The sequence below is a fragment of the Nonomuraea sp. NPDC049709 genome, from assembly GCF_040674815.1.
GTDB lineage: Bacteria > Actinomycetota > Actinomycetes > Streptosporangiales > Streptosporangiaceae > Nonomuraea.
In genome coordinates this window covers 1-54958 of sequence record NZ_JBFANM010000049.1, presented here as the reverse complement: position 1 = coordinate 54958, position 54958 = coordinate 1, and the positions used below count along the sequence as shown (strand labels likewise).

The 54958-nt window shown below is 66.9% G+C and carries 57 protein-coding genes and 4 pseudogenes; 40 read left to right on the top strand and 21 right to left on the bottom strand.

Annotated elements, in window-relative coordinates:
• Window positions 1-291 precede the first annotated feature (291 nt).
• On the top strand, window positions 292-1236 hold the full coding sequence (locus AB0J69_RS39255; RefSeq protein ID WP_364128508.1) for an NADP-dependent oxidoreductase: 945 nt from the start codon (window positions 292-294) through the stop codon (window positions 1234-1236).
• Window positions 1237-1266: 30 nt separating this feature from the next.
• Window positions 1267-1680, top strand: coding sequence for a GNAT family N-acetyltransferase (locus AB0J69_RS39250; protein WP_364128601.1), 414 nt, complete (start codon window positions 1267-1269; stop codon window positions 1678-1680).
• 831 nt (window positions 1681-2511) lie between these two features.
• Here the strand turns inward: AB0J69_RS39250 and AB0J69_RS39245 are convergent.
• Both AB0J69_RS39245 and AB0J69_RS39240 read right to left on the bottom strand, forming a co-directional pair.
• Window positions 2512-2934: a DUF5709 domain-containing protein gene (locus tag AB0J69_RS39245; RefSeq protein WP_364128505.1), complete on the bottom strand. Its 423-nt coding sequence runs from the start codon at window positions 2932-2934 to the stop codon at window positions 2512-2514.
• Window positions 2935-3508: 574 nt separating this feature from the next.
• Window positions 3509-3877: a GNAT family N-acetyltransferase gene (locus AB0J69_RS39240; protein WP_364128502.1), complete on the bottom strand. Its 369-nt coding sequence runs from the start codon at window positions 3875-3877 to the stop codon at window positions 3509-3511.
• A 195-nt stretch (window positions 3878-4072) separates the two neighbouring features.
• Between AB0J69_RS39240 and AB0J69_RS39235 the strand changes: the two genes are divergently transcribed.
• A complete protein-coding gene (locus AB0J69_RS39235; protein ID WP_364128499.1) occupies window positions 4073-4423 on the top strand; it encodes a GNAT family N-acetyltransferase in 351 nt (116 codons plus the stop codon).
• Between the two features lie 4 nt (window positions 4424-4427).
• The gene (locus AB0J69_RS39230) at window positions 4428-5045 is read left to right on the top strand and encodes a GNAT family N-acetyltransferase (RefSeq protein ID WP_364128496.1); all 618 of its coding nucleotides are present in this window, start codon (window positions 4428-4430) and stop codon (window positions 5043-5045) included.
• 182 nt (window positions 5046-5227) lie between these two features.
• Here the strand turns inward: AB0J69_RS39230 and AB0J69_RS39225 are convergent, their stop codons facing one another.
• From AB0J69_RS39225 to AB0J69_RS39210, 4 genes are all read right to left on the bottom strand, one after another.
• Window positions 5228-5854: a TetR/AcrR family transcriptional regulator gene (locus tag AB0J69_RS39225; RefSeq protein WP_364128598.1), complete on the bottom strand. Its 627-nt coding sequence runs from the start codon at window positions 5852-5854 to the stop codon at window positions 5228-5230.
• Window positions 5855-5880: 26 nt separating this feature from the next.
• Window positions 5881-6330: a hypothetical protein gene (locus tag AB0J69_RS39220; RefSeq protein ID WP_364128494.1), complete on the bottom strand. Its 450-nt coding sequence runs from the start codon at window positions 6328-6330 to the stop codon at window positions 5881-5883.
• A gap of 632 nt (window positions 6331-6962) precedes the next feature.
• On the bottom strand, window positions 6963-7388 hold the full coding sequence (locus tag AB0J69_RS39215) for a GNAT family N-acetyltransferase (RefSeq protein ID WP_364128491.1): 426 nt from the start codon (window positions 7386-7388) through the stop codon (window positions 6963-6965).
• A 72-nt stretch (window positions 7389-7460) separates the two neighbouring features.
• On the bottom strand, window positions 7461-8378 hold the full coding sequence (locus AB0J69_RS39210) for an NADP-dependent oxidoreductase (protein ID WP_364128488.1): 918 nt from the start codon (window positions 8376-8378) through the stop codon (window positions 7461-7463).
• Between the two features lie 503 nt (window positions 8379-8881).
• On the opposite strand from AB0J69_RS39210, the gene lpdA reads away from it, so the two are divergent.
• Complete coding sequence (gene lpdA, locus AB0J69_RS39205) at window positions 8882-10276, top strand: dihydrolipoyl dehydrogenase (RefSeq protein ID WP_364128485.1); 1395 nt, start codon at window positions 8882-8884, stop codon at window positions 10274-10276.
• Window positions 10277-10519: 243 nt separating this feature from the next.
• Here lpdA and AB0J69_RS39200 read toward each other — a convergent pair whose 3' ends face one another.
• Window positions 10520-11119 (bottom strand): uracil-DNA glycosylase family protein, encoded by a 600-nt coding sequence (locus tag AB0J69_RS39200; protein WP_364128482.1) that lies wholly within the window; start codon window positions 11117-11119, stop codon window positions 10520-10522.
• A gap of 326 nt (window positions 11120-11445) precedes the next feature.
• Here AB0J69_RS39200 and AB0J69_RS39195 point away from each other — a divergent pair, with 326 nt between their 5' ends.
• From AB0J69_RS39195 to AB0J69_RS39180, 4 genes are all read left to right on the top strand, one after another.
• Complete coding sequence (locus AB0J69_RS39195) at window positions 11446-12036, top strand: sulfite oxidase-like oxidoreductase (RefSeq protein ID WP_364128595.1); 591 nt, start codon at window positions 11446-11448, stop codon at window positions 12034-12036.
• Window positions 12029-12850: an FAD-binding oxidoreductase gene (locus tag AB0J69_RS39190; protein WP_364128479.1), complete on the top strand. Its 822-nt coding sequence runs from the start codon at window positions 12029-12031 to the stop codon at window positions 12848-12850. The genes AB0J69_RS39195 and AB0J69_RS39190 overlap by 8 nt, the downstream gene beginning before the upstream one ends.
• On the top strand, window positions 12847-13167 hold the full coding sequence (locus AB0J69_RS39185) for a DUF6510 family protein (RefSeq protein WP_364128476.1): 321 nt from the start codon (window positions 12847-12849) through the stop codon (window positions 13165-13167). The genes AB0J69_RS39190 and AB0J69_RS39185 overlap by 4 nt, the downstream gene beginning before the upstream one ends.
• A 290-nt stretch (window positions 13168-13457) precedes the next feature.
• The gene (locus AB0J69_RS39180; protein ID WP_364128474.1) at window positions 13458-13763 is read left to right on the top strand and encodes a DUF427 domain-containing protein; all 306 of its coding nucleotides are present in this window, start codon (window positions 13458-13460) and stop codon (window positions 13761-13763) included.
• A gap of 859 nt (window positions 13764-14622) precedes the next feature.
• Here the strand turns inward: AB0J69_RS39180 and AB0J69_RS39175 are convergent.
• The gene (locus AB0J69_RS39175; protein ID WP_364128592.1) at window positions 14623-15294 is read right to left on the bottom strand and encodes a hypothetical protein; all 672 of its coding nucleotides are present in this window, start codon (window positions 15292-15294) and stop codon (window positions 14623-14625) included.
• 218 nt (window positions 15295-15512) lie between these two features.
• Between AB0J69_RS39175 and AB0J69_RS39170 the strand changes: the two genes are divergently transcribed.
• The 3 genes from AB0J69_RS39170 (at window position 15513) to AB0J69_RS39160 (ending at window position 17633) form a co-directional block, all read left to right on the top strand.
• A complete protein-coding gene (locus tag AB0J69_RS39170) occupies window positions 15513-16259 on the top strand; it encodes an SDR family oxidoreductase (RefSeq protein ID WP_364128471.1) in 747 nt (248 codons plus the stop codon).
• Between the two features lie 283 nt (window positions 16260-16542).
• Window positions 16543-16821 (top strand): hypothetical protein, encoded by a 279-nt coding sequence (locus tag AB0J69_RS39165; protein ID WP_364128468.1) that lies wholly within the window; start codon window positions 16543-16545, stop codon window positions 16819-16821.
• 167 nt (window positions 16822-16988) lie between these two features.
• Entirely contained in the window at window positions 16989-17633 is a 645-nt protein-coding gene (locus tag AB0J69_RS39160; protein WP_364128465.1) for a sigma-70 family RNA polymerase sigma factor, read from the top strand.
• A 581-nt stretch (window positions 17634-18214) separates the two neighbouring features.
• Here AB0J69_RS39160 and AB0J69_RS39155 read toward each other — a convergent pair.
• The gene (locus tag AB0J69_RS39155) at window positions 18215-18802 is read right to left on the bottom strand and encodes a GNAT family N-acetyltransferase (protein WP_364128462.1); all 588 of its coding nucleotides are present in this window, start codon (window positions 18800-18802) and stop codon (window positions 18215-18217) included.
• A gap of 272 nt (window positions 18803-19074) precedes the next feature.
• Here AB0J69_RS39155 and AB0J69_RS39150 point away from each other — a divergent pair, with 272 nt between their 5' ends.
• The 5 genes and pseudogenes from AB0J69_RS39150 to AB0J69_RS39130 all read left to right on the top strand — a co-directional run.
• Window positions 19075-19455 carry a nuclear transport factor 2 family protein gene (locus tag AB0J69_RS39150; RefSeq protein ID WP_364128459.1) on the top strand — a complete coding sequence of 127 codons (381 nt, stop codon included), beginning with the start codon at window positions 19075-19077 and terminating at the stop codon, window positions 19453-19455.
• Window positions 19456-19464: 9 nt separating this feature from the next.
• Window positions 19465-20286 (top strand): isocitrate lyase/phosphoenolpyruvate mutase family protein, encoded by an 822-nt coding sequence (locus AB0J69_RS39145; protein WP_364128456.1) that lies wholly within the window; start codon window positions 19465-19467, stop codon window positions 20284-20286.
• A gap of 145 nt (window positions 20287-20431) precedes the next feature.
• Window positions 20432-21733, top strand: coding sequence for an MFS transporter (locus AB0J69_RS39140; protein ID WP_364128453.1), 1302 nt, complete (start codon window positions 20432-20434; stop codon window positions 21731-21733).
• 215 nt (window positions 21734-21948) lie between these two features.
• Window positions 21949-22329, top strand: coding sequence for a nuclear transport factor 2 family protein (locus tag AB0J69_RS39135; RefSeq protein WP_364128450.1), 381 nt, complete (start codon window positions 21949-21951; stop codon window positions 22327-22329).
• A gap of 99 nt (window positions 22330-22428) precedes the next feature.
• A pseudogene (locus AB0J69_RS39130) lies at window positions 22429-22926 on the top strand (MFS transporter); the annotation flags it as partial.
• Between the two features lie 129 nt (window positions 22927-23055).
• On the opposite strand, the gene AB0J69_RS39125 reads toward AB0J69_RS39130, so the two are convergent.
• From AB0J69_RS39125 to AB0J69_RS39115, 3 genes are all read right to left on the bottom strand, one after another.
• Entirely contained in the window at window positions 23056-23877 is an 822-nt protein-coding gene (locus AB0J69_RS39125; RefSeq protein ID WP_364128447.1) for an alpha/beta hydrolase, read from the bottom strand.
• Window positions 23878-23896: 19 nt separating this feature from the next.
• Window positions 23897-24466, bottom strand: a complete 570-nt coding sequence (locus AB0J69_RS39120; protein WP_138666282.1) for a DJ-1/PfpI family protein — start codon at window positions 24464-24466, stop codon at window positions 23897-23899.
• 87 nt (window positions 24467-24553) lie between these two features.
• Window positions 24554-25297 carry a GntR family transcriptional regulator gene (locus AB0J69_RS39115; protein ID WP_364128443.1) on the bottom strand — a complete coding sequence of 248 codons (744 nt, stop codon included), beginning with the start codon at window positions 25295-25297 and terminating at the stop codon, window positions 24554-24556.
• Window positions 25298-25758: 461 nt separating this feature from the next.
• On the opposite strand from AB0J69_RS39115, the gene AB0J69_RS39110 reads away from it, so the two are divergent.
• From AB0J69_RS39110 to AB0J69_RS39070, 9 genes are all read left to right on the top strand, one after another.
• A complete protein-coding gene (locus AB0J69_RS39110) occupies window positions 25759-27105 on the top strand; it encodes an extracellular solute-binding protein (RefSeq protein ID WP_364128440.1) in 1347 nt (448 codons plus the stop codon).
• An 80-nt stretch (window positions 27106-27185) separates the two neighbouring features.
• A complete protein-coding gene (locus AB0J69_RS39105; protein ID WP_364128437.1) occupies window positions 27186-28052 on the top strand; it encodes a sugar ABC transporter permease in 867 nt (288 codons plus the stop codon).
• Entirely contained in the window at window positions 28052-28963 is a 912-nt protein-coding gene (locus AB0J69_RS39100; RefSeq protein WP_364128434.1) for a carbohydrate ABC transporter permease, read from the top strand. The genes AB0J69_RS39105 and AB0J69_RS39100 overlap by 1 nt, the downstream gene beginning before the upstream one ends.
• A complete protein-coding gene (locus AB0J69_RS39095) occupies window positions 28963-30030 on the top strand; it encodes an ATP-binding cassette domain-containing protein (RefSeq protein ID WP_364128431.1) in 1068 nt (355 codons plus the stop codon). Before AB0J69_RS39100 ends, AB0J69_RS39095 begins: the two co-directional genes overlap by 1 nt.
• Complete coding sequence (locus AB0J69_RS39090) at window positions 30030-31106, top strand: ABC transporter ATP-binding protein (RefSeq protein WP_364128428.1); 1077 nt, start codon at window positions 30030-30032, stop codon at window positions 31104-31106. Before AB0J69_RS39095 ends, AB0J69_RS39090 begins: the two co-directional genes overlap by 1 nt.
• Before the next feature lie 35 nt (window positions 31107-31141).
• Window positions 31142-31306, top strand: coding sequence for an FAD-linked oxidase C-terminal domain-containing protein (locus AB0J69_RS39085; protein ID WP_364128615.1), 165 nt, complete (start codon window positions 31142-31144; stop codon window positions 31304-31306).
• A 76-nt stretch (window positions 31307-31382) separates the two neighbouring features.
• A complete protein-coding gene (locus AB0J69_RS39080; protein WP_364128589.1) occupies window positions 31383-32843 on the top strand; it encodes an NAD-dependent succinate-semialdehyde dehydrogenase in 1461 nt (486 codons plus the stop codon).
• The gene (locus AB0J69_RS39075) at window positions 32840-33283 is read left to right on the top strand and encodes an Ldh family oxidoreductase (RefSeq protein ID WP_364128425.1); all 444 of its coding nucleotides are present in this window, start codon (window positions 32840-32842) and stop codon (window positions 33281-33283) included. The genes AB0J69_RS39080 and AB0J69_RS39075 overlap by 4 nt, the downstream gene beginning before the upstream one ends.
• A gap of 51 nt (window positions 33284-33334) precedes the next feature.
• A complete protein-coding gene (locus AB0J69_RS39070) occupies window positions 33335-34591 on the top strand; it encodes an iron-containing alcohol dehydrogenase (protein WP_364128422.1) in 1257 nt (418 codons plus the stop codon).
• A gap of 13 nt (window positions 34592-34604) precedes the next feature.
• On the opposite strand, the pseudogene AB0J69_RS39065 reads toward AB0J69_RS39070, so the two are convergent.
• Both AB0J69_RS39065 and AB0J69_RS39060 read right to left on the bottom strand, forming a co-directional pair.
• Window positions 34605-35045 (bottom strand): annotated as a pseudogene (locus AB0J69_RS39065) (helix-turn-helix transcriptional regulator); the annotation flags it as partial.
• Between the two features lie 547 nt (window positions 35046-35592).
• Window positions 35593-36162, bottom strand: a complete 570-nt coding sequence (locus tag AB0J69_RS39060) for a dihydrofolate reductase family protein (protein ID WP_364128419.1) — start codon at window positions 36160-36162, stop codon at window positions 35593-35595.
• A gap of 1073 nt (window positions 36163-37235) precedes the next feature.
• On the opposite strand from AB0J69_RS39060, the gene AB0J69_RS39055 reads away from it, so the two are divergent.
• Both AB0J69_RS39055 and AB0J69_RS39050 read left to right on the top strand, forming a co-directional pair.
• Window positions 37236-38177, top strand: a complete 942-nt coding sequence (locus AB0J69_RS39055; protein ID WP_364128416.1) for a sigma-70 family RNA polymerase sigma factor — start codon at window positions 37236-37238, stop codon at window positions 38175-38177.
• A gap of 86 nt (window positions 38178-38263) precedes the next feature.
• Complete coding sequence (locus AB0J69_RS39050) at window positions 38264-38980, top strand: alpha/beta hydrolase (protein ID WP_364128413.1); 717 nt, start codon at window positions 38264-38266, stop codon at window positions 38978-38980.
• 269 nt (window positions 38981-39249) lie between these two features.
• Here the strand turns inward: AB0J69_RS39050 and AB0J69_RS39045 are convergent.
• Window positions 39250-39741: pseudogene (locus AB0J69_RS39045) on the bottom strand (Tn3 family transposase); the annotation flags it as partial.
• Window positions 39742-39776: 35 nt separating this feature from the next.
• Here AB0J69_RS39045 and AB0J69_RS39040 point away from each other — a divergent pair.
• Both AB0J69_RS39040 and AB0J69_RS39035 read left to right on the top strand, forming a co-directional pair.
• Window positions 39777-40163 (top strand): DUF4158 domain-containing protein, encoded by a 387-nt coding sequence (locus AB0J69_RS39040; protein WP_364128410.1) that lies wholly within the window; start codon window positions 39777-39779, stop codon window positions 40161-40163.
• 180 nt (window positions 40164-40343) lie between these two features.
• Window positions 40344-41264, top strand: a complete 921-nt coding sequence (locus AB0J69_RS39035; RefSeq protein WP_364128407.1) for an NmrA family NAD(P)-binding protein — start codon at window positions 40344-40346, stop codon at window positions 41262-41264.
• Here the strand turns inward: AB0J69_RS39035 and AB0J69_RS39030 are convergent.
• Window positions 41221-41829 (bottom strand): CocE/NonD family hydrolase, encoded by a 609-nt coding sequence (locus AB0J69_RS39030; RefSeq protein WP_364128404.1) that lies wholly within the window; start codon window positions 41827-41829, stop codon window positions 41221-41223. The genes AB0J69_RS39035 and AB0J69_RS39030 overlap by 44 nt on opposite strands.
• A 110-nt stretch (window positions 41830-41939) precedes the next feature.
• On the opposite strand from AB0J69_RS39030, the gene AB0J69_RS39025 reads away from it, so the two are divergent.
• From AB0J69_RS39025 to AB0J69_RS39015, 3 genes are all read left to right on the top strand, one after another.
• A complete protein-coding gene (locus tag AB0J69_RS39025) occupies window positions 41940-42848 on the top strand; it encodes a class III extradiol ring-cleavage dioxygenase (RefSeq protein ID WP_364128401.1) in 909 nt (302 codons plus the stop codon).
• Between the two features lie 190 nt (window positions 42849-43038).
• A complete protein-coding gene (locus AB0J69_RS39020; RefSeq protein WP_364128398.1) occupies window positions 43039-43368 on the top strand; it encodes a hypothetical protein in 330 nt (109 codons plus the stop codon).
• Between the two features lie 37 nt (window positions 43369-43405).
• The gene (locus AB0J69_RS39015) at window positions 43406-44350 is read left to right on the top strand and encodes a phosphotransferase (protein WP_364128395.1); all 945 of its coding nucleotides are present in this window, start codon (window positions 43406-43408) and stop codon (window positions 44348-44350) included.
• Here the strand turns inward: AB0J69_RS39015 and AB0J69_RS39010 are convergent.
• Window positions 44272-44712 carry a hypothetical protein gene (locus AB0J69_RS39010; protein ID WP_364128391.1) on the bottom strand — a complete coding sequence of 147 codons (441 nt, stop codon included), beginning with the start codon at window positions 44710-44712 and terminating at the stop codon, window positions 44272-44274. The genes AB0J69_RS39015 and AB0J69_RS39010 overlap by 79 nt on opposite strands.
• A gap of 148 nt (window positions 44713-44860) precedes the next feature.
• On the opposite strand from AB0J69_RS39010, the gene AB0J69_RS39005 reads away from it, so the two are divergent.
• The gene (locus tag AB0J69_RS39005; protein WP_364128388.1) at window positions 44861-45313 is read left to right on the top strand and encodes a MarR family transcriptional regulator; all 453 of its coding nucleotides are present in this window, start codon (window positions 44861-44863) and stop codon (window positions 45311-45313) included.
• 636 nt (window positions 45314-45949) lie between these two features.
• Here AB0J69_RS39005 and AB0J69_RS39000 read toward each other — a convergent pair.
• Window positions 45950-47389 (bottom strand): NAD(P)/FAD-dependent oxidoreductase, encoded by a 1440-nt coding sequence (locus AB0J69_RS39000; RefSeq protein WP_364128385.1) that lies wholly within the window; start codon window positions 47387-47389, stop codon window positions 45950-45952.
• A gap of 1 nt (window position 47390) precedes the next feature.
• Window positions 47391-47951, bottom strand: coding sequence for a hypothetical protein (locus tag AB0J69_RS38995; RefSeq protein ID WP_364128382.1), 561 nt, complete (start codon window positions 47949-47951; stop codon window positions 47391-47393).
• A 122-nt stretch (window positions 47952-48073) separates the two neighbouring features.
• Here AB0J69_RS38995 and AB0J69_RS38990 point away from each other — a divergent pair, with 122 nt between their 5' ends.
• Both AB0J69_RS38990 and AB0J69_RS38985 read left to right on the top strand, forming a co-directional pair.
• Window positions 48074-48742 carry a TetR/AcrR family transcriptional regulator gene (locus tag AB0J69_RS38990; protein WP_364128379.1) on the top strand — a complete coding sequence of 223 codons (669 nt, stop codon included), beginning with the start codon at window positions 48074-48076 and terminating at the stop codon, window positions 48740-48742.
• A 331-nt stretch (window positions 48743-49073) separates the two neighbouring features.
• The gene (locus AB0J69_RS38985) at window positions 49074-49340 is read left to right on the top strand and encodes a transposase (protein WP_364128376.1); all 267 of its coding nucleotides are present in this window, start codon (window positions 49074-49076) and stop codon (window positions 49338-49340) included.
• 23 nt (window positions 49341-49363) lie between these two features.
• On the opposite strand, the pseudogene AB0J69_RS38980 reads toward AB0J69_RS38985, so the two are convergent.
• Together AB0J69_RS38980 and AB0J69_RS38975 are read right to left on the bottom strand one after the other, a co-directional pair.
• A pseudogene (locus AB0J69_RS38980) lies at window positions 49364-50205 on the bottom strand (IS5 family transposase).
• A 792-nt stretch (window positions 50206-50997) separates the two neighbouring features.
• Entirely contained in the window at window positions 50998-51570 is a 573-nt protein-coding gene (locus tag AB0J69_RS38975; protein WP_364128373.1) for a TetR/AcrR family transcriptional regulator, read from the bottom strand.
• Between the two features lie 93 nt (window positions 51571-51663).
• Between AB0J69_RS38975 and AB0J69_RS38970 the strand changes: the two genes are divergently transcribed.
• From AB0J69_RS38970 to AB0J69_RS38955, 4 genes are all read left to right on the top strand, one after another.
• Window positions 51664-52557: an alpha/beta hydrolase gene (locus AB0J69_RS38970; RefSeq protein WP_364128370.1), complete on the top strand. Its 894-nt coding sequence runs from the start codon at window positions 51664-51666 to the stop codon at window positions 52555-52557.
• 14 nt (window positions 52558-52571) lie between these two features.
• A complete protein-coding gene (locus AB0J69_RS38965) occupies window positions 52572-53444 on the top strand; it encodes a PHB depolymerase family esterase (RefSeq protein WP_364128367.1) in 873 nt (290 codons plus the stop codon).
• 652 nt (window positions 53445-54096) lie between these two features.
• The gene (locus tag AB0J69_RS38960; protein WP_364128364.1) at window positions 54097-54225 is read left to right on the top strand and encodes a hypothetical protein; all 129 of its coding nucleotides are present in this window, start codon (window positions 54097-54099) and stop codon (window positions 54223-54225) included.
• Between the two features lie 246 nt (window positions 54226-54471).
• Window positions 54472-54885, top strand: coding sequence for an SDR family NAD(P)-dependent oxidoreductase (locus AB0J69_RS38955; RefSeq protein ID WP_364128361.1), 414 nt, complete (start codon window positions 54472-54474; stop codon window positions 54883-54885).
• Window positions 54886-54958: the final 73 nt, after the last annotated feature.

Sequence of the window (54958 nt, the reverse complement as noted above, 5' to 3'; positions counted from 1 at the left end):
ATCCGCGCTGACTGGTCGTGTCGGTGTGCGGGGATCAGAGCAACGTCACCGATGATTGGAATTGGTGTCGACATGCGCGCTCTTGTTCTCGGGTTACGAGGGGTGGCCGGCCCAACGGAGCGGAACGTCGGCAGTCTTGCTATAACAGGACTATTTCGTCCAGAACCATCCTGCGTTCTTGCCCTAAGTCCCCACCTGATGTGGTGCATCGCGCTGGTACTGTGACGGACGATATAGTCCATAAGGTCGTTCAGAGGCTTGCGGCGAGGACTGGATGCAGGGAGGTGCCGGATGAAAGCGATCGTGGTGACGGACCGGGTCGCCGGAACGGCTGGGATGAAGCTGGTGGAGCGGCCCGAACCGCAGGCGGCTAGGCTCGCCAGCCTCTCGGGCGCGAACTACGGCGATGTCGTCGTTGAGGTTCATGCGTCCGGATTCACCTGGGATGAGCTGTCGTGGCCCTCGACCTGGACCGACCGCCTCGGCCGTGACCGGACGCCGTCGATCCCCGGCCACGAACTGGCCGGAGTGGTCAGCGCCCTCAGCTATGGCACGACGGGGCTGTCGGTGGGCCAGCGGGTGTTCGGCCTCACGGACTGGACTCGTGACGGCACGCTGGCGGAGTACGCAGTCGTCGAGGCGCGCAACCTCGCGCCGCTGCCAGGCGACGTCGACTTCGCGGTAGGCGCGAGCGTCGTGATGTCGGGGCTGACCGCGTGGCAGGGACTGTTCGAACACGGCCGCCTCCGGGCGGGGCAGAGTGTCCTTGTGAACGGTGCGGCCGGTGCAGTCGGCTCGATGGCGACGCAGCTCGCCCGCGAGGCCGGCGCCTACGTCATCGGCACCGGACGCGCCGCCGGTCGGCAGACGGCGCTCGACTTCGGCGCGCAGGAGTTCGTCGACCTCGAGAACGACGCCCTGGAAGACATCGGTGGTGTCGATCTGGTGTTTGACATCTTCGGCGGAGACATCGGGAACCGGTCCGCGGGTCTGGTTCGAGCCGGAGGGACGCTGGTGGCCATCGCGGGCCCGCCCGAGGTGCGGCCCGCCGACGGCCTGGCGGTCGACTTCGTTGTCGTGCCTGATCGCCCTCAACTGGGGGAGATCGTCCGGCGTGTCCGTGACGGACGAGTGCGGACGAACATCGGCAACATCGCAACCCTCGACGATGCCGTCGCCGCCTTCAACCCGGCCGAGCGGCCCAAGGGAAAGACCGTCATCCGCGTTCGCCCGTGAGGAGCCGGCGACGTGATCGCCGGGCGGTAGATCGGCACGGCGAGCCGCGACGGTTCGCAACCGGTCCACCCGGACGTCGGCTCGTGTGACCAAGCCCGAGCGTGGCCCTGGGAATGCTTTGCCCTCGTTGCTTGCGGATCGTACGATGCCGTGGTCGACGGACAGGTTGTCGGCATGATCGTCTACCCCACGCAGCGAGGCGATCAACGCGTGACGCTCAGCCACACGGTCGCCGAGCCTGAGTACCGCGGCCGAGGAATCGCAACCCGGCTTGTCAAACACGCCTTGGACGACCTACAAGCGCAAGACCTGAAACTCACCGACTACTGCCCCATCGTGGCGGACAACATCGCTGACCACCCTGAATACAAGGAACTCATCGACAGTCGCTTCCCCGGCCGCGCGACGGTACCCGACCGCGCACCGCGCGAACGCGCCAACTGACGGTTGAAGCGGCCCTGAGCGTCTTCGGCGACCGTGAGGTTGCTCGATGGGTGGCATCAGCCATGAACCGCCTCCGGACATGGCTGGCATCCGGTACAAGTCGCGGCGGGCCGAGCACACCGGATGAGAGCCTCAGTCGATTCCCGGCACGCCCGATGATCCTGGCCGCAAATCGAACGCGGGCGACGCCCCAGGCCCCCCTGCGATGGCCGGTTCGGCGTCACCGGCACGGCCTATGTACTCCGCCCCCGTACCGGAAGGCTGTGCCTGGCGGGCGATGCACGTGTACGGCCGGTTCTGCAGCCCTGGGCTGGCCTTCCGTCGTGGTGGACGACGACCTCCAGCGTATCCAGGTCGATCAGCGCGGCGGAGGCAGCGTTCGTGGTGACGACGACGAATCGGCGGTGCCCCTTGGCCGCCTCCTCGCGAACCGGGCGCAGCCAGGCCTTGACGGCGCTGTCTTCACCGGAGCCTCGGTCCATCGGGTCTTCACACCGTGGGCCTTGAGGACCTTGCGGCTCGGTTCCGAGCAGTGTGGTGGGGTGGGCCGCCCGCCCCGTTCACGCCGATCGGTTCGGCAAGGGCATGCCCCTCGCCGGGTCATCTCCTGGGCGGATGCCATTATCGGATGGCGCAGGCATGATGATGTACGCCCGGGTGGTGTCTCGCGAGAATGGTCTGTCCGTTGGTTCCACGCGTGAGACTGGGCTCGCCTTCGGACTTGGGTTCCAGGGGTGATCGCAACACCTGACCCTGTGGGTGTTGCCTGACCAAGGTGCGTCGGACAGGGCATCTGGAGGATGGAGCCAGAAACTGGTCCTTGAAACCCACCTACACTTCGAACTGGTCGTCGGAGACGATATGAATCGCAGCCTCCTCCGCGGAGGCGCCCGCACGGTCGATGCCGATGTCCTCGGCCCAAAGATCCGATGACGGGTCGCCGGCATCTTGGGTGGCCCAGACGAGCCGCCCTGCCCTCAGATATCCGACCTGGTCGTCGATGAGTTCGCCGTCAGTATCGGATGCATCACCGATCCCGTCACCGAACTCTTCAGCTGCGATGTCGGGAACCTCATGGGCAAGTCTCTGGCTGAAGGGTTCGTGGGTGCGAGCTTCGACGGCGGTCAGCCCCCAGGCCAGGCTTCCGATTGGGCGATCCACCGGCAGATAACCCGGGCCGTCGCCGTCCTCGCCAAGTTCCTCGTCATCGAGACTCTCCTCCGGTGGCAGCAGTCCGGGGACGTAGTCGTCCATCATTGCTCCTATGAGTGGGTCGGCTGGGTTGGGCAACGTGAGCCCGCGGGTGTCCTCGAGAAGCGGGCCGCTGTCGGGTACGTGCGCTTTCCGCAGGAGGGTCGAGTCCGTCCTGGCATCGTAGCACCTTTGAGAGCAGAAATGGACTATTTAGACCATTATCTGAGACCCGATCGGATCGCTGGTCAAGGACTCGGCCGCGTACGGCCGCAGGCGGCCCAGGGGCGAAGGCAGTGAGCAACGCTGGCGCGGAGCTTGGCCGTGCTTGGGTGGCCGGGTCGTGGCTGCGTCGTTGCACGCTCAGCAGGCGTCGGTTGGCGTCAGGCGATCTCCCGTAGCGCGAAAAGATCGGCCATTGCCGAGGGGCGCTGTGGGTGGGATCGCTCGTGGTGAAGGGATGGTCAGCAGACACGTGCCCGCCGCAGGCGCGGTGACGTTGCTCAGCGTCCTCGCACCGCTCTGGTGCAGGAGAGCACGCGTGCCTGGCTCGGCCGCGTAGCTGGAGTGCCGGGGCGGCCAGGGATTGGCGTGACCAAGTGCTCGTTCGAGGGCTCTGCTGAGGGGCTTGGTGGTCTCAGCTGCCGGCCTTCGTGCGCACCGACTCGGCGGCAGCGCGATCGGAATAGCCTGGGTGTCGGGCGTCGATCAGATCGGTATGGGCGGTCGTTCGTGAAAGGTAGTCGGCGACAAAGGGGCAGATAGCGGTGATCGTGCCCTCGCGGGCGCGGATCTCGTCGAGCACTTGCCGCACCATTGCGCTCGCCACGCCCTGGTGCCGATGGCTCGACTCCACCTCGGTGTGCAGTAGGGCGTACCGGTTGGGCTTCAGGTGGGTGTAGTAGAGCCAGCCGACCAGATCGCGGTCGCGGTGAAGCTCAAACCGCCCTTGATCGGTGTTGTCGATCAGCACCTCGGTCACCGATATCTGTTCTTCGCCGCTCATCGGCTCACCCTTCCAGCGTGGAGGTACACCGCGCCCTCGTGCACGCCTGCCATCCGGACTATCCAATCCACGTCTGACGTCCATCTGCAGCCAACATACACATAAGTACCATATATTTGGACTATAAGGTCCCGTTTTTCTCTGGTTAGGGTTGCTCGGGGCCACCACCGATGACGAACGACGCGAGAAGAGGACATGGAGCCATCACCAGCCGCCCTTGAGGTACGCAAGGACGAGACAATTCCCCTCCGCGAGGCGCTGTCCGATGGCGGGGTCGTCGGTACCCTGGCTTACGAGACGACCAACGGGCGGATCACGATCGCCCACCTGTACGTGGACCCGGACCAACGGCATCGGGGCATCGCCTCCGCCTTGGCCCGTCATGCCTTGGAAGACCTGAGTCAGAGTCGAGCCGTGGTTGGCATCCACTGCGGGTTTGCCGTCGACTACGTTCAGACCCATCCCGAAGGGAACGACATCGTCGACATCGGCCGCCCAGCCTTCGCTGCCACCCGTACCACGCGAAACACGAACAGCGGGCGCTGACGTCATGGACGATCCGCACGTCACCATCGAGCCTGAGCGCATCGTCACCCCGACCCTCATCTTGCGTTCCTGGTCCGCCGAGGATGCCCAGTGGGCGTTCGAGATCTACGGGGACCCGAGAATTGCCAGGGCCATCGGCAGACGGCGGCCTGTGCGTGATCTCGCCGAGATGCGGGAGTTGTTGGGAGACTGGGATCTGCGGTCGTCACGGAGTCCTGTGCCACAGGGCCTGTGGGCAGTGGAGGCGGCCGATGACGGCCGGCTCCTCGGCGGCGCGACCCTGCTTCCCTTCAGCCCGCGCGATCCCCAGCTTGTGATGGGGTGGCATCTGCGGCCCGAAGCCCGTGGCCATGGCGTGGCCGGCCAGATCGGCCATGCTCTGGCACACCAGGCATTTCTTGCCGCCGACGTCGAGGAGGTCTTCGTCGCGGCGCTGGTGCAGAACGCCGGCAGCCTCGCCGTTGCCAAGCGTCTCGGAATGACCGCCGTCGATGACTTCAACTGGGTACACGACGGCGTGAGGCTCGAGGTGCTGCGGATGGGCCGGGCGGACCTCCACAAGATCCGGCCCGGGATCTCGCTGGACCACTCCTATGACCCGGACGGGCTGGACGACTGGTGAGCTTGACGACGGTGCCCGACGCCCTCTCGAAATATGATCGATGGCCGGGCCAACGGGTGACTCGTCCCGGCATGCAGCGCAACCGATTAGAGGGACCGTGAGGGGCCACGGCACCGGATTGCTCGGCCGGCAAGCTCAAGGAGAGGGCGCCCCGCTCCGGGATCGCATGCCGCCAACGTGGCTCAACCGGCAGACAGGCTCTCGATGTACGCCAGCGCCATGTCGATGGAGGTCGCCATCGGTGTGACATCGCGCGCGGTCTGGGCCAGCATGTATCCGCCCTGGAGGGCAGCCATGAGCCCGGTCGCGAGTTGGTCGATCGGCGCCTCGGCCGGAAGTGTGCCCTTGTCCTGAAGCCTGCGCAACACGCCTGCCAGGAGTTCCTGCCATTCGCTGAAAAGTTGGGACAAGGCCTGGCGCGCGAGCTCGTCCTGATCGGAGACCTCGGAGGCCAGCGTGCCGAGCGCACAGCCATAGGCGCCATGCCGTAGGGCGTTGCTCTGTACCAGCGCATCCCGCCAGCGTCGCAGGCCTGGGATCGTCGAGACATGGCCGAGGGCATCGCGCTCACGCTGGATGACGCGTTCTCCCACGTGATCGATGACGGCTCGCACGAGCGGTTCCTTGCCGTCGAAGTGGTGGTACAGCTGCGACTTGCTCACTCCACTCGCTGCGAGCACGTCGTCGAGCGTGGTATCCCCGACTCCTTTTACGTACATCAGGTCGGCCGCTGCGGCGACGATCCTTGCCCGCGTCTTTGCGCCGCGCGCCGTCAGGCGTCTGCCAGTGTGCGAGTCAGCGGTCGTCATCACGCATTCATGTTACTGATATCGGACTACTCGTTCCCCGTCCTTGCAGGGCTGTCATCCTCGGCTCCTGCAAAGGGCGCGAGCGCGATGTCGAGCGCGGCGTTGAGCGGCCAAGGGTCTTGTGCGATCTGGCTCAGGGTGCTGCCTCCATGAAGCGCTGCAAGGATCAGCACGGCGGTTTTCTGGACGTCGATATCCGCTCTCGAGGTCTGCGCGGAAGAGCAGGGCGAGCCCCCTGCGGTGCCGGACTGGAGCAACCGGTCCAACATCTCTGCGATGAGCTCGCACCAGCGATCGAGCAAATCGGCCCGCTCGGGCACATCACCCGATTGTCGTAGCGCCAACACGTACGGTGATTGCGGGGTCATGAGCTCCTTGACGACGCGGCGACGCCAGCTGGCCAGCTTTGCCCGGTCGGTGACGCCAGACAGAGAAGCGCTTTCGCGGGCCAAGACTTCCGCGAAGTGTGTCGTCATCAATCCCTCCCGGCCAGTCGAAACCGCTCACACATTCTGCCATGAGATGGGACTAAATAGTCCAACTAGAGGTGCGTGGGGTGCAGGCATACATGGCCTCAACACCGTTACGGACGTTGGTCCATGAATGGCTGCCGAGCTGTGCCACGGATGACCGCTCGGCGAGCGGTGGACCGGTCGCGGTCGTCAGCGTTCGTAGCAGCGATTGCGCGTGGCATGGGCCGGCGTGCCTGCGGCCGTTGCCGAAGAGCGTAGGAACGGCGGTGATGCTCACGGTGTCGGCGCCGAGCATGTCGGTCGGCACCCGGCCGGTGACCTCGGCCGAGATGAGGTTCTTCTCGAGCTGCTTGAGGTCAAGGGCCAGGTCGTGGGCGATCCGGATGGTGCCGGAGGGCCGCTGTTCGTCGGAGACCGCGCGCGAAGTCGAAGAATCTGCCCAGCGTCGCCGCGGTCTCGGGTGCCTCCGCGCCTGCGAGGGCGTTGGGCCGGATCCGCGCGGGCGGGATGCGGCGCCATACGTTGGCGGAGCCGGTCTCCCGGTTCGTCGCGAGCACGAAGGCGATCCATCCCGCAGCCCTGCTCACGACGTCACCTCTACGCCGCCGACCGTCAACGGCCCGCAGTAGCCAAGGTCATCGGTGGCCTTTGGCTACTCCGGGGTGCTCGGGGTCGACAAGGTCGGTGTACTCGGGGTTGTGCTCGATGAAGGCGCGTACGACCGGGCACATGATGGTGACCGTCTTGCCCTGCGCGCGCACGTCGTCGAGGACGCGTCTGATGAGCTCGGTGGCGATGCCCTGTTTGCGGTACTCGGGGAACACCGAGGTCGCCAGCAGTACGAGCCGGTCGTCGCCGGCGACGTTGTAGGGCAGCCCGGCGATCTCGCGGTCGTCGAGGATGGCCTCGTAGATGCCGGCCTTCTCGTCATTGACAACCGCGAAGTCGAACGCGGGAGCATGGGGATCGTCGATCACCTCGTCGATGAGGACGGCCTGGTCCTCACCGAGGGTGTCTTTCCCCTCGGGGTACTCGGAGGCGTAGCGGGTTGGGTCGGTCATGGGATGCCCATTCGTTGATCATTCGTTCGCCGGCCGGGGCCGCTCATACGTGTTCTTGGGGTGCCGAGTCCTTCAGGGGCGAACGCGAATGATCGTCTTTCCCTTGATCCGCTCAGTCGGGTTGAAGGCGGCGACGGCATCGTCGAGGGTCGCCACGTTGCCGATGTTCGTGCGCAGCCGACCGTCCCGGACCCGCTGGACGATCTCACCCAGTTGCGCGCGATCGGCCTCGACCACGAAGTCGACCGCCAGACCCTCGGCCGGCTGCGCCTCGGGCGGGCCGGCGATGGTCACCAGCATTCCGCCGGCGCGGACCAGGCCCGCGGACCGCCTGGAGATGTCGCCGCCGATCACGTCGAAGACCAGGTCGACTCCGCCGACGTCTTCCAGAATGTCGTTGTCCAGGTCGACGAATTCCTGCGCGCCGAAGTCGAGCGCCGTCTGACGGTCGGCGGCGCGTCCGGTGCCGATGACGTAGGCGCCGGCCTCTTTGGCGAGCTGAGTCACCATCGAACCGACCCCACCGGCCGCACCATGCACGAGAACGCTCTGCCCCACCTCGAAGCGGCCGTGCACGAACAGTCCCTGCCACGCGGTCAGGCCCGAGATCGGCAGGCTCGCTCCCACCGTGAAGTCGACGTCGCCCGGCAGCGGCGCGAGGTTACGCGCCTCGACGGCCACGAACTCGGCAAGGGTGCCGTCACGAGTCCATTCTGCGAGCCCGAACACCCGCTGTCCCACCGACAGCCCCCTCGTGCCATAGCCGAGCGCGGTGACCACCCCGGCCACCTCGTGGCCGGGGATCGACGGTGTGCGGTCCCCGCCAAGGCGATCGGTCCAGGTTCCGGGCCACGTCAGCTCACCGGGGGTGAATCCCGACGCATGAACCTCAACCAGAACATCGTTCCCCGTCGCCTCCGGCTCAGGCCGTTCCGCCAGCGTCATCCCGGCCGTTCCCGCCGCCTCGTCCGTCACCACAATGGCCTTCATCGGTACGCCTCTCCCTGTATCAGTCGCTCGCCGACACGAAACTTCGGCTCTTCCCCTTGGTGGCGCCAGACGTCGTTGTCTTACCCGGTTGAGCGGAACGATCTGCGACGGGGAACGCGGCCCCGCTGCGGTGCATTCGAGGCCAGGCGTCGCTGAAGCTCCGACTGCCCTTCGGTGGCCCGGCTGGTGGCTCGAAGGCTCGGCGGGTGGCCGGGTTCGCTCGGATCGGTACAGGAGCCGGATGGTGGTGCGGCACTCTGATGCCGCTGATCGTCGCGTCTGGACCGGTCGGTTGCGGCACGTCGCCGGTGAGGCATCAGACGTCCACCCGGCGGGCGTATCGCATGCTGGGCGACGAGAGGGGGTGGTGACCTCGGGCGATCAGCCGTGCGGAGTCATCGGTCGCCGACCGTATGGAAGAGCTGCCGTTCGATGCATCGAGAGATCCCCGTCGTGGACCGGCGTGACGTATGGTGCGAACGAGGCGGTCTAGGCTCTAGCTCGTGACCCATTTCGATGTCCTTGTCCTCGGTGCCGGCCCGGGGGGATACGTCGCCGCCATCCGCGCTGCGCAGCTCGGCAAGTCGGTCGCCGTCGTCGAGGAGAAGTATTGGGGCGGTGTCTGCCTCAATGTCGGCTGCATTCCGTCCAAGGCGTTGCTGCGCAACGCGGAGATCGCCCACATCATCACCCAGGAGAAGGACACCTTCGGCATCACGGGTGAGGCGAGCATGGACTTCGCCGTCACCCACAAGCGCAGCCGCGGTGTCGCCGAGGCGAGCGCCAAGGGCGTGCACTATCTGATGAAGAAGAACAAGATCACTGAGATCGATGGCTGGGGCACCCTCACCGGCCCCACGTCGATCGACGTGGTCAACGACTCTCAGACCTCGTCCTACACCTTCGACAATTTGATCATCGCCGTGGGTGCCACGGTGCGGCTGGTTCCGGGGGTCACGCTCTCCGAGAACGTGGTCACCTATGAGGAGCAGATCCTCACCGACCGCCTGCCGAAGTCGATCGTCATCGGCGGTTCGGGCGCGATAGGGGTGGAGTTCGCCTACGTGCTCAAGAACTTCGGGGTCGACGTCACCATCGTGGAGTTCCTGGACCGAATGGTGCCGACCGAGGACGCCGATGTGTCCAAGGAACTGCTCCGCGCCTACAAGAAGCTGGGCGTCAAGGTGCTGCTGTCCACGGCGGTCAAGGGTGTCCAGGACACCGGCTCCGGCGTGCGGGTGACGGTGGCCCCGTCCGCCGGCGGCGATGAGCGGCTGATCGAGGCTGACAAGTTCCTGGCAGCCTTCGGCTTCGCGCCGCGGACGCAGGGCTTCGGCCTGGAGGCCGCCGGCATCGCGCTCACCGACCGTGGTGCGATCGCGGTCGATGCTCGCGGTCGCACCAACGTCGAGGGCGTCTATGCGATCGGTGACTGCACCGGCAAGCTGATGCTCGCTCACACCGCCGAGGCGATGGGCGTGGTCGCCGCGGAGACGATCGCCGGCACGGAGACCATGGAGATCGACTTCGACATGATCCCGCGGGCGACGTTCTGCCGGCCGCAGATCGCCTCCTTCGGATACTCCGAGGCCCAGGCGAAGGAGAAGGGATACGACGTCAAGGTCGCGCAGTTCCCCTTCTCCGCCAACGGCAAGGCCCGTGGGATGGCGGAAGGCGTCGGATTCGTCAAGGTCGTCGCCGACGCGACGCACAACGAGTTGCTCGGCGCGCACATGATCGGCCCGGAGGTCACCGAGCTGCTACCGGCGTTGACGCTGGCCCAGCAGTGGGACCTTACGGCCGACGAGGTGGCCCGCAACATCTTCGCTCACCCGACACTGTCGGAGGCGATGAAGGAAGCCGTCGAAGGCATCGCCGGCCACATGATCAACCTCTAGCCGTCTCCGCACCACAGCCCCATCTTGCCCTCAAGCAGGTGGGGCTCTGTGCGTGATCGACAGGGATGGGGATGTCCGTCCCCGAGGTGAGGAGACTGCTGCTCTGGGCGCGGGCGAGGTCTGCGGCCGTCTACGGCATCCACGGCCACGCACAGAGCTGCCCGAAGACCGCCGAGCATGCGGCGGCTTTCGACCGCACGGGTCCGAGACGGCCCGGGTGAACTCGCGGCCCAGGGTCAGCCGTTACGCCAGGGCCGCTCGCACGCACTGACGTAGCTGGGGGAGGACCTCTGCCTCAAACCAGGGGTTCTTCGCGAGCCATCGGAAGTTGAGCGGCGACGGATGCACCAGCGGCAGCACTGCCGGGAGAAAGTCCGCGAACCGTCGGACTGCCGCCGTGAGCGACTCACGAGTGCCCAGGTAGTGCTGTTGCGCATAACTGCCGATGAGCAGTGTCAGCTGAATGCGGGGCATCGCCTGGAGGATCCGCGGGTGCCAGCGGGCTGCGAAGTCCCGGCGCGGTGGAAGGTCGCCGTGTCGCCCCTTGCCGGGGTAGTAGAAGTCCATCGGTAGGAGAGCGAAGCGTGATGGGTCGCGGAACGTTGTCTCGTCGATTCCGAGCCAGTCGATGAGACGGGCTCCACTTGCGTCGTTCCACGGGATGCCGGACTCCTGTGCCTTGCGTCCGGGCGCCTGTCCCACAATCGCAATGCGTGCCGCGGTGTCGGCAACGTATATCGGCTGGTAGTTCGCCGCTGCAGCCCAGGCGTTGTCGGGATCCGCAGCGATCTCGGAGCGAATCCGCTCAAGGTCGGATGCTGTTGATGACATGCTTTCCCTCATCGTGCCGCGGCATGCTGGCCAAGGCGTTGATCGACGGCCCGCTTCTCTGGCCACCTTGCCAGAACCTGGTCTATGTAGTCCAATTGCGGCGACTCGGCGCGCTCGCGACGGCCCTCTCGTGGTTGATCGGGTCGAGAGAGACTTGTGGCCTTACTGTCGCGGAAGAGCGCATGCGCGCGACGGGCTGCGTGCGCGTTGACACCGTCTACGGCAGGACCTTATGTTGGACTAAATCGTCCATGTTAGGGTCGCTGTCGCCATCGACCCCAACCGTGAGACGCCCACCACTAGAGACCGTTGAGTCTGGAAGAGAGCACAGGGTGACAATCTCCCGTGGCTTCTTCGGCCATCACGATCCGCGTGCCGTCGATCTGCCGCCCGGTCAGCATCTGACCCACGGATTCCCCGTGCTGACGGCTGGGCCGACACAGCTGATCTCGACGGAGGTGTGGAGCTTCACCATCACGCCTGAGAGCGGCAAGCCGAGGCGGTGGAGTTGGAACGAGATGATGGCCTTGCCCTCCGAGGAGATCAACGTCGATATCCACTGCGTGACCCGGTGGACGAAGCTCGGGACCCACTGGCGGGGCGTGGCGCTCGACACCTTCTTCGAGGAGGTCGAGACCAGCAACGAATATGCGATGGTGCATTCGTACGGGGGCTACACCACGAACCTCCCGTTGGAGGACCTTGTCGGGGGCAAGGCCTGGATCGTGTACGAGTACGAGGGAGAGCCGCTTCACGTCGAGCACGGTGGCCCGGCCAGGCTACTGGTGCCGCATCTCTACTTCTGGAAGTCCGCGAAGTGGGTGAACGGCATCACAATGCAGCGCTCCGACGAACCGGGCTTCTGGGAAGGCTTCGGCTATCACAACTACGGGAACCCATGGCGCGAGGAGCGCTACGCCGGTGACTGACACGAATACGACCGAGGGTCAGGCCGACAGCTCTGCAGGGGAGACTCCGCCAGCAGGGAATCACTGGCGCAAAGCAACGCTCATCGGTCTGCACCCGCAGTCCTGGCATTCCCAGACACTCGCTCTAGACGTCCCCGGCTGGACCGGACATCTGCCCGGTCAGCACGTAGACATACGTCTCACAGCCGCGGACGGCTACTCGGCCCAGCGGAGCTACTCGCTGGCGGAGCCTGCCGCGCCCAACCGCGTCGCCGTCACCGTCGACCTCCTGCCCCACGGAGAGGTCTCGCCATACCTGGTGGAGAGCATGGAGCTCGGTGACGAGCTCGACGTGCGCGGGCCCATCGGTGGATGGTTCGTCTGGGAGCCGGGGGACCCGTCCATCGGGGACGGCCCGGTACTCCTGATCGCCGGCGGATCAGGGGTGGTGCCGCTGGTCACCATGCTGCGAGCCCGGAAGCGAGCAGGGGATTCGACGCCGACGATGCTCGTGTATTCGCTTCGCGGCCCTCGCGACCTCATGTACGGGCCTGAACTGGAAGAGATGTCGGCCGATCTGTCCGCGCCAGGGTCCGCCGAAGTGCGCCTCGTCTACACGCGCAAGGTTCCCGACGGGCACCCCCGTCCCGCCTCACACCTCGCGATGGAGGACATCAAACCTCCGTCCGCGTGGCCGGAGCCCTTGGCGGTCCGGGTCTACGTGTGCGGCTCCTCTGGCTTCGTTGACCACGCCGCAGGCCTGCTCCACAAGGCGGGATACCCCGACGATCGCATACGCACGGAACGATTCGGACCAACAGGAGTTGATCGATGACCTCAGATCTCTCGCCCCCGGCCGCGCCCGATGGCGGTGCCGGGTCAGGCGCGGTCTTGGACGGCAACGCCGCTGCCGGCGATTTCGCCGGGATCCTCGCAGGCGACCCGACCACCGCCACGGTCCGCTGCGGTAGCTGCGGCGCCACACAAGCATTCGGACAACTGTCGGCATACCTGGGCGGACCGGGAACTGTGCTGCGCTGTCGCCAGTGTGAGGCGATGCTCGCCCGAGTGGCCAGGACACCACAGGGCACGTGGCTCGACCTCTCGGGCTCCAGCTCATGGTTGTTTGTGCCCACCCCAGATTCCGCCTGACCGCGACCGCCGGGCGGCCAACCCGATGGGCTCACCCCTCATCCGTCCGGCTGTGCGTTCTCAAGACATGGGTAAGAGGGAGAGCCCGTTCCGGCACGAACGTCTAGCTATGCGCGCAAGCTGACTCTGGCTCCCAACTCGAACGCCCGGGAACGGTGCCGCCGCCTCCGCCGGTGGCCTCGACTTGGAAGGGCCCCTTGAGGGGTACGGGGTAGGTGCTTGCTGTGCCCACCCTGGGCCGGTCACGAGGGCGGATGCGGCCAGGTAAAGGTTCGATGAGGGGAAACGGAATGAAGGCAGTGGTCGGGGAGACCGTCGTGGCCGAGGCCGCGAACGAGGCGGTTGTCAGGATGGAGGGAAATGTCTACTTCCCGCCGGACTCGGTTGTGGCCGGCGTGCTCCGCGACAGCCCCACGCCCTACACCTGTCCCTGGAAGGGAAGGGCGCAGTATCACGACGTCCTGGTCGGCGAGACGGTGCTGAATGACGGGGCTTGGTCCTACCCGGACGTCAACGAGTCGGCGGCGGCCCGTGTAGGCCGCGACTTCAGTGGCTATGTCGCTTTCGACGGGCGCCAGGTCCGGATCGAGACCTGACCGAACACGACGATGACCGAACAGCGCATGCGACAGAGGAACCTCCAAGATCTCATCCAGGAGATCCTCGCGCCGCCTGTGAAGGCCGAGATCTTCTTGACCGTGACACGGTCAACGGTGGTTGCGAAGAGCGAGCGCGCGAGTCTCTGTTGAACGTCGCGGGGTTGGCTCGAAGGCATATGGTGGGCTGCGTGGCGTTCGCACTCCTCGGCACACGCGATGACGGTGGCCAGGCAGGCGCTGACGACCGATCGGATCACCACCAGATCGTGCCGCTGTTTGTCGCGTCAACAACTTGACGGTCGCGTCACACATGTCGGCACAGTCGAGGCCGGTTCGGAAGCACTTGACGAGCTCCGAGCTGTCGCTCTCAGCCATGCACGCATCACTGCAGGGCTGTACACACGAGGGAACACTTCAGGCAAGCGCTGATGCAAGTGGTGAGGAGATCTTGTCGCACCTCGATCGTCGAGTCCGGGTAGCTCTCCAACATTGCCGTAACCACCGAAGTCATTTCGCTTGACTCCCCTTCCCATCTCACGATCGGGGTGAGCACCACCCCTTCGGCCGGTTGGCTTGTCCGTCTACAGCGCCTCCCGATAGAGGTCTTACGCGGATCGAGAAGAGGGATGAGAGGGTCCGCGGCACGTAAGGACGGACACCGCATCACCCAGCAGGGCGGGACACGACCGCGGTCTCCGAGCCGACCTTGGTGGCCGACGCCTGTCACCTTGGCACTGGGTCTCCGACGCGACACACGCGGGAACCCCCCGATGATTGGGCCGTATTCTAGATATGGACTATGGGGTCCACTAAGGGGGTCGTCCTGCGCCAGATCGACTCGGTCGCGCGCACCAAGTCAGCGATGCGCAGGAAGAACGACAGGGTGCAGCTCCCACACGTAACCCCACAGGTACGACGTGGCATACGATCGATACGGTTGCCACGGCCCACCCCGCTGCTCCGCGGCCTTCGGCGTGATCACGCTGTCCAGTTGATCGAGTGCGGTGATCGCTTTGCGCACAGTAAGGTCACCGGCCGGGAAGATGTCTGGTCTGCGCAGGTAATGCAGCATGAACCGTTGCACGGACGATGGACCGATACCGGGTACGGCCACGAGCTCGGCCTGGATTTCGGCATCCGTCATGGTCACGAGTTTGTCCAGCTCCAGCAGACCGTCATCCACGCGTTCGGCGAGTGCACGGATCGTCCTGGCTTTCTGGTGAGACAACCCGACGTCGCGCAGGGTCTGTTCGTCGGTCGAGACGACACGCTCTGCAGTGATGGCGCCGCCGAATTGCGCGACCAGTCGATGGTAGATCGCCAGGCTGGATGCTCTGCTGAGCTGCCGCGAGGTGACGGCGAAGGAGAACCATTCGAGCGGACTGCCCACCGTAACGGGCAGATGCGCGTCGTAGGCATCGATCGGTCCAGTCGACTGCACCCACCGGGCGAGTGAGTCGTCGAGCGAGCCCAAGTGCTCAGCAGCTGCATGCTGCTCCTTGGTCGCACGCTTTCCCGTACGGGTCATGGTCACGGCACCAGCCTGGCAAACTTGGACGCTATAGTCCAGTAGAGGTTTGTACTCTGGACGGACCGGCTAGGCATCTTGGTACACGATGAGGGCAGGAAACTGTCTCGCCAGCCTGCGAGCTCAGTGACTGCCGGCAAGTTCTCCTGCACGCCTGGCACCTACGCGATGCCATTGGGCTGTCCAGCCGAGCCAACAACGAGGATGGAGTGATTGTCATGTCGGCACGTACAGCCCTGATCACGGGCGGCACCAGCGGAATCGGGAAGGCGGCCGCGCGGACTCTGCACGAGCGCGGTTACCGCGTCGCTGTCACCGGACATCGTCAGGAGAGCGTCGCTCGGGCGCGGGAGGAGTTGCCCGACGATGTCCTGGTCTTGCAAGCTGACGCACGGTCCCTCTCGGACACTGACCGGGTCGTGTCCGAAGTCGGAGCGCAATTCGGCAATCTGACCACGCTGTTCCTGAACGCCGGCGTGAACCATCCGATGACGCTGGAGGCTTGGGACGAAGCCGCGTACGACGATGTGTTCGCCGTCAACACCAAGGGAGTGTTCTTCACCCTGGTCAAGGCGTTGCCGCTGCTGTCCGACGGTGCTTCGGTCATTGTCACCGTGGGGATCGGAGCAACGCGCAGCCTGACCGGTAGCAGCGTCGCTGCCGGGTCCCACGGCGCGATGCTGGCCATGATCCCGACTCTGGCCCTCGAGCTCGCGCCGCGCCGCATCCGCATCAACGCCGTCAGCCCGGGAATGACCGACACCCCGATGACGCGGGCCTCGATCCGGACGGAAACCGAAGACGTCGCAGGGACGATGACGGCGATGGCCGAGCGCAACCCGTTCGGCCGCCTCGGGACGCCAGAAGACGTCGCCGGGACGGTCGCTTTTCTGGCTTCGGACGATGCTGCGTACGTCACCGGGCAAGAGATCGTCGTGTCCGGGGGCGCAGGCTTGGCCATCTGACCGAATCGTCACAAATTGGCAGACCCGTTTCTGCCGGCATTCGGCGCTGCCGCGCGATGCAGAATGTGGCGCCACCGCGCCCAAGGGTTCGCCAGGGCAGGCCGCTCCACCTGGCATTTCTGTCCGCCGCGGTCTCGCTCGGCGCTGTGTTCATCGCATCGGCCGCACCAATCCCGCTGTTCAACAACTACCGTGCCGAGGACGGATCCAGCAACGCCGAGACATCTCGTTGAATCGCCTCGGGTTCGGTGGAGACTTCCATCAAAGCCGGGGCGGTTCACGCGTGGACAACAAAGCGCACAACGCATCCGGCGATCAGCGGAATGATCACTGGGCTCGACTGGACGCCTTTCTCCAGACCGATCCGCGCGACGCGGGCTGTGACGAAGCCATGGCGATGCTGGACGTCTACGCGGAGCTGCTTGCTGCGGGCAACGACCCGAGCGAGCGGTTCCCGGACATCCATGCACACCTTCTGGCCTGCGGTCCATGCGCCCAGGGCTTGGAAGGCCTGCTGTCGGCGCTCACAGGGCCGGCCTCATCTCGCCCGGGCCTGTCGTAGCCGAACAAACCGGACTATAAGGTCCGCAAGATACGGCGATCTTGCAGGATAGCGCGCATTTGTATGGACTATATCGTCCAGTATACGGTGGGGGCGGAGACGTGGTGTCGGGAGCGACTCGACCAGCGCGTACACGGCTTGTGCTGCTCTGACGAAAGAGGTTTGCGGTGGACGACGCGGAGGTCGATCAAGAGAATCGCCGATGGGTGCAGGATCTCGCCGCCGTAGGCCCACGGAGAGAGGCGACATGCGCCGAGTTGTATCCCTTGCTGCTCCGCGTCGCGCATTCTGAGGCTCGTCGACGCGCCTCCCTCCTCAAGCTGGACGGCCCGGAACTCGAAGACATCGCCCACCAGGCCGCCGCTGACGCGCTGATGGCTGTCACCGAGCGGTTGGACAAATTTCGGGGTGAGGCGCGGTTCACCACGTGGGCGAGCAAGTTCGCGATCCTCAACGTGGCCACGAAGATGAACCGCCACTTCTGGCGTCGCCACGAGATCCCCTACGAACAAGAGGATTGGTCCAAGCTCGCTTCTCGGTTCGACGTCGGCCCCGAGGGTGAGGCGCAGGTCCGGGAATTCGTGGCCGCCGTCTCTGCTGCGGTGAACGAGAACCTGTCCGATCGCCAGCGGCTTGTGTTCGTTGCGACGGTCCTCAACGGCATGCCGATGGATGTTCTGGCCGACGAACTGGGCTCGACGCACAATGCGCTGTACAAGGTGCTCTTCGACGCCAGGAAGAAGCTCCGTATCGCGCTGGTGGCCGATGGCTACCTGCCCGAGGCACCGGCACCTGCGATTCGGTCGGTCTGAGGGTCGCCTGCTTCGGACGCGAGGCCTCCATCGGTGCCATCGGGCGACTCGCGCCAGAGGGGGTCATCGGGTTGGGGTCGATATCCGGAGTGAACACGCGGCGTCTCCATCGCCAAGCCGGTACAGGTTGCGCAGCATGGCCAGGTGATCAGCCGGCCCGCCTTGGGCTTCTTCGGCCGAACGCCTACATCTCCATGGTCGAGGCAGCCGAGAACGTCGCTGACAGATACGGCCTCACCCGCGAGGAGATCGACGCGTTCGCACCACCATTCTGAACAGGCTCGTGACACCGATGGATCACGCCCGTAGTCGTCGCCGGCGATGCCACGGTTGCGGGAGTCAGGGGTTGCGCCGTTGGCCGGGATCGACGGTGCCTGCGTGGTGTCCGGCCTGATGGACACCACGGTTTGGGCGAAGACCAGGGTCATCGCGGCTGCAGGTATCGCTCCCGACGAGATCGGCGTGTGGGAGGTCCGTGAAGCGCGTGGGAGTGAAACGCTCGCCACGGCGTTCTCGGTCTGTGCCTGCTCAGGGCAGGGATGTAGCCATCTCACTGGAGAACGACCAGGCGTGAAGCGGGATCAGCGTTCGACGGGGCCCGGCTCTAGCGCGGAGGTGTCCAGGTCGCCCTTGCGGAGCCGGAAGACCTGAAGACGCAGATCGTAGTACTTCTCCGTTTCTCCGACCCACTCCATCCCGATGCGACGGGCGGCGCGCGTACCGCGATCGTTCTTGGGCCGTACGACGGCGAAGACCTCTTCCTCGCCGTTGCTGAAGGCGTAGTGGGCCAGAGCGTGAGCCGCCTCGGCCCCCAGCCCGCGGCCCCACGCCCAGGGAGCGAGCTGGTAGCCCAGCTCCAGGTCGTCGTCCTCCGGCGGCAGCGGAAGGATCTGCCCCGAGCCGGCGACACGCCCGCTCTCGGTCTCTTCGATCACCCACCGGCCACTCGGACGCCCTTCGGATCCCAGGGGTGCGGCGATCCATCTGGTGATCACCGCCCGCATTTGGTCGAGATCGTTGACGCGATCCATGGCCGGGGCCAGCCACCGGGAGACCTCCGCGCTGCCGTAGATGTCGAGCGCCTCCGCTGCGTCTGCTTGATGCCACGGACGCAGCCGCAACCGTGGTGTGCTGATGGTCGAGCCGACGATGGTGACCTCGTGAGACAACGCTGCTCCTCGACGGGGGACAGGACACGCCCAACAGGGGCGATCAGGGGTTGATTACACTACGCCGGATCGGACGAAGTCGTCCATCCAAGCTCCGGAGTCAAGCTTCTTCGGCTCCTGCTCTCAACGCTTGCCTAGTGGTGTCGGGGTAACCTACTTTGGACTCTATAGTCCTATTAGTGGACGCCGGCCAGGCCGGGGGGCGCGTAGACGGCGCGGAAACGACGACCCAGCCGCGGTGAACGCCGAATCGCATGAAGAAGGAGCGAGAGATGAACGACGCCAAGTCGTCGGCCGAAGATCTGGCGATCCTCGAGCAGCTCAACCTTGACTACAACCGTTCGGACCAGGCCGGCGATGCCAAGCGCCTCGGTGAATTCCTCGCTGGGGATTTCATCGTGCAGACACCGGGTGTCACCCGCAATCGTGAGGAGTACCTCGAGGACATCGCCAAGCCCCGACCCTTCAAGGATCAAGTTCTGCACGAAGTCAAGATCCGAATCCTCGGCGATGTCGCGCTGATCCACGGCAGGGTGACGTACACCATGATCGCCGATGGGGTGGAGCACGACGCGCTGTACACGGACGTGTACCAGAAGCGTGAGGGCGTCTGGCTCTGCGTCTCCGCCTGCGCGATCGCCCCGGGCGCCTGACCCGCCGCCATGTCAGACGTTGCGGTCCAGAAGCGCTACGAACAGTTCGCCGGACTCCACCGTGGCTCCGGCACGTTCATCATGCCCAACGCATGGGACGGCCCCTCGGCCCTGCTTTTCAAGGAGGCCGGGTTCAAGTCCATCGCGACCTCTTCAGCGGTCCTCGCCGCGACCCTGGGCCGGCTCGACGGCATCCACGCCGTCAGCCGAGATGAGCACCTGAACCATGCCGCCCTGCTCACGTCCGTGAGCGGCCTGCCGATCAACGGCGACTTCGAGGACGGCTACGGCGAGACTCCCAAGGATGTTCGGGCCACTGTCGACGCTGCCGTCGCCCGCGGTCTCGCCGGCATCGGAGTCGAGGACACCACTGGTGACCCCTCCAGCCCGATTCGTGACTTCGACGACGCGGTTCGCCGCATCGAGGCCGCCGCCGCGGCCGCGCACGGACGGATCGTCCTGACTGGTCGGACGGACAACTTCCTGTGGGGAATTTCCGACCTCGATGACACGATCCGCCGCCTCTCCGCCTACGCGGAGGCAGGAGCTGACGTCCTCTACGCGCCGAGCCTGCCGGACCTGGCCTCCATCAGCGCAGTCGTCAGGGCCGTCGCTCCCAAGCCGGTCAACGTCCTCGTCGGTCCCCAAGACGCGGTTACCCTCGCGGACCTCCAGACAGTCGGTGTCCGCCGGATCAGCCTCGGGGTCGACCCCTACACGCACGCTCTCGGAGCAACACAGGCGGCTGCGGCGAAGCTCGCGAAGGGAGACCTGACGGCACTCGCATCAGATCTCAACTTCGGCCACATCATCGACCTCATCAAGGGCTGACACGGCCGCGCCGCCCTGCACTTGGCGCATCGGGCCAGATCTCGACGTGAGCTGTTCTGGCCGCCCGCGGGGGTCGTGCAGATACGCCGTGGCGCGCTAACCGAGCAGAGTCCGGTCAGAAGCATGCGATTAGCCAGGAGAACACATGCTCGAAAACGAAGAGCCGACGCTGACGCACCACGCACCGCAGATGCGCGTGGTCACGGCATCCTCGTGCACCGCGGCCGTCCGCGTCCCGGCCCAGTCTGCAGCCGCCCGTGCTGCCGCCGCTGGTGCGGAGCCCGGTAGCAGGCGGGGCTGGGCGTCCGTCGGTGCGGTCGCGCTCGGCGCGTTCGTCATCGTCATGACGGAGACGCTGCCCGTGGGGCTGCTGCCGGAGATCGCCGACGGGCTGCATGTCCCGCTCGGCCTCGCAGGGCTGATGGTGCTCGTGCCGGGCTTCAGCGCGGCGGTGTCGGCGCCGCTGTTCTTCCTCGGCTCCGGCCGATTCAACAGGCGCTCGGTCATCGTCGTCCTGGGCCTGACGGTGCTGGTGTCGAACGCGGCCGTCGCGGTGGCGCCGGACTTCGTCCTGGTGCTGATCGCCCGTATGATCTTCGGCGCCACTCTCGGGGCCTTCTGGACCGTGGTCTCACCGGTCGGGCCCAAGCTGGTGGGCCCGGCCGGCGGCACTCGCGCCATCACCGTCATCGCGGCCGGTATTTCGGGTGGGACGGTGGTGGGGCTGCCTGCGGGGCAGTTCCTCGGCAACCTCGTCGGCTGGCGTCTCACTTTCGCCATTGCGGCGGCGGCGACGCTGCTCGTCGTGGTCGTGCAGGCAGCCGTGCTGCCGGGTATTCCGCCGGACGGGCGAACGCACCTGCGTGATCTCGCGGGAGTCGTGACGCGGCGGGCCGCCCGGTTCGGGATGGCAGCGGGCGCGATGGTGTTCATCGGACAGTTCGCCGCCTGGACCTATGTCACCCCGTTCCTGATGGACCACACGCATCTGTCCAGCGGCGTGATCTCCCTGCTGTACGTCATCTACGGCATCGGTGGCATCGTCGGCTCACTCGTCGCTGGATCGCTGTTCAAGCGCGGAGTGATCGGCAGCTTCGCCGGGGCGGCGGCGGTAGTGGCCGCCCTGCTCATCGCGCTGGCGAGCGTGGGCGCCATACCTTGGGCTGCCGGCCTGTTGCTCGTGCTGTGGGGCTTGTTCTGGGGAATCGTGAACCCGGGAACGCTGGTCTGGATACTCGACGCGGCCCCGGAATCCCCGGAGGCCGCATCGGCGGTGAATGTGACGAACCTTCAGGTAGCCCTGGCGGCAGGGTCCGGCCTCGGCGCGATCCTGGTCTCGTCGACAACCTTGCAGACGGTGTTCTTCACGGCGGGCTTCATCGTCCTGGCCTCCGCCGTACTCGCCGTGGTGGCGGGGCGGGTCGTAACACTCGTCCGGAGGGGATGAGGAGACCGGAGCGAGGCAGGGGGCTCACACCGCCCTCGGCGTCATCCCGCGCCGACCGCCAAGGGCCGGCGGCGCGAGGGCCTCGACGAACGAGCGAGATCGCGACAGTGAAGGTAAGACGGCGCCGCGATCCGACACCAATCAATCAGACCATGACGCGGTTCTTTGTGCCCATCTACAACGAGCACCGAACCGCACAGAGCAGGAGCAAGAAGATGAACGACACCAAGCAGTCGGCCGAAGACCTGGCGATTCTCGAGCAACTCAACAACGATTACGTCCACTCCGACCAGTTCAACGATGTCAGGCGCTTCAGCGAGTTCCTTGCCGAGGACTTCATCGTGCAGCTTCCGGGAATCACCCGTAACCGTGCCGAGTTCCTCGACTACATCGCCAAGCCGCGCCCCTTCAAGGATCTCGCCGTGCACGACGTCAACATCCGCATCCTCAGCGACGTCGCTCTGATCCACGGCCGGAGCACCTACACCATGCTCGCGGATGGAGCGAAGCAGGAAGCTCTGTATACGGACACGTACCAGAAGCGTGAGGGGACCTGGGTCTGTGTCTCCGCCTGCGCGATCGCTCCGGGCGCCTGACGGCGCCCGCGAAGCTGCTGGTCACGACGCGGCAACAAGCCGAGACCGTACGGTGAGCCCGCCCCCCATGATCCTCTCCGGCACGCCCGGCTCCGGACGATGGAACACCTCCCGAGGACTCATCCGAGGAGGCTAACCGCACGATCTCGGCTACGTCGCCGTGCGCCCCCCGAAGCCTCCGGAAGCGCCGGCATGGTCCAGAACCAAGAGGAAGACGGCTCGATGCAAGACGTGACCCCAGCGACCAGCCTGGGCAGCCGGGACAGAACGCTCCGGCCGGCGTTCGTTTCCGCGGTGGTCTCCCTGGTGGCCGTGTTCGCCGCGGTGGGCTCGACGATCCCTCTGTTCAACGTTTACCGAGCCGAGGACGGGCTCACTAACGCCGGCATCTCACTGACCGTCGTCGCCTACTCCGCCGCTACCCTCAGCACCCTGCTGGTGCTGGGACGAGTGTCCAATCATGTGGGCCGGCGGCCCACCGCGATCGCCAGCCTCGGACTGCTCGTACTGGGTTGTCTGCTGCTTTTGAACGTGCACGACATCGGCATCCTGATCGCCGGCCGATTTTTGATGGGTCTTGGCGCCGGGCTGGCAGCAGCAGCCTCACCGCCTACATCGTCGACGCCGCACCGGCCAGGCCGACCTGGCTGGCCTCCGTCGCCTCCAGCCAGACAGTCATGCTCGGCCTCGCCGTCGGTGCCACGGGCTGCGGACCTGTCGCAGCAATCAGGGACCTCGTTCCCGGCCGAGGAAGCACGACAGGAGTCGCCGGAAGTCCTGCGGGTGTTCGAGCGCCGGCACGTGCCCGCATCGGCCGAGCACGTACAGACGGACATCGGCCAGGTGTTCGAGCAGGGGCAGGGCTGCCGTTTCGAGCGGGGTGACTCGGTCCTCGGCGCCGTGGACGAGCAGCACGGGCGCGCGGATCCCCGCCAGCGTTCGCGCCGAGAGGGTGAGGTCGTCGGCCCAACGTGCCCTAGGTGGAGGGAACAACGACGCGAATGCGGCCGCCCCCGCTCGCATCGCGGCTGCACGGGCAGCGACGGCCGACTCGGTCACGAGCGCTTGGTCGAGGACGAGGCGACTCAACATGTCTCGTGCCCCGAGCGGGTCGGCGGCGGCGGCCCAGACTGCGTCGAGCTCGGCGGACAGCGGCGCCCCGGGGGCGCCCATCGTCGAGACCGCCACGACACGGGTGACCTGCTGGGGACGCGCGGCCGCCAACGCCAGCGCCACGGCACCGCCCATGGAGTGGCCCACCACGGCGTAGTGCTCGACACCGAGAGCATCCATCAGGCCCGCGGCCTGCTCCGTCCACAGCCGGAGCCCACCCCTGGAGTCGGCCGGGATCGGTGTACGGCCGAACCCCGCCTGGTCAGGAGCCACCAGGTGCCAGGACGTGCCCAGCGCCTGTGCCGTCGTTGCCCAGGCTCCGGATCCGGTCGTACCGGGTCCGGAGCCGTGCAGCATCAGCACCGCGGGCCCGGTGCCGCTCTCCAGGACGTGGACGGGGGAGCCGTCGACTGTGACGGTCCGAAGTGCCGTCACCGGGACAGGCCAGGTGTGCTCATGCCGATGCGGAGTTGATGGACTTCGAGAACACCTCCATCATCGCCCTGCCGAATTGCGGCATGTCGGGCCACCCCCGGCAGGAGACGAGGTTGCCGTCCACGACGTCGGGAGCGTCGATGACCGTCGCGCCCGCGTTCTCCATGTCACCGGTGATGGGGGGGAAGCACGCCGTTTTTCGCCCCTTCAGCAGCCCGTACACAGCTGGCACCTGCGCGCCGTGGCACACCAGCGCGATCGGGAGGTTGCGCGCGAAGAAGTGCTCGGTGATGCGCCTGACGTCGGCGTCGACCCGGATCCACTCGGGGGCACGTCCCCCAGGGATGATGAGGGCGTCATAGCGCTCGACGTCGACCTCGGCCCAGGGCACGTCGACCGGCAACTTTCGGCCGTTCTTCTCCACGTATGCGTCGGAGTTGGGGTCGAACTCGTGGATGACCAGCTGAACGTCACGCATCGTCCGTGACGAGACGTCAACGTCCCAGCCGCCCTCCTGCACGCGATAGTAGGGATACATGGTGTCGAGCTCCTCGGCGGCGTCGCCGGTCAGGAGCAGCGCTCTGGGCACCTGCTTCTCCTCGCATCTGGGGCGGGTGAGGTGGATCCAATCCGATCCGATCGGATTGGGTTAGCATTCCTCGGCCCAGCCCGCCCGTCAAGCCTCCACCGCCATTCCGTCCGCGCCCTCGGCCTCGTCGAACAATCGTCGGAACCGCTCGCCGGACAGCAGGATGTGCCGACGCATGGCGTAGGCGGCGGCGTCGGGGTCACGCGCGGCGATCGCGGCCAGAACTTCTTCGTGCTCGGCCATGGCCAAGTGAGTGACCTGGGTGTCGTGGAGAAGCCGGAACAGGTGCACGTGCGTGTGCAGGCGAGCGAGCGCTTCGCGGATGACCTGGTTCTCCGCGCTCAGGGCGACGAGATCGTGAAAAGCGGCGTCGCGTAGCCCGAAGGCGCCATAGGCCATGAGCCCGTCGCCCCCCTCCAGCTCCGCCATCTCCTCCAGCATTCGTCGCAGACCGGCCACCTGCTTCAAGGATGCGCGTTCGGCGGATCTGCGCGCCGCTGCCGGCTCGAGGAGCAGGCGGACCTCAAGCATGTCCTCGAATCGGTGACGGGTGATCTGGGGGGGAATGCGATAGCCGGCATGGGGCACACGCACGACCAGGCCCTCGGCCTCCATGCGGTTCAGAGCGTCTCGGATCGGCGTCTGTGAGACCCCCAGCTCTCGCGCCAGGACGTCGATCGTGACGCGGGAGCCAGGCTCGATCCGTAGCGACATCATCTGTCCGAGCAGCGTGTCGTACACCTCGTCGGCAAGCCGGCCGCGAGATCTTCCCGGCGGCGTTCCGCCCGTCATGGCCCCACGGCGCCGCGCGATCATCGCTTCGTCGTCCATCGTGACGTGAGGTCCTTTCTTGCGTCTTCGGGAACCTGTTGACATCGGTCGCAACACTGCGGGATGTTGACGCTCCCACTCGGATCGTATAGGAAAGGTGACGGATGCCAGCCATCCTTCACCCATCGGGGAACCGCTCGCCATCGCTCCGCTTCGATCAGTTGGAGCTCCCATGAGCATGCTCGACGTCTTATTCGGTTCGCCACCGGGCCGCACCAGGACCGAAGGACTTCTCGACTGCTCGAAGCCCCATTGCATCGCGGCGTACTCGTGACGCCGGTCTGCGGGTCAGCCCCTGCGACAGCCGGCAACACGCCTGAACAAGCCAGCAACTGCTCGGCGAAGCACGCAGCAAGGCTCCAGAAGTCCCCACCCAGAAAGCAGGCAAGAAGATGCGGTATCCAAAGCGAATAGGACGATTGTCCGTTCCCGGGCGAAAGGTGCAGCTGGCGACGGCGGCCATGTTAGTGGCCACGGCCGTGGCGGCTTGCGGCGGCCAGGACGACAGCGCCCCCAAGGCACCGGCGACCATCCCGGAGCTCACCAAGGATCCGCTGACCCTCAGCTTCATCTGGTTCGACTGGCCCCCCGCCCACGCGCTGGAAGCCTTCGCGAACGCGGAGTACACCAAGGAGCGGTCGAACGTGACCATCAAGGTCAAGACCGTGCCGAACGCGAACTGGCACGACGCGATGTTCACCCAGTTCGCCGCACACAAGACCGACTTCGACATCCCGATCCTGGACTCGCAACACATCGGCGAGGCCGTGACGAACGGCAACATCCTCGACATCACCGACTTCGTCAAGAAGAACATCGACGTCAAGGCCTACAACCCGTACCTCCTGGCGGCCTACGGCCAGTTCCCCCAGGCGGAGACCGGGAAGCGCGACGAAAACGCCAGCCTGTACGGACTGCCGCTGCTCGGCGACACCTGGACGATGATCTACCGCAAGGACCTGATCGGCGACAAGCCACCACAGACCTGGGACCAGATGATCTCAGTCGCCGAGAAGTGCCAGGCGGACCACCCTGGCGTCAGCGGGCTGGCTTTCCACCAGGCCAACGGCTCCGACGCCGCGGCCGTAACCTACAACACGGTCAACGGCGTCTACGGCGGCAACCTCTGGGACCCCAAGACGCGCAAGATCGACGGCGTCCTCAACGACACTGCGGGCCAGGAGGCGATGGACGTCCTGGTCAACAAGATGAAGCCGCTGACCGCCAAGGGCTCCGGCAACTGGTTCATCGACGAGGTGAACGCGGCGGTCGCCCAGGGCAAGGCATGCATCGCGTTCAACTGGATCGCCGCGAGCGGCGGCCTGCTTGACCCGAAGCAGTCGACGCTCGGCACCACGCGGGAGCAGATTCTCGACAAGCTGGGCTTTGCCACCCTGCCGAGCCAGAAGACGAACCTGGTGCCCCTCGGCGGCATGGGGATGCACGTGTCGGCCTACTCGCCCAAGGCGAACCAGGCGGAGGCCCTGAACTTCATGAAGTGGTTCGAGCAGGCTGACATCCAGAAGAAGTGGGCCGCGGCCGGTGGCGTGCCATCGCGTACGGACGCCCTGGAGTCGCCCGAGTTCCTCAATGCCCAGCCGTTCAACCAGGTGTACACCGACTCGGTTCCGCGGATGCGGGACATGTGGAACGTGCCCGAGTACGCGCGCCTCGTCGACATTGAGAACACCAACGTGAACGCGGCTCTCAACGGCGCGAAGACGCCGAAGGATGCGCTCGACGACATCGCCAAGGAGCAGCAGGGCGTGCTCAACTCCAGCAGCCGCAAGGGCGGCGGCGGACTGTGAGTGACTCCGCCCCTCTGACGACCGACCACCCCGGGCAGGTGGCGTCTGCGACGCCGCCTGCACCGGGTCGGTCCCGCCGCTTGAGCGATCGCGGGCTCGCCGTGGCCTTCATCTCCCCCGCGCTGCTGCTGTTGCTCGCGATGTCGGTGTTCCCGTTGCTGTGGGCGTTGTACCTGTCTTTCACCGACTACTCGGCCACTCGCGGGGGGCCCGCCCAGTTCATCTGGTTCGAGAACTACACCGCCATCGTGACTTCGGCGCAGGTCCACCTGAGGGCCTTGACGACGTTGATCTACGTGTTCGGCGCGGTCGCCCTGCAGACCGTGCTCGGTTTCGCCATCGCCTACCTGATCTCACGGCGCACGCACGGGCGAGGACTGCTGACCACTCTGTTCCTGGTTCCGATGATGTTGTCGCCGGTCGTGGTCGGGCTGTTCTGGCGATTCATGCTCGACGCGCAATTCGGCGTGATCAACAGCGTGCTCGGCTCGCTCGGCCTGGGGCAGGTGGAGTGGCTCACCCGGCAGCGAACGGCACTGATTTCCCTGATCCTGGTCGACACCTGGCAATGGACGCCGTTCATCATGCTCATCGCACTTGCGGGCCTTACCGCGGTTCCCAGGTACTTGTACGAGGCCGCCTCGATCGATCGGGCGTCCGAGTGGTTCCAGTTCCGCACCATCACTCTTCCGCTGGTGTGGCCGCTGCTCCTCATCGCCGTGTTGTTCAGGGCCATCGAGGCCTTCCGGCTGTTCGACCTCGTCTACATCCTCACCAGCGGAGGTCCGGGGGTCTCCACCGAGACGTTGTCGTTCCACGTCTACAAGGTCGCGTTCCTGGGCTTCAACACCGGAACCGCCTCGGCGTACGGGATCCTCATGGTCCTCGTCGTCATCGTCCTTACGCAGCTCTACCTGCGCTACTTGAACAAGCTCAAGGAGGACTGATGGCCCTCTCCGTTGACGAGGCCGTGTCCACAGGTCCTGGCCGGGATCACACGCCCCCCGCGCGCCGCTTCGGCGGCAGGGGCCGCTCCGTGCTGGAGGTCGCGCTGCTGACCGTGCTGGCCGTCGTGATGCTCTTTCCGGTGCTGTGGATGATCGAGACGTCCATCAAGGAGAACCGGGACGTCTACGCCATCCCGGCCAAGTTCTTCGACTTCAAGGTCACTATGGACCATTTCAAGGACGTGTTCGTCGCCTCCGGCGGCGGTCGTTCGACCTTGTCCGTCTCGTTCCTCAACTCCGTCGTGGTCGCCGGGGTCTCCACGGCGCTGGCCACCGTGCTGGGGGTCCCGGCGGCCTGGGCCTACTCACGCTTCGCCGTGAAGGCCAAGAAGGACCAACTGTTCTTCATCCTGTCCACCCGCTTCATGCCGCCCGTGGTGGTCGTGATCCCGATCTTCCTCATGTACCGCCAAGTCGGACTCATCGACAGCAAGCTCGGCCTGATCCTCATCTACGCCGCGTTCAACGTCCCGTTCACGATCTGGATGATGAAGGGGTTCGTCGACGAGGTGCCCGCAGAGTACGAGGATGCCGCCATGCTCGACGGCTACACCCGCTTGCAGGCGTTCTGGCGATTCACCCTTCCCCTGCTCCTGCCCGGCATCGCCGCGACGGCGGTCTTCGCACTCATCTTCTCGTGGAACGAGTTCGTGTTCGCCATCTTCCTCACTTCCAGCGACGACGTGCGGACGGCCCCACCTGCCATCGCCGGCCTCATCGGTGGAACCACTGTGGACTGGGGCCTCGTGGCCGCCGCCTCCGTGGTGTTCGCCCTACCGGTGCTCGTCTTCGCCTACCTGGTGCGCAAGCACCTCGTCGCCGGTGTGACGCTCGGGGCGGTGCGACGCTGATGGCGGGCATCGAGGTGACGGCCCTGCACAAGCGCTACCCGGACGGGACGGTCGCAGTTGATCACGTGGACCTGTCCATCGGCGACGGCGAGCTGTTCGTGATGCTCGGCCCTTCGGGTTGCGGCAAGACGACCACGCTGCGGGCCATGGCCGGCCTGGAGAGGCAGACGACGGGCGACATCCGCATCGGCAACACGCTGGTCAACGACCTGCCGCCCGCCGAGCGCGACATCGCCATGGTGTTCCAGTTCTACGCTCTCTACCCGCATCTGAGAACCCGCGACAACCTGGCGTTCCCACTGCGGGCCGAGGGACTGCCCAAGGCGGAGGTGCGCGAGCGGGTCGACGAGGCCGCCCGGTTGATGCGGCTCGGTCCGCTCCTGGACCGGCGACCGCGCCGGCTGTCCGGCGGGGAGCAGCAGCGCGTCGCGCTTGCTCGCGCCCTGGTGCGACGACCGCGCGCATTCCTCATGGACGAACCTCTCACCAATCTGGACGCGGAGCTGAGGGCGGACATGCGCACGGAGATCAAGCACCTGCAGGGGGAGCTGGGGACGACGATGGTCTACGTCACCCACGACCAGGTCGAGGCGATGTCGCTCGGTCACAGAATCGCCATCCTCAACAAGGGCCGCGTCGAGCAGATCGGCACGCCGCTGGAAGTCTACGACCGTCCGGCGAGTCTCTTCTGCGCCGCGTTCATCGGCTCCCCGCCGATGAACCTGATCGAGGTGGAGGTGGCCGACGGGAAGCTGCGCAGTCAGGGCGGACTGGCCCTCACGCCACCGCCGGGCCTGCCGCGCGACCGTCGTCTGGTCGCAGGCGTCCGGCCGGAGGCGCTGGAAGTCACAGAGCCACGGGCGGAACGTTCGGTCCCGGCCCGCGTGGTCTCGGCGGAGTGGCTGGGCGACGAAATCATCTACGTGGTCGACCACGGCGGCCGGCGCGACGTACGGGTTCGGATGCCACCGACTGTCCGTTTCGCCGCTGACGCACCGGTCGGGCTGCGGCACACCGGCGGGACCCCGGCGGTCTACGACGTGAGCACGGAAGAGCTGGTGGCCTGATGGGAACCGTGGCAGTCCACGGGCTGTGCAAGTCCTTCGGTAAAGTCCAGGCCCTGGACGGGGTGACGCTGGACGTACCGGACGGATCGTTCTTCGTCGTGCTCGGACCCTCCGGGGCAGGCAAGACGACGACCCTGCGAGCGATCGCCGGCCTTGAGAAGCTTGACGCCGGGTCGGTGCATCTGGACGGGAGGGACGCGACCGGTGACGCCCCGGCCGCACGCGACCTGGCCATGGTCTTCCAGAACTACGCCCTCTACCCGCGACACACGGCGTACGAGAACATCGCTTCGCCGCTGCGGGCACGCCGCTGTTCTTCGAGCGAGATCGCCGCCGCCGTCGAGCGGATGTCGAGCCTGCTGCACATCGAACGTCTGCTGCAGCGTCGTCCGGCGCAGTTGTCGGGCGGTGAGATGCAGCGTGTCGCCCTGGCCCGGGCACTGGTCCGTCGCCCGCGCGCGTTTCTCATGGACGAGCCGCTGACGAACCTCGACCTCAAGCTCCGCGTCGAGATGCGCACCGAGCTCACCCGCATCCACCGGAGCCTCGGAGCAACCTTCGTCTACGTGACCAACGACCAGGTCGAGGCCCTGTCCATGGCCGACCAGGTCGCGGTCCTCAAGGAGGGGAAGGTGCAACAGGTCGGAACGCCGACCGAGGTGTACGACCGTCCAGCCAACCAGTGGGTCGCGGGATTCGTCGGGAGCCCGCCGATCAGCCTGCTCGCCTGCCACGCCGAGGGAGATCGTCTGGTCGGGGCGGAAGGCTGGACGCTGCCGCGGCCCCGCTGGACCACGGCTGAGGACGGTCGTCCGCTGCTGCTGGGCCTGCGCGCGGAGGACCTGTCCGTCGAGCAGCGTGGGGACGCGTCGTTGTCGGGTGAGCTCTACGGCCTTGAGCCGCTCGGTGACCGAACGGTGGTCGACGTCCGAGTGGGGACGGCGATCCTCAAGGTCAAGGCACGAACCACCGTCACCGGTACGCCGGGCGAGCGGCTGCTTGTCACGGTCGACCTCAACCGTGCGCACCTGTTCGATGCGCGCACCGGGCTGGCGCTGTCCGAGGCCGGGAGGTAATCGCGCAGGGCGGCGACGTCAATATGTGCCGGCACGTGGCGATCGAGCCTCGGCGGACCGTCACCGGTGAGCACGGCCTGACGACGCTGAGGCAGCCATGGCCCGAGAAGGCGATCGGTGGCGCGGGGCGTCGCCCCGCAGCCAGGGCCAAGGCCACATTCGACCCGCTCGGCGACCTCCACCCCGACGAGGTCGTGTGACCCGTTCGTCAACGCGCGTGGCGCGATCGCTGAGGTCACGCTGGACATCACCGAGAACATCACAGGAGGCGACGCAATGAGTGACCCGATGAACGTCCTGGCCCCCGAGCACCGGCGGCTCCGGATTGGCGACGCCTGGCGCGACGCCGCCGGCGGAGCCACCTTTGTCGTCGAGGACCCGGCCACCGGCAAGACCATCGCCGAGGTGGCGGACGCCGACGCTGTTGACGGGCTCGCCGCTCTGGACGTGGCGAGCAAGGCAATGGCGGAGTGGGCGGCGACCCCGCCGCGAAAACGGTCAGAGTTGTTGACCGCGACGTACCGGGCACTGACCGAGCGATCCGAGGAGGTCGCCCGGCTGATAACGCTCGAGATGGGCAAGCCGCTCGCGGAGGCTCGGGGAGAGGTGGCCTACGGCGCCGAGTTCTTCCGTTGGTTCGCCGAGGAGGCGGTGCGCGTCGAGGGGCGCTACAACACCGCTCCCGCTGGTGGATATCGCATCCTCACCGTGCCGAGGCCGGTCGGACCGTGCGTCTTCGTGACGCCCTGGAACTTTCCGTTGGCCATGGGTGCCCGCAAGATCGCTCCTGCGCTGGCGGCGGGCTGCACGACGATCACCAAGCCGGCAGCCCAGACGCCACTCACCATGCTGTTCCTGGCCCGCATCATGGAGGAGGTCGGCGTTCCCCCGGGCGTCGTCAACGTCGTGACGACCAAGCGTGCCGGCGAGGTGGTCTCAGCACTGCTGGCCGACCGTCGGACCCGCAAGCTTTCGTTCACCGGGTCGACCGAGGTCGGGCGCGTGCTGCTACGACAGGCGGCGGACAACGTGCTGCGCACCTCCATGGAACTGGGCGGCAACGCGGCCTTGATCGTGTGTGCCGACGCAGACCTGGACGTCGCGCTCGACGGTGCCATGGTGGCCAAGATGCGCAACATCGGGGAGTCCTGCATCGCGGCCAACCGAATCTACGTCGAGGAGCCGGTGCGCGAGGAGTTCACGGCGCGCTTCGCCAAGCGGATGGGCGCGCTCTCGGTGGGCCATGGTCTCGACGACGGCGTGGACGTCGGGGCGTTGATCGACGAGGCCTCGGTCACCAAGATCGACGAGCTCGTCGCCGACGCGGTCAATCGCGGAGCCCGTGTCTTGGTGGGCGGCGAGCGTCCGGATGGGCCGGGCCACTTCTACCCGCCTACGGTCATCGTCGACGTGCCCGAAGACGCGCGGATGCTGGAGGCGGAGATCTTCGGCCCGGTGGCCCCGATCATCTCGTTCACGTCCGACGACGAGGTGATGGCGAAGGCCAACGACACCGAGCACGGCCTAGCCGGATACGTCTTCACCCGTGACCTCCAGCGGGCGCTCCGGTTCGCCGAGGGGCTGGAGACGGGGATGCTCGGCATCAACCGTGGTCTGATCTCGGACCCGTCAGCTCCGTTCGGAGGTGTGAAGCAGTCCGGGATCGGCAAGGAGGGGTCGCACGAGGGCATCCTTGAGTACCTCGACGTCACCTACGCGGCGATCGACCTCCCGTGACCGGCCTGCTGCTCCCGGTGCCCGCCGAGGGTCACCACGTCCTGTGCGCACATGACCTGACCGGCCTCCACCCGTGGGGCGGGACCCGGGCCATGGCCGCCACGGATCCGCTGGCACCAGGGGACACCGTCGACTCCACCGGTGTGCGCGCCACAGACGCGGCCGCGGCGGTGGATGGGGCGATCAGTCCTTTCGGCGGTCCCAAAGGCTACGCCCTCGGGCTCATGATCGAGGTGCTGGTCGCGACCTTGACTCGTACCGCCCTTGGCGACGATGTCCGCGGGACCCTCGACCCGACTGACCGGCCCACCAAGGGCCACGTCTTCATCGCGATGGACCCCCGAGGGCGGCCCGGGCACGACCGAGTCCGGGAGCCCGGCGCGCGCGCCTGCGCCACCCGGCAGCCAACCTTGCCGACGCCGTCCCGGTCTCGCAGGTGACCCGGACGTCCGCTCAGCAAATCACCGCCGACGCTCCAGAGAGGCACTGACATGCTTGAGACCGTCCGCGGACCACGCCAGCTGATAGTGGGCGAAGGGGTCGCGCAGAACATCCCACGAGTGGTGGCCGAGTGTGGCTCGCGAGTCCTCATCGTGACCGACCGGGTTCTTCTGGGGCAGCCGGGCGTGGCCGAGATCGTGGCCGCCGTACGGGAGAAGGTCGAAGTCGTCGGGGTGTTCGCCGACGCGACTCCGGACGTGCCACTCACCGATGTCGCCCTGGCCGTCTCGGCCGCCGCAGAGGTGGACGCCGACGTGATCCTCGCCATCGGGGGTGGCACGGTGATCGACCTCGCCAAAATCGTCGGCGTCATCCGGTGCCACGGTGGGACGCCGCGCGACTTCTACGGGGAGTCGAAGGTGCCGGGGCCGACGATGCCTCTCGTCGCGGTCCCGACGACCTCAGGCACCGGCTCCGAGCTCACGCCCGTCTCGGTGTTGACCGACCCGGACCGCGAGCTGAAGGTGGGGGTCTCCAGCGTCCACATCGTGCCCGACTTCGCCATCGTCGACCCCGAGCTCACCTACACCTGCCCTGCGACCGTCACTGCCCACTCCGGCATCGACGCGTTCTGTCACGCGGTGGAGAGCTACACCGCGCGACCCCGGGCCCACGGACCGCGTGACCCGGTGGAGCAGGTCTTCCTCGGTCGCAACCCCATCACCGATCACTACGCGCTCCTGGCCGCGGAGCGGATCGCCCGCAGCTTGCCCCATGTCGTCAGGGACGGAGGCGACAAGGACGCGCGCGCGAACATGTCCTATGGGTCCATGCTGGCCGGGCTCGCGTTCTCCCACGCAGGCAACGCGGCTCCGCATGCTCTTCAGTACCCCATCGGCGCAGCCACCCACACACCGCACGGCCTGGGCGTCGGGCTGCTGCTGCCCTACGCGCTGGACGCGGCCAGGGATGCAATCGGCGACCGGTTGGCCATCCTCGCCGGTGTGTGCGGGCTCGACGTGACCGACGCCTCGGATGCCGAGGCCGCAGATACGTTCCTCACCTGGCTCGACGGGCTCCTTGCCGACATCGGCATCCCTACCACCTTGGCGGACATCGGCGTGGCACGCGCCGACCTCCCGCGCTTCGCGGAGATGGCCAGTGGCGTCACCCGCTTGATCCAGAACCATCCAGGCCCGACCGACACCGCCAGTCTGACCGCGATCCTCGAAGCGGCCTGGCTCGGGGACCGGACCCGACACGCCCTGACGGCATCGCGGCCAGGTCGTCGAGCAGGGCGGCACTGAGCCGGTTCCAGGCCAGGATGTCGAGGTAGCGACCCAGTACCAGGGCGGGGGTGTCAATGAGGTTGGCCAGCAGTCGGGCCGTTTGCTCGGGGATGCGCTGCTCGCTCTCGCCGGGCTGCTCGCTCGCTTCCGGGTGGGTGAGCTGGAACAGGTGCCGCTGCTGATCGTCGCTCAGCAGCAGGGCCTGGCCGATGGCGGCCAGGACGGAGCGAGAGGCGGGGCGGATGCGGCCCTGTTCCAGACGCGTGTAGTAGTCGGTGCTGATACCGGCGAGTTGGGCCACTTCCTCGCGTCGCAGGCCGGGGACCCGGCAGGGGTAGGCCGGTTCGGGCAAGCTGTGTTCGGCCGCGGTGACCGCGGCCCGCCGGGCGGTCAGGAAGTCGGCCAGCAGCCCGCGCGGGGAGGTGATCCGGGGGCGGTCCGTGTCGGTCAATGATGGCACTCCTGCGGCCATACTTCCGGGGAAAAGTGTTCCCCGGAACGCCGCGTCCTTCCTGCTCAGCGCGCCCTCAGCGAAGGTGGTCACGAGAGGGAAGCCGACCCTGCAGACGCTGGAGGGGGCTGTGGGGCCGGCTTCCCTGTCATTGAACCGGCACAGCGGCTCTAGCGTTCTAATCTTGGCCTTCCTGCCGTCTATGGTCTGTTGCCGCTGCCGGGGACCCCTTGGCTATGTACGTGAGTTGCGTAGGCGTTTGTTGCTGGGGCAGGGAAGGCGGCTTCGTGTGGTGAGGGGTGATGTCGCCGAGTTTTGACGGCAGCGAGGTTCTTGCGGTGGGAGGGTCGACGTGCTTCTCCCGTTTGGGGGCCCATGCGCATATCGGCGACCAAGGTCGAGCTGTATACGGCGATTCGCAACGTTTGCTCCGTCCGCTACCGGCACCTCGGGGCGATGTCCCCCGTCGATATGTCCGCGCGTTCGGGGGCACGGCCAGAGCGGCCAACGCGACTCCGAGCCGTCGTTCCGTCGCGAGGGAGCGGCCAACGTGCCAGGATAAATCACGTCAAGCCGTAACTTGCGTGGGCCGGTATCGCAGGGCGACCGCCCCCGACCGGAACTCACGGCGGTCGACGGGCTCGAGCTGGATGCGCTCGCGCAGACCGGCGAGCAACGTCGGCCCGTGTCCGGCAAGGACCGGCTGCACAAGGAACTCGTACTCGTCGATCAGTCCCAGATCTGCCAACGCCAGGGGGAGCGTCACGCCACCCACCCACAGGCGCTCGCCCGACTCCTGCTTGAGCCGCTGAACCGCTTGCCCCAAGTCGCCTCGCACCAGCTCGGCATTCCAATCGACCGCGCTCAGCGTGCTCGACACGACGTACTTCTTCGCCCGGTCGATGGTCTCGGCGAACGGGATCTGCCACTCAACCATCCAGTCAGGCCACGTGTCCGTGGCCGGCTTCCGCCATGCCGACTCCATCATCTCGTAGGTCACCCGGCCGAATAGCAGGGCATCGGCTCGCTCCATCTCAGCGGTCCAGTAACGCATCGACTCCTCGTCCGGGGGGAGCCCTGCCTCGTGATGGCAGCAGCCGTCGAGCGTGACGTTGATCGAGTATCGAAGTGGTCTCATCTCGTTGCTCTCCCTTGATGCGCGCAGCGCGTTTTCACCGGACGTCTACTTAGACGACTGTCGGCGCCATTTCTCATCGGCGCCAGATCCCACCTACTCAACACCGTCGTGATGCGAACCAGACCGCAGACCGAGCGCGCGACCGATTCGGGCGCTCGGGGCGTTCAGGTTCGCAACGGGACGGCGCTCATAACGCTCGACTTCGACGCACGGTGCCACGTCACCTACCGTCGGCTCAGGGCCATCGACGAACGTCGCAAACGTTGCCTGACGCGGCACTAACTGCGATAACGCCAGCTTCCACACACTTCTCGGCATCCGCGAGGCCATCCACCACGCCGGCGGCAGCCTCATCCTGGCCAACCCCAGTCCACCCGTCGAACTCGCACTGTCTCGAAGCGCCCTGCGAGACCTACTGCCTCTCCACGACATCCCCGCCAAGCAGCCACCGCCCGGCCACCCAGACAGCCCGGAGTGACGTCAAAACTCACCGAGATTGATCAAGGAATCGGCCCCCAACTGCCTCCCGAAGTCAGCGACAAGCGCCTCCCGAAGAACCCAACACAGCCCGGGCGTGCGAGACACCGTGGCGCGGATCGATGTCGATCAGGGTGATCGACATCGGGCTTCCAATTGTTGACGACGGATCGCACCGGCGGGCCGCCGTCCCGTACAACGATGGTCTCGAAGCTGCGGAAGGTCTGGCGTGAGAGGCTGCGTAGCGCCCGGTGCAACGGCCCTGGACGGTCGGCGGTGGGGATGATCACGCTGATCACAGGGGGCTCCTGAGGGTGGGGGAGAATCTCATCGGTGAGCTCGCACCGCAGCTGTGAGCGGCCCAGCTCTCGAGCTGGGCCGTCGACCGCGTCCAGGAGCGCGGTCGTCGCGGCCGGGACCGCGGAGATTCGGTAGAACTCCGCGCGGAGAGGTGACGGTCGAGGACTGGAGCATATGGAGGTGAATGGCCCAAGTGGCGTGGCCATCGCGAGTCACCTCGATGGCAGAGCCCCTGGAGTGATACCCCGGTTTCACCCGCCTCTCGGCTGGACCCGGGGGTGTGGCAGGGTGGCGACGTGCGTACTTCCCGAGCGGTGTTGACGTTCGACGAACTGGTCGATGGTGAGCTGGTGGTGCTAGCCCAGTCTGGTGATGTGGCTGCCCTGGGCTCGCTGCTGGCGCGGCATCGTGGCGGCATGCTGGCGGTGGCGTTGAGCGTGCTGCGGGATCCGGTCGAGAGCGAGGACGCCGTACAGGACGCGTCGCTGACCGCGCTCGCCCGGATCGGCGACGTGCGCGATCCGGTCGCCGTCGGGCCGTGGCTGAAAATGATCGTCCGCAACTTGTGCCGGAAGCGGTTGGCCACCACGAAGGCGATCCCGGTCGGCCATCTACCGCCGGTCGCCGATCCGGCCGCCGATCCGCAGGAGGTGCTGGAGCAGCACGCGCAGCGCGACTGGGTATGGCACGCCGTCGGGCTGCTGTCACCGCCCTTGCGCACGGTGACCCTCCTGCGGTACTTCTCCTCGGTCACCCGTTACGACGAGATCGCGGCCGCCTGTGGTATTCCGGTCGGCACTGTCCGCCGCCGCCTGCACGAGGCGCGGGGCATCCTTTCCCGTACGCTGCTGACGATGCGGCACAGCGCTCACGATGACATGGCCGCGCTGACGGCCGCACGCCGTCGGGATGCGGAGGAGGCCGTCGCGGCCGGGCATCATGGCACGTTCGGGGCGTTGCTGCGAGAACGCTGGTGGCCCGACGTGGACATCGCCTGGGCGAACGGCCGCCGGACGCACGGAATCGAGCACCTGGTGCGGGTGGTGGACGACCGCATGTCAGCCGGGACTCGGCAGCGGGTCACCGGCGTGGCCGCGAGCGCCGACGTCGTGGTGTGGGAGACCGACGTGTTCAGCCCGCCCGAGGCCGGGCCGGGGTGCGCGCCGTACATGTGCTGGCTGCTGTCCTACGACGCCGGCCGGGTGCGCCGGGTGCGGCTGATCCATCGGGCAGCCTGAAAAAATCTTGGCGTGGCAGCGAACTTTTCAACGTGCCACCGGATCGTGTTGCTGATAGCAACACAACCGAAAGGCAAGATTTTCTCATGTCCGACACCTCGACGACGTTCGTTCTCGTTCCCGGCGCCTGGCAGGGGGGCTGGTCCTGGCAAGCGGTAGCGCGGCGGCTGCGTACCGCGGGCCACGACGCGGTGACGCTCACCCTGCCCGGCCTGGCGGACGGCGATCCCCGTACCGGCCTTCGCCTTTCGGACGCGGTGAACTACGTCGCAGGCGAGATCGAGCGGCGCGACCTGCGTGACGTGGTGCTGGTCGGCCACAGCTGGGGCGGCTACCCGATCACCGGAGCCGCCCATCGGATCGCTCACCGGCTCGCCGCGATCGTGTACTTCAACGCCCTCGTGCCGGCTCGCGGTGTGCCGTTGATCGACGAGAACCCGGACTACGCTGCCATCCTGCGGGCGGCGATCGACTCCTCGCCCGACGGCAGCGTCTCCGTCACGTTCGAGCAAGTCCCGATGCTGGTGCCGGAGCTGCCCGAGGCGGCACAGCGGCTGTTCCACGAGCTTCTCGTGCCACAGCCGGGCGCGTACTTCCTGCAGGCGCTCGACGTGGACGACGTGACGACCCTGGGCCTGCCTGCGGCGTACGTCCTCAGCGAGAATGACCGCGCCCTGGCCCGCCCAGGCGACGAACTGGCCGCCAGGATCGGCCTGACGCCCCTGATGGTGCCCGGCGGCCACCAGTCCATGCTGACGTACCCTGACGAGGTGACCGAGGCGCTGCTCAAGTGCTCGATTTAGCTGCGTTGGGGCCGCGGGACGTGCCAACGGTGAGCACGATGCCGGCACGTCCATGTAGCCCGCGCACGTACGCAAGCGCCGGGCGTCTGCCGATGATTACATCCGCCCAGGTCATAACCCTGCGAGGGCTGCTCTCATAAGATCCACGCGAGTGGTGCAACCCGGCAGCCGTTCTCGGCCGTAGAACGTTGCGACAGCAAGGAGATCACTGACCGCCGACTTCGCCAGTGGCCACATCGTGCGTCACCGCGATTCGAACGGTTCGCGCTTCAGACACTGTCCTCGTCCACGACAGCGGCGCTGGCGGTGCTGGCCGCGGGCAACGCCGCCGCGCCGAGCGGCCGCAGGACCTTGTCCGGAGCCGAGGAAGCGATCGCGTAGCGACCCAGGCAGTTGAGGTGGGCGTGGTCCAGCGGGGACAGCCGCGCTACGTCCTCGTCCTTGACCGGTACACCCTGGGCGCGTAACTGGTCCACAATTGCCGGCAGATATCGTGAGTTCCACAAAACGACGGCATTGACGACGAGTCCAAGAGCCGCGAGTTGATCCTCCTGGCCTTCCCGATATGCCTGCCGGATCCGGCCGGAGTTGCCGTGGCAGATCTTGCGGGCGAGGCGGTGCCGGGACTCCTGGACCGACAGCTGCTTGCCCAGGCTGCGGCGGTAGGTGGAATCCATCGGGTCCAGCATGCTCAGCAGGTGCATCGTCTTGTCGATACGGCCGTACTCGGCGAAGGCCTGCCCCAGCGGCGTCGGAGAACCCTGGCGGGCGGCTGTCCGCCGGTTCCTTGACCCCGGTGGCGTCCGTGAGTCCCGGTGGGCGGGGGCCTGTTGATCGGCTTGGCATGCTGGTCCAGCTGTGCAGCCCTGCCCTGGTTGGGGTTCGTGCCCGACGATGTGGGCGCGGCGCCGCCGGCGGCGGTGGCGCGGGTGGCCGAGCGGTCAGGGTGACGCCGGCGGCGCTGCGGTTGTACGGCAAGCGCGATCAGACCCGCTCGGATCATCTGGGTCAGATCGCCAAGTATCTGGAGTGGCAGACGGCCCCGGCGGGCAGTCAGGCGATGAAGGAGCTGGAGCAGTTCCTGCTGGATCGGGCGATGGAGCACGACTCGCCGACGCTGCTGTTCAACTTGACGCGCGAGTATCTGATGGCGGCCAAGGTGATCCGGCCCGGCGCTCTCTAGGTAGAACGTTCTGTCTTGACAGGCAGTGACATTCTTGCCAGTCTATGAGACAGAACGTTCAGTCTTGCAGAAGCGGTGTCCAACGGCTCGCCATACCGGGCGTGGCCACCCGGGCGCCCTCCGTTCTACAGAAACGGCGTTGTTCGCCGTTCAACGTCTGCCCACGTCAGGAGAGGCTTCATGTCCATCGATCCCGCACCCGTCCTGGTCACCGGCGCCACCGGGCAGCAGGGCGGCGCCACCGCCCGCGCGCTGCTCGCGGCCGGCGTCCCCGTACGGGCACTGGTCCGCGACCCCGCCACCGACCGGGCCGTGGCGATCCAGGCGCTCGGCGCCGAACTCATCACCGGCGACCTCAACGACCGCGACTCCGTGATCAGGGCCGCGGAGGGAGCCCGAGCCGTCTTCTCGGTGCAGATGCCCCCGCTGACGGCCGCCGGCTTCGACTTCGAGGGCGAGCTGGCCCAGGCGGTCAACCTGGTCGAGGGCGCGCGGGCCGCGGGTGTGCGGCAGTTCGTGCACACGTCGTTCTCCGGCGCGGGACGCCACACGGAGGCTCCCGGCAGGGCCGAAGGCCGATGGTCGCCGCTGGAGCCCGTCTACGCCGCCAAGGCGGGCGCCCAGGACCTCGTGCGCGAGGCCGGCTTCACGCACTGGACGATCATCAAGCCGGCCTTCTTCATGGAGAACTTCCTCCCGTCCGTGGCCTACCTGCTCCCTCGCGGTCTCGAAGGAGGCATCGTGACCGTGCTGAAGCCCGCCACCCGGCTCTCCCTCGTCGCGGTCCGGGACATCGGCACGACGGCCGCCGCCGCCTTCGCAGAACCCGGGCGGTTCCACGAGGTCGAGCTGGAGCTGGCGGGCGACTACCTGCCGATGACCGACATCGCCAGGATCCTCTCCGGCGCCTTCGGCACCGAGTTGGCCGCGCCCGACATGACCACGGAGGAGGCCGTGGAAGCGGGCATGCCGGGGCCGGGCGTCTTGGCGCACGAATTCCTCAACGTGGTCGGTCAGCCCGCCCGCCCGGAGTACGCGCGGGCCTTCGGCATCCCGCTCACGACCCTGGAGGACTGGGCTGGCGACCTCGTGCGGGTGTGACGACGGGCAGCACGACCGCCGATGCGTGTGCCGCCCCTTGAAGGATCTCCCGGTCCACGGCGCGCATCGCGGTGGCCGTGACGAGGGGTTCGCCGGTGCCCGGGTTGCGGCCGTACATGGGGTGGGCGCCACTGGAGATCTGCAGGCGGATGCGGTGACCGCGCAGGCAGCAGTGGGCCGTGGGAGACAGGGTGATGGTCATCTCCCGGGTGCCGCCCCGGTCGAGTCGGATGATGCCGTCGCAGACGTTCTTCGAGGCGCCTTTGGGAGAGACGTCGCAAAGACGGGCGAAGAAGTCGGTGTGGTCAAGGCTCGAGCGGGCGTGCAGCCTGACCGTGACGGTGCCCATGATGGTCGTCTCGGCCCGCACCGGATCGCTGGTGAACGTGAGGACGTCCGGGCGGGCCTCCAGCCTGCGGTTGTCCTTGGCGCCGCCCCCGCGGACCGTCGCGCCGCCGAGGCCGCGCGTCGGGTACGCGGGGTCGTAGCGGTAACGCGACGGCTGGGCAGGACCCGCCGGCGGCTGGGCGGACAGCAGGCCCCCTGCGCGCAGGTAGTGGGTCACCGCGTCGGACGGAGGCGGTTAGGAGGGCAGGTCGATGCGGCGCGCAGTGGCCACCTTCTGATCTCGCTGGTGCCGCTTTCCAATTCGTCGTCCCGTCCCCTAGGAGCAGCATGTCAACCGATTCCGCGCGAGCGCCGAAACCGGAGAACACCGTGACCGATCTGTTCAACCCCGCGGCTCCTGCCGCTGCCTACGACGCCTTTCTCCCCTCGGCCCTCACCAGGGCCCGCGCCCAGCGGGAGTGGGTGCCCTCGGACGGCGCTCTGCCCTCCCTGTATCTCAGTCATGGTGCCCCGCCGCTGTTCGACCTGCCCGACTGGATGCGTGCGCTCTCGGACTGGGCTCACTCCCTGCCCAAGCCCAAGGCGATCCTCGTCGTCTCCGCGCACTGGGAGGACGCGCCCCTCGCCCTGTCCGCACCCGCAGCGGGGACCCCCCTGGTCTACGACTTCGGGGGCTTCCACTCCCGCTACTACACCATGACGTATCCCACCCCTGACGCCGGCGACCTCGCCCGGCGCATCGCGGCGATGATGCCGGACAACGAACCGGTGTACCAGCACCCCTCCCGCGGGCTGGACCACGGGGCGTGGATCCCGTTGATGGCGATGTACCCCCTGGCCGACATACCCGTGCTGCAGATGTCGATGCCCACCCACGACCCCGCCCGCCTGCTGAGCCTGGGCCACAGACTCAAGTCCTTGCGCGCGGAAGGCGTTCTGATCGTCGGTTCCGGCTTCATGACTCACGGCCAGCTGTCTCTTGAGACGGGCGTCGTGCCCGCCTGGTCGTCGGAGTTCGACGCCTGGGCCGCCGACGCACTTGCACGGGGCGACGTCGATCAACTCGCCGGATTCGCCGACCGTGCCCCCGGCATGCCGCACGCCCACCCTACGCACGACCACTTCGTGCCGATCTTCATCACCCTCGGCGCAGCCGCGAACGCGGAGCAGCCCGCCCGCACGGCCATCGACGGCTACGTTCTCGGCCTGGCCAAGCGCTCCTTCGAGCTCGCCTGATCTGGTCACCAGGCGGGGTGTCCGCCGACCGTCCGCTTGCGCGGCGCCACGCCCCGTGAGCCGGTCGGCCCCGCCCACATCGGCTGGCGCGTCGTACCTCGTCGCGCGAAGGTGATGGCCGCGGGCCGCCGTCGCGGCGGCCCGCGAGGATGCCATCGCCCTCAAGGACCCAGACGAAGACTGCAGTAAGATGACGACCGTCCATGACCAGGCCCGCCCAGGGCTCACGCCGCCTGGCCTGACGGCGTTCCCCGTGCTGCTACTTCTCACCGACATTCCTTGCCCCAGCGACCCCCGAGCGCTGTCCAAACTGACCGTCAAACGCTTCTGCTACTCACCGGCAAAATCACTCGACTACTTCGACAGCCCCGAACACCTGGTCAAGTGGCTGGACGACGTGCCCGCCGAAGAGCTTCCCGCGGTGCAGGCGTGCCTGATGGCCCAGGCCGACCAGCGACAGCAGCTACACGCCGACCGGATTTCACGGCCCGGTACTCCCGAAGCTGCAACTGCCAAGTAGTTCTCTGTCCATGCGCTGAAATTTCGAGGTCGAGCCGATGAACCAGGGCACCCATCCCGAAGAGCTGCCCGCCGAGGTCCTGGACGACGTGGCCGGCGTGGTCGGGGCAGAGGTCACTCTTCTCAGTCGCCTACCCGGAGGCGTCAATGGGGTTGCCATGCGCGTCCAGTTGGCCGGAGGGGCAAATGCCGTGCTCAAAGCAGTGCCCCGGGCCCACCCCAACCACCTGGATGAGACGTTGCGGGCCCAGAGAGTGGTCGAGCACATGCGTAGGCGCGGCTATCCCACCCCGGCCTGGCTCGGAGTGGGGGCCACAGCCACTCATGTATGGCATCTGATGGACTTCGTTGACGCGGCTCCCGCGCCAGATCTGACCCCGTCCCTCGTTGAGCAGCTGATGGAGATCATCGAACTCCAGGCCGGCCAAGCCTCCGAGCCCTACGACCACTGGTCGTACGCCTGGCGGGTCGCCACCGGTCAGGAATCGGCTGTCTCCGGGCTGGATTTCAACGAGACGCCGGAGCAGTCGCGTCTCCGCCAGTCCGTGGCCAGGCTCTCGGGGTATTCCTCCGCGGTGTCGGCCTTGGCCGAGCGCCTGCGGCTCGTGTGTGCCGACGTCCCACCACCACGAGAGGCACCTGACATGGTCCATGCCGATCTCTCAACCCCCAGCAACATCCTGGTCCGTGACGGAGCGGTGGTGGCGGTCGTGGATATCGGGAACGCAGGTAGCGGCACGCGGGCGACTGATCTCACCGCCATCGTGTGGTACACCTTCCAGGATCCGCTGCTGGATGGTGTCCGAAGGCGACTGTGGAGGAGAATCCTCGACCTGGTCGGCTGGGAGGGGGCGGCGGTGCTCACAGCGGCACAGACCCTCCTCATGCTCGAGGTCCCCATCCGTCACGGGCGCCACGATGTCGTTCCAGGGGTGGTCAAGCGCGGCCATCGCGCCCTCGAAGAGCTGAACGTGCTTCGCTGACCCTCCTGTGCGCAGCGGTAGTCGAAGACGGTGCGCGGGGTGGTACGGCCGGCGGCGGGAACGATGCGGGTAGGGGTATGCGCCAGTTCGTTGACCGGCAGGGTGTCGTTGATCAGGGCGGTGAAGTCATGCTCGATGAAGAATCCGCAGTTGGCGATCCGCCCCGAGGTCATGGGTTGCGGCGTCAGGTCGGGTTCGGCGTCGGGGTTGGCCGGGTCGTCCAGGGTGCTGCGGGACAGGCCGCGCCGGTCGTAGGTGATCACGGTGTAGGCGTCGGCGAGCTGATCGACCAGATCGACGCTGCGTCCGGCGTCGCCCTCGCCGCTCTGGGAGATCAGCAGCGTGGGGCCGTTGCCGCGCATCTCGTAGTAGAGGCTGGCGCCCGGGACAGACAGCTAGTCGGTTGTCGTGGTCATGGGAGGGTCCTTTCGCCTTGGGTCGCGATCACCATATTCCATCGTCGTTGATACATCTATTCCGATGAATCTTTTTTGATGTAATCTCGGTCACGTGAACGGAGTGGACCTGTTCCTTCTGGGGCGCACCCTGATGAAGATCGGCGAAGCGGCCCTGCCCACCGAGGGGCTGGGCGACCAGCCTGGGAGTGCCCGGATCGTGCTGATCGTGGTCAGCGACATCCGCACGCATCCCGGCAGCGCGATCAGCGAGATCGTCATCCGCACCGGCCTGCCCCAGAGCGCCGTGTCGGCGGCGGTTGCCCGGTTGCGGGAGGCGGGTGCCGTCGTCACGGAACCCGATGCCCGCGACCGCCGACGACTCTGCATCCAACCCGCCCCGGAGATCTCCAGCCGCGTGGAGCAGGTCCGCTCGACCTCCATCGACGCAGCCCTGGCCAAAGCGCTGGCCATCGACGACCCGCACAGAGTCGCCGAGATCATCGCCCTCCTGGAGGAACTCGCCCGGAACCTGTCTCCCCAGGCGCTCAGCCGCCTGCGCGACTGAGCGCCACGCGGCTGGGCTGCCGAACCACAGGGCGAGCGCGCCGGCCAAGCCGTGCAGATCGCGGCCGTCGCCGACCTTGAAGGGCTGGCGCCTTCTCGCCAAGCTCCGTATGGACGCCTCCAGCGACGCCGCGACCAGGCAACCCGCTGAAGAACCTTCACGACCAAGAGCGACCTCACTCGTTGCGGCCGAGATCCTTCTCAGCGCCAACGGCTGTCCGCTAGTTCCTCGCCCCCGGGGTTTGGTGGAGCGGTGATGAGCGATGATCGCGATGACGGTCAGCACCACGCCCGCCGTCCACGCCGTCACCTTCCACCACAGGGCGGTGCTGTCCACAGTGTTCGTGGCCAGGCTCCCGGCCGCCGCAGACAGGGCCCCCATGATGGCCGCAGCCAGCGTGACCCGGTCCGTCCGGCACCTTCATAGCAGAGACAGCATCATCCGTTCATGGCGGTGACAACTGGATTCGCCAGGACACGATCAACCGTAGGCGATCAGTGTCAGCCGGACAGCGCCGGACACATGAAGAGGTCCGCGACCGACGTTTCTGCTGGTCCAGGGGATCACTTTCTGCTGGTCGAACCTGGCGCCCCCGGCGGGGCACGCACCAAATCTTCGGCGCTCGGGACCCGGTTGTCAGCGGCCGTACGCCTCCAGCAGCCGCAGCCACACCTCGCTGACGGTGGGGAACGACGGAACCGCGTGCCACAGCCGGTCCAGCGGAATCTCGCCGACGACCGCGATCGTCGCGGCGTGCAGCAGTTCTGCGACGTCCGGGCCGGCGAGCGTGAAGCCGACGATCACTTTCCGGTCCTCGTCGACGACCATGCGGGCGTGCCCCCGGTAGCCGTCGGCGTGCAGGGCGGATCCGGCGACGGCGCCCAGGTCGTGGTCGACGACGCGGATCCGTATCCCGGCGGTCTCGGCCGCGGCCGCGGTCAGGCCCACCGACGCGATCTCCGGTTCGGTGAAGACCACCTGGGGCACCGCGCGCTCGTCGGCCGTGGCGGCGTGCCGGCCCCAGCGGCCGTCCTCGACCGCTTCGCCCTTCGCCCGCGCCACGATGACGTCGCCGACCGCGCGGGCCTGGTATTTGCCCTGGTGGGTCAGCAGCACCCGCCGGTTGACGTCACCGGCGGCGTACAGCCATCCGTCCCCGATCGGCGTCCCGTCCTGCCGGACCACGCGCAGCGTGTCGTCCACCGTGAGCCAGGTGCCGGGCGTCAGGCCGACGGCGCCGAGACCGATGTCCTGGGTGTTCGGTGTCCGGCCGATCGCCACCAGGACCTCGTCGGCCTCGACCTGCTCGCCGCCGGTCAGCGTGATGTGCACCGTTCCGGACTCGTCGCGGTGCACCGCTGCGGCCTCGGCGCCGAGGCGTACCGACACGCCGGCCTGCCGCAACGACTCGGTGACCCGCTCGCCGGCGAACGGCTCGGCCTGCGGCAGCACCCCGTCACGGGCCAGCATCGTCACCGAGGAGCCCAGGGCGGCGAAGGCGGTGGCCATCTCCGATGCCACCACGCCACCGCCGATGATCGCGAGCCGGCCGGGGACCGCGCTCGCGGCGGCCGCCTCCCGGCTGGTCCACGGCGCGGCCTCGCGCAGACCGGGAACCTCCGGCAGCAGCGCGCCGCTTCCGGTCGCGATGACCACCGCGTGCCGGGCCGTCAGCGTGACCGGGACGCCGTCGTCGCCGGTCACCTCGACCGCGCCCGCGGCCACGATCCGGCCCTGACCACGGTGCAGAGCGATCCCGGCCGAATCGAGCCAGCCGGCCTGACCGTCATCCTTCCAGTGCGCGGCGAAGGAATCGCGGCGGCCCAGCACCGCGGCCGCGTCGAGATCGCCGGTCACCGCCTCGCGCGCACCCGGCACCTGACGCGCCGCCCGCAACGCCGCCGCGCTGCGCAGCAACGCCTTGGTCGGCATGCAGGCCCAGTAGGAGCATTCCCCGCCGACGAGTTCGCGCTCGACGACGGCGGCGCTCAGCCCGCCCTGCACCACCCGGTCGGCGACGTTCTCCCCGACCGGGCCGGCCCCGAGGACGACCACGTCGTAAGTGTTGTCGTCCATGTCAGTTTCCCTTCGCGGCGCGGCCGAGGCGCAAGGCCGAGATGAGGAAGAAGATGCCGCCGGGGATGGCGTAGCCGGCCGCGTTGGTCAGCGTCGGGCCGGCCGCGGAGGCGCCGAGGATGAACGACGCACCGGCGAGTACGGAGATGCCGCCGCTGATGATCATCGGCCACTGGCCGCCCATCTTGCGGCGGGTGACCCCCACGATCAGCTGGACCGCCCCGGCCACGACCGCCCAGGCGCCCCACACGCGCAGCACCGCCGGGATACCGGACGTGCAGGCGATGGCCACGCCGATGGCGGTGATCAGGCTGACCGCGACGTTCACGTACAGCAGGGCAGGCGATCCGGTGGTGCGCGACGCGCGGGCGTCGATGACGGCGGCGGCCACGTCGAACAGCGGGTAGAGCACGAGCAGGGTGACCGCGAGCGGACCCAGGTTCGCCGCGGTGGTGAACATCACGAGGGCCCAGACGATGGCGAACGCGAACCGCACGAAGTACAGCCGCCGCAGCACGGACGCGGTCCCGGAGATACCGGGCGAAGCAGCGATGGTGCTCATGATGATCCTTTCGGGTGGATGAGCGATGTAGACCGAACGATCTGTCTCGACTCAGCATGGCGACCTCCAGCAGAGACTGTCAAGACCGAACGTTCTATCTGCTTTTCTGCTAGGGTGGTGGCATGTCCAACCGATCCGAAGGCCGTCCCTCCGAAGCACGGTCCCGGCTGGTCAGCACGGCCACCCGGCTCTTCTACAACGAAGGCATCCACGCCGTCGGCATCGATCGCATCATCGCCGAAGCGCAGGTGACCCGGGCCACCCTCTACCGGCACTTCCCGGGCAAGGAAGACCTTGTCCTCGCCTATCTGAGCGGGGTCGACCAGGCCATGCGCGGCCAGGCCGACGAGGCCGTCGCCGCCGGACTGCCGGCCGCCGACACCCTCCGGGCACTCAGCGCGTCCATCGCCCAGGGCATCCAGTCCCCCGGCTTCCGGGGATGCGCCTTCCTCAACGCCGCCGCCGAGTATCCCGACCCCGAGTGCCCCGCGCACATGGCCGTGCTCGCCCACCGCCAATGGTTCCTGGACACCGTCACCGAACTGCTGGCCAAGATTCACGAGCCGGGAGCCGCGCCCGCCGCCCGCCACTTCGTGATGATGCGCGACGGCGCCATGGCCGCCGGCTGCCTGTTCGACCCGGCACTGATCTGCGAGACCTTCCTGCGCGGCGTCGACAGGCTCCTCCAGGTGTACGCCGCCACCGACTACACCGAACCGGCGGGCCCGGACGACCTTGAGAGATCTTCAACGGACCCGGGGCGGTTCGATTCGCGACGCACAGTAGCTTGATCAGCCGCCACGTACCCGACCATTGGGACCCACGGCACGGTGGTGACGACATGTGGATGCTCCACGCTCGGAGGGCGTAGCGAAGGAGCCCGGCTGGCCGCGCCTCCTCGCCCCGGCACCGTTCGGCCTCGAGCCGCTCCTCAACCACGATCCAGCCGTCGATCCGGGCCAAGGCTGCCGTCGCCAGCTGAAGGTCAGTCAGAAGCTGAGTTGAGTACGCAGCATGACTGCGACAGCCGCGACGACACCCGGCCCCATGCACGGCAAAGTCGGGCGTTCCCCCTTGAATGTGGACACCTTGGAGACTGGATCTTGAGGTCCAGGGGGAGAGATGTCACTGATGGTGATGAAGAACTACCCGCCCGAGTTCAAGGCCGATGCGGTCGCGTTGGTGTTGTCCCGGCCGGACCGGACGATCACGTCGATCGCGCGGGATCTGGGGATCAGCCGCGAGACCCTGCGGGTATGGGTGCGTGCCGCGCAGGCTCGCGGCCAGGGCAAGGAAGAAGCGGCCGGCCGTGTCACCGCGAGTAAGCTGGCTCCGTCCGTGGCGCGTACCCTCGGACGACGTACTGGAACAGGAGAACAAGCAGCTTAGAGCTCGCGCAAATAGGCGTGTGCTCATGGGCGGCGGATCGGGCGGTTGTCCCAGCGGTGGGTCGTCCATGACCGGCGGATCAGGCTACGGACGGTGATGATCGTGTCTGCCAGGTCGAAGAAGGCGTCGATGATCGTGACCCGCCGTTCGTAGCAGCGGTCGAGCCGGTGGAAGGCATTCTGCCAGGCGTGGGTGCGCTCGACGTGCCACCGCTGGCTGGCCCGGATTGGCGCCTTCTCGCCTCTGTGCGCGATGCGGCCGTGCAGGCCGCGGGCGGCGAGTTCGGTGCGGGTCTTGTCCGAGTCGTAGCCGGCGTCCAGGTGCACGGTGATGTCGTTGGGCAGTGGCTTGAGGTCCTCCAGGTGGTCCAAGGTCGGAGCGAGCAGGGGGAGTCGTGGAGGTTCGCTCCGGCCAGGGACCCTGCCGAGCGGTATTCCGTATTCATCCATCATGCCCGAGCGCTTCAGACCTTGTTTGCCACGATCGACAGGTGAGCGGCCGGTGATCTCCCCGCCGCCGGGGCCTTGGTGATGGAGCAGTCGATGGCGATCTGGTCGAGCAGCAGCCCGACGATCCGGTCGTAGGACTCCAACGCGATCTGCTTGAGGCGGGCGAAGACGCCGAGCTGGATCCACTCGTCGCGGCGGTTGCGGATCGTGGTGGCCGAGCAGGTGGTGTCGGCGATCGCCTGGTAGGAGCAGCCGAACCGGAGCAGTTGCAGCAGCTTGTCGAAGATGGTCCGGTCGCTGATGCGGCGGCGATGGCAGCCCAGTGGATGGGTCGGATCGACCATCGGGCGCTCGGGCAGCAGCGCCGCGAACTGGTCCCAGAGAGGGTCGGTCAGCCATGATGGCACGACGGGCACAAGTCTCCCCAGTGATCATGAAGCGTCACAACTCCATGATCACCGAGGCCTGTGCCCGGCCTTACCGTGAGAGCTTCCTACGCCGCCTGTCAGTGCGGGCTTATCCGCGCAACCTCCGCATGACCACCACCAGAGACGCGCTTCTCGGCCGGACATCACGGCTTGACCGACTCGAGGATCACGAAGGGGCTCGGGGTGGGCACGACCCGCTAGACGCGGAAGCCCGCTGCGCCGAGCAATGCCCGGTACTCACTCTCCGTGCGCTCCCTCCCACCGAGCACCAGCAGAGGCAGTCCGTGCCGTGCGGGCAACTTCTTCCAGCACGGCACGGACTGCCTCTGTGACCAACTCCAGCCGGGTCAGGTCGCGGCACCGCGGCCAGGACGTGGGTCGAGTCGGTGCGCTGTGTAGTGCGCTCCCGCACCAGCCCGGCGCGCGGATACCAGTCGGCGAAGTCCTCGTCATTCCACAGCCCGTCGAGGCGGTCACGTACCCATATCGCCGTCGTACCGCCCGGGTTGCTCGTCCGCGCGATCTGCGCGGTCAGAGACGGGACTTGCTCACCGGGACGATGACGGAGGGACAATGGGCACCTCGACAACTGCATCAATCTTCGGAACAGCCCGAGCATGCCCGCTGATCATGCTGCCGCACCGGGAAACTCCAAGATCCCCGACAGGGTCAAGCTAAGCCAGCTGGGCGTCCAAGCACGGCTGAGCCGCAATACCGGGTTGATCGACCTGGCCGCCCAACTTCCCGCGACCTGTCGTCCTTCGCTGAGAGCTGTCGTGGTCAGGGACGGTACAGGCCGGTGAGGAGCAGGTTGAGGTAGCGCAGGCCGTTGGTGGCTCGTTCGGTCGGACCGAGGGCACTGTGAACGTTCGCGGCGTAGGCGATGCCGCACATCAGAGGGGTCATGTCCGCCTCGGTAACGCTGGAATCGATGACCCCCGCCGCGTGCGCGCGTGTCAGGAGCTCGGCGAAGGCGGTGGCGAGCCCGCGTTTGAGGTCACCGGTGTGCTCCAAGCTGTTAGTAGCTGCGGCGAACACCGGGGGAACGGCCGGGTCAGTCAGCAAGGCTTCGATCGCAGCGGCAAGGAAATCACGCAACGCTGTCCACGGGTCAACCTCGGTCAATGCGTGCTCGGCTCGCCGGACCAGCTTCTCGATGGCAGGTAGCGCGACGGCCTCCAGCAGCGCTTCCGGCGTGGGAAAGTGCCGGTAGACGGTGGCCACGCCGATGGATGCGGTCCGCGCCACATCGTTGAGCTGTAGGGGTCTGCCGTCATCGACATACCGCCGGGCGATCTCGACGATGCGCTGCCTGTTCTGGGCGGCGTCCTTGCGCAACGGCGGAGTACTCATACCCCCACAATAACCAGATGGTGTATCCGGTTGTGCTACGTTGAAACGGATGACTCATCCGCTTATGGTTGGGTCCGGTACGAGGAGACATCGATGCCTTTCACCGTGGACGCCGTCCCGCACCTCCCCGCCGGATTCGGCGACACCTTCACCAGCCGCACCGTTGACGTCAACGGCGTCGAACTGCACGCTGTGGTCGGCGGGACCGGCCCGGCACTGCTGCTGTTGCCGGCGTGGCCGCAGTTCTGGTACGGCTGGCGGCTGGTGATGCCTGCTCTCGCCGAGCATTTCACTGTCGTGGCCGCCGACCTGCGTGGTGTCGGCGCCAGCAGCAAGCCGGCCACCGGGTACGACGCAGTCACCTTGGCCGACGACATGGCCGGGCTGATGACTTCCCTGGGCCACGACAATTTCCAGGTCGCGGGCTACGACATGGGGATGATGGTCGGCTACGTGCTCGCCGCACGCCATCGCGACCGGGTGAGCAGGCTCGTGCTGGCCGAGGCCGTCCTCGCCGGCTTCACTCCGATGCCCCCACTGCTCATGCCTCCTGAGGTCAACGAGCTGGCCTGGCACTTCGTCTTCAACCGTCTGGCCGAGATCAACGAGCGCATGGTGTCCGGCCGCGAGGAGATCTACTTCGGGTATCAGTTCGCCACCAAAGCCGCGAGTCCTGAGGCCATCCCTCAGGCTGCGGTCGACGTCTACGTCGACGCCCTGCGCGACCCCGCCGCCTTGCACGCGAGCTTCCAGTTCTACCGCGCGGGAGAGTCCGGGGACCAGGTAGTCGCGCTGGCCGCCGAGGGGCCGCTGGATATTCCGGTTCTGGCCATTGGGGGCGAGCACGGCATGCGTGATGGCGTCGAGCAGGCCGTACGGCAGGTTGCCTCGAACACCAGCGGCGCTATCGCACCAGGTGCGGCACACTTCCTGCCCGAGGAAGCTCCCGAATGGATGGCCCGCACCTTGATCGACTTCTTCGCCTGAACCGAGAAAACACCATGCCCAGTACCCTCACAGCTACCCGCGTCAGTGTCACCGTCGCCGAGGCCACCCGCACCTTCACTCTTGTCGGCACCACAGTGCCGGGCGAGGCCAAACCACTGATTCTTGTGTTCCACGGTTCCGGCCAGACCGGTGACAAGCATCGCGCCTTCACTGGCGGCGTCTTCGACGCGCTCGCCGCCCGCGGTGCGCTGGTCGCCTACCTCGACGGCTATCGCGGCAACTGGAACGACGCCCGCCGCGAAAGCCGCTTTCCGGCCCGCCGAGCCGACATCGACGATGTCGGCTTCGCCCGCGCGGTCATCGCCACGTGCGCCTCGGACCGGCGCATCGACCCCAGCCGTGTCTATGCGGTCGGCTACTCCAACGGCGGCCAGATGGTCATCCGTCTCGCCCATGAAACCCCCGGCCTGCTGGCGGGTGTGACGGTGATCGCCGCAACCATGCCCGCACCGGAGAACTTCCTCGCTAATCAGGCACCCCGGGCGTCCTTGCCGGTCTTGTTGATCCACGGCACTAAGGACCCCATCGTCTCCTACCAGGGCGGCACCATGAACTGGGCCCTGCGCACCATCTTCAAAGTAGGTGGCTCGAGCTGGTCGGCCACCCGCACGGCTCGCTACTTCGCCGAGCGCAACGGGATCACCACCGAACCCACGACCACACGCCTGCCGAAGAAGACCACGGCCGACCCCACCGAGGTCGAACGCACAACTTATGAGGCAAAAGGTGTCCCCCCGGTGGTCCTCTACACCATCCACCGCGGCGGCCACACCGTTCCCGGTCCCTCCTCCGCCCCGGCAGTCATCGGCAAGACCAGCCACCAGCTCGACACAGCAGACATCATCACCCAGTTCTTCGACCTCTGAAACTTCTGCGGGCGCGATCGGGCGGCCAAATTCGGCCGGCCAGCGGTCCACCGACGGAAATCGGGCACGTGCTCCGGTGACCACGGCGTGAGTGTGGTCAGGTTCGCACAGCGAGCAGGACCGTGGTTCCAGCTCGAGCCGGTTCACCGGAGCTTCGGCTGGCAAGCGCAGGTCGTCCATCCTGCGAATGGTGTGGGTTATGTACGGCGTCATAGTCGCCAGGCCATCAGTATCGACAGGGCGGCCCTCGCGGCGAACTGGTTGACCACGTCGGTCATGTACAGCGCGGTCGAAATAGATCGTCCATCAGCTCGTTCTGACAGCCGGCATTGCCGATATGATCCCCGGTGTTTGTGCCGGGTAGTTCTGGCCCCGGGTGTCCGGTGAGTTTCGGCCCTACTGACTGCCGTTCAACGAGTTTCGGCCCAATCCCGTCTATGGTCACGCACGATGGAATGAAATGCTGCCGATCTCTTCAGTCGGCCCCCTCAACGATGGCCTGTCATCTATGCGGTCGTGTCGGGGGGCCGGAGTTGTTGTTGGCGCGTCGAGTTGTTCGCACGCATACGCCGTGATCGAGGGGTTGATCCAGGCGTGTCGATCCGGCGTTGGCCGAGCGGTATCTGGTACACCGCAGGACGGTGCGGAAACGTTGACCACAGCGGTGCCCAAGCAGCGCATGAAGCCGCCTCCACGCCGTTCGGTGCTGGAGCCGGTCTACGGGTCGACCGACGGGATCCTGCCGTCGATGGGCTCGGTCGGCGACTCGTCAACGCGCTGATGGAGAACTTCTGGTCCACCCTGAAGACCGAACTCGTCTAGCGCACCACGTGGCGGACCCGCGACGAGGCCGAAAACGCGATCTTCGAGTATCGCGACGGCTGGTACAACCCTCGCCGCATCCAGAAGAAACCGGAGCTACCTCAGCCCCGACGGATACGAAACCACCTGCGGCGAGTTCCTCAACGAGTCGAAGAGCAGCTTGAGTACCAGCTGACACGCATGGACAGACTACAAAGGACAGGCCATGGCTCAACAAACCATCATCATCACCGGCGCCAGCGACGGTATCGGTGCCGCCGCCGCACACCAGCTCACCGAGAACGGTCATAAGGTCATTGTTGTCGGCCGTTCACCGCAGAAGACCGCAGCAGTCGCAGGAAAGATCGGCGCCCCATTCCATGTCGCCGACTTCGCCGACCTAGCCCAGGTGCGGTCCCTCGCCAGCGAGCTCACGGCGACCTATCCCCGCATCGACGTGCTCGCCAACAACGCTGGCGGCATATTCGGCGACCGCGAGGTGACCACCGACGGATACGAGAAGACCTTCCAGGTCAATCACCTCGCACCGTTCCTATTGACCTACCTCCTCATGGCCACCCTGATCGAGTCGAATGCCAAGATCATCCAAACGTCCAGTGAGGTGATCTCAGAGAAATAATTCGGGCGATTTGGGGATGTTCGGGACGCCAAAGGTGACGTTTCGGGCCTATCGGGAGAAGCCGTCGAAGGCC

Bases quoted from the DNA above. Each gene is read 5' to 3' on its own strand.
- AB0J69_RS39210 (WP_364128488.1), bottom strand. From the start codon at position 8,378: ATGAAGGCCATTGTGGTGACGGACGAGGCGGCGGGAACGGCCGGGATG.
- AB0J69_RS39010 (WP_364128391.1), bottom strand. From the start codon at position 44,712: ATGCGCGGCAACGGCCCCACGCTGCTGATCTCCCAGAGCGGCGAGGGC.
- AB0J69_RS39145 (WP_364128456.1), top strand. From the start codon at position 19,465: ATGTCAGACGTTGCGGTCCAGAAGCGCTACGAACAGTTCGCCGGACTC.
- AB0J69_RS39200 (WP_364128482.1), bottom strand. From the start codon at position 11,119: ATGAGGGAAAGCATGTCATCAACAGCATCCGACCTTGAGCGGATTCGC.
- AB0J69_RS39060 (WP_364128419.1), bottom strand. From the start codon at position 36,162: ATGAGACCACTTCGATACTCGATCAACGTCACGCTCGACGGCTGCTGC.
- AB0J69_RS38990 (WP_364128379.1), top strand. From the start codon at position 48,074: ATGTCCAACCGATCCGAAGGCCGTCCCTCCGAAGCACGGTCCCGGCTG.
- AB0J69_RS39020 (WP_364128398.1), top strand. From the start codon at position 43,039: ATGACGACCGTCCATGACCAGGCCCGCCCAGGGCTCACGCCGCCTGGC.
- AB0J69_RS39090 (WP_364128428.1), top strand. From the start codon at position 30,030: ATGGGAACCGTGGCAGTCCACGGGCTGTGCAAGTCCTTCGGTAAAGTC.
- AB0J69_RS39015 (WP_364128395.1), top strand. From the start codon at position 43,406: ATGAACCAGGGCACCCATCCCGAAGAGCTGCCCGCCGAGGTCCTGGAC.
- AB0J69_RS39110 (WP_364128440.1), top strand. From the start codon at position 25,759: ATGTTAGTGGCCACGGCCGTGGCGGCTTGCGGCGGCCAGGACGACAGC.
- AB0J69_RS39245 (WP_364128505.1), bottom strand. From the start codon at position 2,934: ATGGACGACTACGTCCCCGGACTGCTGCCACCGGAGGAGAGTCTCGAT.
- AB0J69_RS39185 (WP_364128476.1), top strand. From the start codon at position 12,847: ATGACCTCAGATCTCTCGCCCCCGGCCGCGCCCGATGGCGGTGCCGGG.
- AB0J69_RS39215 (WP_364128491.1), bottom strand. From the start codon at position 7,388: ATGACCGACCCAACCCGCTACGCCTCCGAGTACCCCGAGGGGAAAGAC.
- AB0J69_RS39240 (WP_364128502.1), bottom strand. From the start codon at position 3,877: ATGAGCGGCGAAGAACAGATATCGGTGACCGAGGTGCTGATCGACAAC.
- AB0J69_RS38995 (WP_364128382.1), bottom strand. From the start codon at position 47,951: ATGAGCACCATCGCTGCTTCGCCCGGTATCTCCGGGACCGCGTCCGTG.
- AB0J69_RS39170 (WP_364128471.1), top strand. From the start codon at position 15,513: ATGTCGGCACGTACAGCCCTGATCACGGGCGGCACCAGCGGAATCGGG.
- AB0J69_RS39095 (WP_364128431.1), top strand. From the start codon at position 28,963: ATGGCGGGCATCGAGGTGACGGCCCTGCACAAGCGCTACCCGGACGGG.
- AB0J69_RS39220 (WP_364128494.1), bottom strand. From the start codon at position 6,330: ATGACGACACACTTCGCGGAAGTCTTGGCCCGCGAAAGCGCTTCTCTG.
- AB0J69_RS38985 (WP_364128376.1), top strand. From the start codon at position 49,074: ATGTCACTGATGGTGATGAAGAACTACCCGCCCGAGTTCAAGGCCGAT.
- AB0J69_RS39235 (WP_364128499.1), top strand. From the start codon at position 4,073: ATGGAGCCATCACCAGCCGCCCTTGAGGTACGCAAGGACGAGACAATT.
- AB0J69_RS39180 (WP_364128474.1), top strand. From the start codon at position 13,458: ATGAAGGCAGTGGTCGGGGAGACCGTCGTGGCCGAGGCCGCGAACGAG.
- AB0J69_RS39225 (WP_364128598.1), bottom strand. From the start codon at position 5,854: ATGACGACCGCTGACTCGCACACTGGCAGACGCCTGACGGCGCGCGGC.
- AB0J69_RS39255 (WP_364128508.1), top strand. From the start codon at position 292: ATGAAAGCGATCGTGGTGACGGACCGGGTCGCCGGAACGGCTGGGATG.
- AB0J69_RS38965 (WP_364128367.1), top strand. From the start codon at position 52,572: ATGCCCAGTACCCTCACAGCTACCCGCGTCAGTGTCACCGTCGCCGAG.
- AB0J69_RS39035 (WP_364128407.1), top strand. From the start codon at position 40,344: ATGTCCATCGATCCCGCACCCGTCCTGGTCACCGGCGCCACCGGGCAG.
- AB0J69_RS39080 (WP_364128589.1), top strand. From the start codon at position 31,383: ATGAGTGACCCGATGAACGTCCTGGCCCCCGAGCACCGGCGGCTCCGG.
- AB0J69_RS39050 (WP_364128413.1), top strand. From the start codon at position 38,264: ATGTCCGACACCTCGACGACGTTCGTTCTCGTTCCCGGCGCCTGGCAG.
- AB0J69_RS39175 (WP_364128592.1), bottom strand. From the start codon at position 15,294: ATGACCCGTACGGGAAAGCGTGCGACCAAGGAGCAGCATGCAGCTGCT.
- AB0J69_RS39140 (WP_364128453.1), top strand. From the start codon at position 20,432: ATGCTCGAAAACGAAGAGCCGACGCTGACGCACCACGCACCGCAGATG.
- AB0J69_RS39115 (WP_364128443.1), bottom strand. From the start codon at position 25,297: ATGGACGACGAAGCGATGATCGCGCGGCGCCGTGGGGCCATGACGGGC.
- AB0J69_RS39135 (WP_364128450.1), top strand. From the start codon at position 21,949: ATGAACGACACCAAGCAGTCGGCCGAAGACCTGGCGATTCTCGAGCAA.
- AB0J69_RS39025 (WP_364128401.1), top strand. From the start codon at position 41,940: ATGTCAACCGATTCCGCGCGAGCGCCGAAACCGGAGAACACCGTGACC.
- AB0J69_RS39230 (WP_364128496.1), top strand. From the start codon at position 4,428: ATGGACGATCCGCACGTCACCATCGAGCCTGAGCGCATCGTCACCCCG.
- AB0J69_RS39070 (WP_364128422.1), top strand. From the start codon at position 33,335: ATGCTTGAGACCGTCCGCGGACCACGCCAGCTGATAGTGGGCGAAGGG.
- AB0J69_RS39150 (WP_364128459.1), top strand. From the start codon at position 19,075: ATGAACGACGCCAAGTCGTCGGCCGAAGATCTGGCGATCCTCGAGCAG.
- AB0J69_RS38970 (WP_364128370.1), top strand. From the start codon at position 51,664: ATGCCTTTCACCGTGGACGCCGTCCCGCACCTCCCCGCCGGATTCGGC.
- AB0J69_RS38975 (WP_364128373.1), bottom strand. From the start codon at position 51,570: ATGAGTACTCCGCCGTTGCGCAAGGACGCCGCCCAGAACAGGCAGCGC.
- AB0J69_RS39100 (WP_364128434.1), top strand. From the start codon at position 28,052: ATGGCCCTCTCCGTTGACGAGGCCGTGTCCACAGGTCCTGGCCGGGAT.
- AB0J69_RS38955 (WP_364128361.1), top strand. From the start codon at position 54,472: ATGGCTCAACAAACCATCATCATCACCGGCGCCAGCGACGGTATCGGT.
- AB0J69_RS39000 (WP_364128385.1), bottom strand. From the start codon at position 47,389: ATGGACGACAACACTTACGACGTGGTCGTCCTCGGGGCCGGCCCGGTC.